Origin of the sequence: Pseudomonas sp. PA-5-4B (genome assembly GCF_021606215.1) — a bacterium.
GTDB classification, from domain to species: domain Bacteria; phylum Pseudomonadota; class Gammaproteobacteria; order Pseudomonadales; family Pseudomonadaceae; genus Aquipseudomonas; species Aquipseudomonas edaphica.
In genome coordinates this window covers 1-57,671 of record NZ_WKDB01000016.1, presented here as the reverse complement: position 1 = coordinate 57,671, position 57,671 = coordinate 1, and the positions used below count along the sequence as shown (strand labels likewise).

At 60.7% G+C, this 57,671-nt stretch carries 48 protein-coding genes (1 of these 48 running past the window's edge); 32 read left to right on the top strand and 16 right to left on the bottom strand.

The window, feature by feature from the left end:
- The 5 genes from GIW28_RS10335 to cobG form a co-directional block, all read right to left on the bottom strand.
- Window positions 1-459, bottom strand: the 5' portion of a protein-coding gene (locus GIW28_RS10335; protein WP_017136753.1) for a hypothetical protein. It extends 318 nt beyond the left edge of the window; the window shows 459 of its 777 coding nt (coding positions 1-459); its start codon is at window positions 457-459; its stop codon lies beyond the left edge, outside the window.
- A 237-nt stretch (window positions 460-696) separates the two neighbouring features.
- Window positions 697-2,334 carry a precorrin-3B C(17)-methyltransferase gene (gene cobJ, locus GIW28_RS10330; protein WP_236458938.1) on the bottom strand — a complete coding sequence of 546 codons (1,638 nt, stop codon included), beginning with the start codon at window positions 2,332-2,334 and terminating at the stop codon, window positions 697-699.
- Entirely contained in the window at window positions 2,334-3,065 is a 732-nt protein-coding gene (locus GIW28_RS10325; protein WP_236446270.1) for a precorrin-2 C(20)-methyltransferase, read from the bottom strand. Before GIW28_RS10325 ends, cobJ begins: the two co-directional genes overlap by 1 nt.
- Complete coding sequence (locus GIW28_RS10320; RefSeq protein WP_017136756.1) at window positions 3,065-3,691, bottom strand: precorrin-8X methylmutase; 627 nt, start codon at window positions 3,689-3,691, stop codon at window positions 3,065-3,067. Before GIW28_RS10320 ends, GIW28_RS10325 begins: the two co-directional genes overlap by 1 nt.
- Complete coding sequence (cobG, locus tag GIW28_RS10315; protein ID WP_236446273.1) at window positions 3,684-5,030, bottom strand: precorrin-3B synthase; 1,347 nt, start codon at window positions 5,028-5,030, stop codon at window positions 3,684-3,686. Before cobG ends, GIW28_RS10320 begins: the two co-directional genes overlap by 8 nt.
- 38 nt (window positions 5,031-5,068) lie before the next feature.
- Here cobG and cbiE point away from each other — a divergent pair, with 38 nt between their 5' ends.
- Both cbiE and GIW28_RS10305 read left to right on the top strand, forming a co-directional pair.
- The gene (cbiE, locus tag GIW28_RS10310; RefSeq protein ID WP_236446275.1) at window positions 5,069-6,274 is read left to right on the top strand and encodes a precorrin-6y C5,15-methyltransferase (decarboxylating) subunit CbiE; all 1,206 of its coding nucleotides are present in this window, start codon (window positions 5,069-5,071) and stop codon (window positions 6,272-6,274) included.
- On the top strand, window positions 6,271-6,990 hold the full coding sequence (locus tag GIW28_RS10305; protein WP_099548129.1) for a cobalt-precorrin-6A reductase: 720 nt from the start codon (window positions 6,271-6,273) through the stop codon (window positions 6,988-6,990). The genes cbiE and GIW28_RS10305 overlap by 4 nt, the downstream gene beginning before the upstream one ends.
- A 30-nt stretch (window positions 6,991-7,020) precedes the next feature.
- Here the strand turns inward: GIW28_RS10305 and GIW28_RS10300 are convergent, their stop codons facing one another.
- Window positions 7,021-7,269, bottom strand: coding sequence for a DUF6124 family protein (locus GIW28_RS10300; RefSeq protein WP_099548128.1), 249 nt, complete (start codon window positions 7,267-7,269; stop codon window positions 7,021-7,023).
- Between the two features lie 666 nt (window positions 7,270-7,935).
- Between GIW28_RS10300 and GIW28_RS10295 the strand changes: the two genes are divergently transcribed.
- The 9 genes from GIW28_RS10295 (at window position 7,936) to GIW28_RS10255 (ending at window position 18,053) form a co-directional block, all read left to right on the top strand.
- A complete protein-coding gene (locus tag GIW28_RS10295; protein ID WP_068931263.1) occupies window positions 7,936-8,331 on the top strand; it encodes a DUF2946 domain-containing protein in 396 nt (131 codons plus the stop codon).
- Between the two features lie 46 nt (window positions 8,332-8,377).
- The gene (locus GIW28_RS10290; protein WP_017136762.1) at window positions 8,378-8,860 is read left to right on the top strand and encodes a copper chaperone PCu(A)C; all 483 of its coding nucleotides are present in this window, start codon (window positions 8,378-8,380) and stop codon (window positions 8,858-8,860) included.
- Window positions 8,861-8,870: 10 nt separating this feature from the next.
- Window positions 8,871-9,281 carry a DUF2946 domain-containing protein gene (locus GIW28_RS10285; protein WP_236446279.1) on the top strand — a complete coding sequence of 137 codons (411 nt, stop codon included), beginning with the start codon at window positions 8,871-8,873 and terminating at the stop codon, window positions 9,279-9,281.
- 93 nt (window positions 9,282-9,374) lie between these two features.
- Complete coding sequence (locus GIW28_RS10280; protein WP_236446282.1) at window positions 9,375-11,435, top strand: TonB-dependent copper receptor; 2,061 nt, start codon at window positions 9,375-9,377, stop codon at window positions 11,433-11,435.
- A gap of 116 nt (window positions 11,436-11,551) precedes the next feature.
- Window positions 11,552-12,934 carry a PepSY-associated TM helix domain-containing protein gene (locus GIW28_RS10275; protein WP_236446284.1) on the top strand — a complete coding sequence of 461 codons (1,383 nt, stop codon included), beginning with the start codon at window positions 11,552-11,554 and terminating at the stop codon, window positions 12,932-12,934.
- Window positions 12,935-13,087: 153 nt separating this feature from the next.
- Window positions 13,088-15,196, top strand: a complete 2,109-nt coding sequence (locus GIW28_RS10270; RefSeq protein WP_236446286.1) for a TonB-dependent receptor — start codon at window positions 13,088-13,090, stop codon at window positions 15,194-15,196.
- A 117-nt stretch (window positions 15,197-15,313) separates the two neighbouring features.
- Window positions 15,314-16,102, top strand: coding sequence for an ABC transporter ATP-binding protein (locus tag GIW28_RS10265; protein ID WP_099548123.1), 789 nt, complete (start codon window positions 15,314-15,316; stop codon window positions 16,100-16,102).
- Window positions 16,099-17,046: an ABC transporter substrate-binding protein gene (locus GIW28_RS10260; protein WP_017136768.1), complete on the top strand. Its 948-nt coding sequence runs from the start codon at window positions 16,099-16,101 to the stop codon at window positions 17,044-17,046. The genes GIW28_RS10265 and GIW28_RS10260 overlap by 4 nt, the downstream gene beginning before the upstream one ends.
- Entirely contained in the window at window positions 17,043-18,053 is a 1,011-nt protein-coding gene (locus tag GIW28_RS10255; RefSeq protein ID WP_170040332.1) for a FecCD family ABC transporter permease, read from the top strand. The genes GIW28_RS10260 and GIW28_RS10255 overlap by 4 nt, the downstream gene beginning before the upstream one ends.
- A 2-nt stretch (window positions 18,054-18,055) precedes the next feature.
- Here the strand turns inward: GIW28_RS10255 and GIW28_RS10250 are convergent, their stop codons facing one another.
- Window positions 18,056-23,947 carry a DUF4329 domain-containing protein gene (locus GIW28_RS10250; RefSeq protein ID WP_236446289.1) on the bottom strand — a complete coding sequence of 1,964 codons (5,892 nt, stop codon included), beginning with the start codon at window positions 23,945-23,947 and terminating at the stop codon, window positions 18,056-18,058.
- Between the two features lie 299 nt (window positions 23,948-24,246).
- Here GIW28_RS10250 and urtA point away from each other — a divergent pair, with 299 nt between their 5' ends.
- The 11 genes from urtA (at window position 24,247) to ureC (ending at window position 34,389) form a co-directional block, all read left to right on the top strand.
- Window positions 24,247-25,512, top strand: a complete 1,266-nt coding sequence (urtA, locus tag GIW28_RS10245) for an urea ABC transporter substrate-binding protein (RefSeq protein ID WP_017136771.1) — start codon at window positions 24,247-24,249, stop codon at window positions 25,510-25,512.
- Between the two features lie 140 nt (window positions 25,513-25,652).
- The gene (gene urtB, locus GIW28_RS10240; protein WP_169986493.1) at window positions 25,653-27,155 is read left to right on the top strand and encodes an urea ABC transporter permease subunit UrtB; all 1,503 of its coding nucleotides are present in this window, start codon (window positions 25,653-25,655) and stop codon (window positions 27,153-27,155) included.
- Window positions 27,155-28,222, top strand: a complete 1,068-nt coding sequence (gene urtC, locus GIW28_RS10235; RefSeq protein WP_017136773.1) for an urea ABC transporter permease subunit UrtC — start codon at window positions 27,155-27,157, stop codon at window positions 28,220-28,222. Before urtB ends, urtC begins: the two co-directional genes overlap by 1 nt.
- On the top strand, window positions 28,219-29,052 hold the full coding sequence (urtD, locus tag GIW28_RS10230) for an urea ABC transporter ATP-binding protein UrtD (protein ID WP_169986495.1): 834 nt from the start codon (window positions 28,219-28,221) through the stop codon (window positions 29,050-29,052). Before urtC ends, urtD begins: the two co-directional genes overlap by 4 nt.
- Before the next feature lie 128 nt (window positions 29,053-29,180).
- The gene (urtE, locus tag GIW28_RS10225; RefSeq protein ID WP_065930636.1) at window positions 29,181-29,879 is read left to right on the top strand and encodes an urea ABC transporter ATP-binding subunit UrtE; all 699 of its coding nucleotides are present in this window, start codon (window positions 29,181-29,183) and stop codon (window positions 29,877-29,879) included.
- A gap of 31 nt (window positions 29,880-29,910) precedes the next feature.
- On the top strand, window positions 29,911-30,750 hold the full coding sequence (locus tag GIW28_RS10220; RefSeq protein ID WP_236446303.1) for an urease accessory protein UreD: 840 nt from the start codon (window positions 29,911-29,913) through the stop codon (window positions 30,748-30,750).
- Between the two features lie 159 nt (window positions 30,751-30,909).
- Window positions 30,910-31,212, top strand: coding sequence for an urease subunit gamma (ureA, locus tag GIW28_RS10215; protein ID WP_017136777.1), 303 nt, complete (start codon window positions 30,910-30,912; stop codon window positions 31,210-31,212).
- Between the two features lie 9 nt (window positions 31,213-31,221).
- On the top strand, window positions 31,222-31,734 hold the full coding sequence (locus GIW28_RS10210; protein ID WP_017136778.1) for a GNAT family N-acetyltransferase: 513 nt from the start codon (window positions 31,222-31,224) through the stop codon (window positions 31,732-31,734).
- A gap of 5 nt (window positions 31,735-31,739) precedes the next feature.
- Window positions 31,740-32,273: a GNAT family N-acetyltransferase gene (locus tag GIW28_RS10205; protein WP_099548118.1), complete on the top strand. Its 534-nt coding sequence runs from the start codon at window positions 31,740-31,742 to the stop codon at window positions 32,271-32,273.
- On the top strand, window positions 32,270-32,575 hold the full coding sequence (locus GIW28_RS10200) for an urease subunit beta (protein ID WP_099548117.1): 306 nt from the start codon (window positions 32,270-32,272) through the stop codon (window positions 32,573-32,575). The genes GIW28_RS10205 and GIW28_RS10200 overlap by 4 nt, the downstream gene beginning before the upstream one ends.
- Before the next feature lie 113 nt (window positions 32,576-32,688).
- Window positions 32,689-34,389 (top strand): urease subunit alpha, encoded by a 1,701-nt coding sequence (gene ureC, locus GIW28_RS10195; RefSeq protein WP_169986499.1) that lies wholly within the window; start codon window positions 32,689-32,691, stop codon window positions 34,387-34,389.
- On the opposite strand, the gene GIW28_RS10190 is transcribed toward ureC, so the two are convergent.
- Together GIW28_RS10190 and GIW28_RS10185 are read right to left on the bottom strand one after the other, a co-directional pair.
- Window positions 34,386-40,400 (bottom strand): NEL-type E3 ubiquitin ligase domain-containing protein, encoded by a 6,015-nt coding sequence (locus GIW28_RS10190; protein ID WP_236446307.1) that lies wholly within the window; start codon window positions 40,398-40,400, stop codon window positions 34,386-34,388. The two genes, ureC and GIW28_RS10190, sit on opposite strands and share 4 nt — an antisense overlap.
- Window positions 40,401-40,503: 103 nt before the next feature.
- Window positions 40,504-41,442, bottom strand: coding sequence for a DnaJ C-terminal domain-containing protein (locus GIW28_RS10185; protein WP_017136782.1), 939 nt, complete (start codon window positions 41,440-41,442; stop codon window positions 40,504-40,506).
- A gap of 238 nt (window positions 41,443-41,680) precedes the next feature.
- Here GIW28_RS10185 and GIW28_RS10180 point away from each other — a divergent pair, with 238 nt between their 5' ends.
- Window positions 41,681-42,955, top strand: coding sequence for an Hsp70 family protein (locus tag GIW28_RS10180; protein ID WP_099548114.1), 1,275 nt, complete (start codon window positions 41,681-41,683; stop codon window positions 42,953-42,955).
- Between the two features lie 123 nt (window positions 42,956-43,078).
- Here GIW28_RS10180 and GIW28_RS10175 read toward each other — a convergent pair whose 3' ends face one another.
- The 3 genes from GIW28_RS10175 to GIW28_RS10165 form a co-directional block, all read right to left on the bottom strand.
- The gene (locus tag GIW28_RS10175; RefSeq protein ID WP_017136784.1) at window positions 43,079-44,092 is read right to left on the bottom strand and encodes an AI-2E family transporter; all 1,014 of its coding nucleotides are present in this window, start codon (window positions 44,090-44,092) and stop codon (window positions 43,079-43,081) included.
- A gap of 191 nt (window positions 44,093-44,283) precedes the next feature.
- A complete protein-coding gene (locus GIW28_RS10170) occupies window positions 44,284-44,586 on the bottom strand; it encodes a PsiF family protein (protein ID WP_017136785.1) in 303 nt (100 codons plus the stop codon).
- 72 nt (window positions 44,587-44,658) lie between these two features.
- Window positions 44,659-45,447 (bottom strand): AraC family transcriptional regulator, encoded by a 789-nt coding sequence (locus tag GIW28_RS10165; RefSeq protein ID WP_017136786.1) that lies wholly within the window; start codon window positions 45,445-45,447, stop codon window positions 44,659-44,661.
- A 98-nt stretch (window positions 45,448-45,545) separates the two neighbouring features.
- Here GIW28_RS10165 and GIW28_RS10160 point away from each other — a divergent pair, with 98 nt between their 5' ends.
- The gene (locus GIW28_RS10160; RefSeq protein WP_138449247.1) at window positions 45,546-46,433 is read left to right on the top strand and encodes a DMT family transporter; all 888 of its coding nucleotides are present in this window, start codon (window positions 45,546-45,548) and stop codon (window positions 46,431-46,433) included.
- A gap of 113 nt (window positions 46,434-46,546) precedes the next feature.
- Here the strand turns inward: GIW28_RS10160 and GIW28_RS10155 are convergent, their stop codons facing one another.
- The gene (locus tag GIW28_RS10155; RefSeq protein WP_170040318.1) at window positions 46,547-47,437 is read right to left on the bottom strand and encodes an esterase/lipase family protein; all 891 of its coding nucleotides are present in this window, start codon (window positions 47,435-47,437) and stop codon (window positions 46,547-46,549) included.
- Between the two features lie 201 nt (window positions 47,438-47,638).
- Between GIW28_RS10155 and GIW28_RS10150 the strand changes: the two genes are divergently transcribed.
- The gene (locus tag GIW28_RS10150; protein WP_017136789.1) at window positions 47,639-48,169 is read left to right on the top strand and encodes a ferritin-like domain-containing protein; all 531 of its coding nucleotides are present in this window, start codon (window positions 47,639-47,641) and stop codon (window positions 48,167-48,169) included.
- Window positions 48,170-48,373: 204 nt separating this feature from the next.
- Here the strand turns inward: GIW28_RS10150 and GIW28_RS10145 are convergent, their stop codons facing one another.
- A complete protein-coding gene (locus GIW28_RS10145; RefSeq protein ID WP_236447306.1) occupies window positions 48,374-50,440 on the bottom strand; it encodes an AsmA family protein in 2,067 nt (688 codons plus the stop codon).
- Between the two features lie 346 nt (window positions 50,441-50,786).
- On the opposite strand from GIW28_RS10145, the gene GIW28_RS10140 reads away from it, so the two are divergent.
- Window positions 50,787-51,197, top strand: coding sequence for a hypothetical protein (locus GIW28_RS10140; RefSeq protein WP_099548110.1), 411 nt, complete (start codon window positions 50,787-50,789; stop codon window positions 51,195-51,197).
- A 164-nt stretch (window positions 51,198-51,361) separates the two neighbouring features.
- Window positions 51,362-51,994 (top strand): TetR family transcriptional regulator, encoded by a 633-nt coding sequence (locus tag GIW28_RS10135; protein WP_017136792.1) that lies wholly within the window; start codon window positions 51,362-51,364, stop codon window positions 51,992-51,994.
- A gap of 6 nt (window positions 51,995-52,000) precedes the next feature.
- On the opposite strand, the gene GIW28_RS10130 is transcribed toward GIW28_RS10135, so the two are convergent.
- A complete protein-coding gene (locus tag GIW28_RS10130) occupies window positions 52,001-52,489 on the bottom strand; it encodes a C40 family peptidase (protein ID WP_017136793.1) in 489 nt (162 codons plus the stop codon).
- Window positions 52,490-52,828: 339 nt separating this feature from the next.
- On the opposite strand from GIW28_RS10130, the gene ureE reads away from it, so the two are divergent.
- The 5 genes from ureE to GIW28_RS10105 all read left to right on the top strand — a co-directional run bounded on the left by ureE (window position 52,829) and on the right by GIW28_RS10105 (window position 56,501).
- Complete coding sequence (gene ureE, locus GIW28_RS10125) at window positions 52,829-53,329, top strand: urease accessory protein UreE (protein ID WP_017136794.1); 501 nt, start codon at window positions 52,829-52,831, stop codon at window positions 53,327-53,329.
- Window positions 53,326-54,000 (top strand): urease accessory protein UreF, encoded by a 675-nt coding sequence (locus GIW28_RS10120; protein ID WP_099548109.1) that lies wholly within the window; start codon window positions 53,326-53,328, stop codon window positions 53,998-54,000. Before ureE ends, GIW28_RS10120 begins: the two co-directional genes overlap by 4 nt.
- A gap of 9 nt (window positions 54,001-54,009) precedes the next feature.
- A complete protein-coding gene (gene ureG / locus GIW28_RS10115) occupies window positions 54,010-54,624 on the top strand; it encodes an urease accessory protein UreG (protein ID WP_017136796.1) in 615 nt (204 codons plus the stop codon).
- Between the two features lie 23 nt (window positions 54,625-54,647).
- A complete protein-coding gene (locus GIW28_RS10110; RefSeq protein WP_017136797.1) occupies window positions 54,648-55,220 on the top strand; it encodes a HupE/UreJ family protein in 573 nt (190 codons plus the stop codon).
- 171 nt (window positions 55,221-55,391) lie between these two features.
- Window positions 55,392-56,501 (top strand): AGE family epimerase/isomerase, encoded by a 1,110-nt coding sequence (locus tag GIW28_RS10105; protein WP_017136798.1) that lies wholly within the window; start codon window positions 55,392-55,394, stop codon window positions 56,499-56,501.
- A gap of 102 nt (window positions 56,502-56,603) precedes the next feature.
- On the opposite strand, the gene GIW28_RS10100 is transcribed toward GIW28_RS10105, so the two are convergent.
- Window positions 56,604-57,509, bottom strand: coding sequence for a cation diffusion facilitator family transporter (locus tag GIW28_RS10100; protein WP_170040310.1), 906 nt, complete (start codon window positions 57,507-57,509; stop codon window positions 56,604-56,606).
- Between the last annotated feature and the right edge of the window lie 162 nt (window positions 57,510-57,671).

The window sequence follows — 57,671 nt, the reverse complement described above, 5'->3', positions numbered from 1 at the left end:
CAGCAGCGCATCCGCCGCCAGTTTCGGCAACGCCGCCAGCAGCGGCCCTGCCAGCGAGGCCGCCGCCAGCGCGGCGATGATATTCAGCGCCGCCACCTGCACCGTCAGCCCTTTGCCGGAGCTTGAGACCCGCTCAAAAGCGCTGCGCACCGGCAACCAGCCCAGGCTGACCATCACCTTGATAAATTCGTCATACCAGGCCTCACTCCCCCGTTGGACCTTCAACACATCACTCACATAACTGCTGGCCAGCAGGTAGCTTTTACGAATGTATTCACGGTTCAGCGCCGACATGCCCTCGATAAACGAAATCACGCCGTTGTTCACGACGGCTGCATTGCTGTCATCTTCCGCGTCCAGGAACACCGAGCGTTTGGCGCCCGGCGCCCCTGGCAGCTTGTAGGCGGCAATCAACTTGCGCCTTTTGGCACTGATGATCCTTTTGTGATGTCGCTCCATTTTCAGTTCTCCACAAGCACCCCACATGGGGCTTGTCTCCACACTAGTCCAGCCGCTGGCGCGCTTTCCAGACCACAAACATCGCTTGGCGCCCCCGTCGAAAAAACGTCAACCAGCAATAACGAGGCATACCGGTAGACCTTCCTTTTTTCATCGGCAAAAAAAGAAAAAGCCCCGAGTAACAACAGGTTTTCACCCAGCGTTACTCGGAGCCTTCTTACCTGCCGCAGGCTGATTTCAGGAAGCGGGTTTCTCGCCGTACCAGCGTGGCGTGTACACCCATTCGCCGCCACCGGCGCGGGGGAATACGCAGGTGGTGGACGAGCCGATCAGCACCATGGTGCGCATATCCACTTGCTCAGGCGTCAACTGCCCCAACGTGGTGACGCGCAAAGTCTGGCCAGGGCGGCCAATGTCGCGACCCAGCACCACCGGTGTTGCGGGCGTGCGGTGCAACGCGACGATTTCCAGGGCGCGCCCCAATTGCCACGGCCGCGAACGCGAGATCGGGTTGTAGAACGCCAGCGCCAGGTCGGCCTGGGATGCAAGGTCCAGGCGTTTTTCGATAATCGACCAGGGCTTGAGGTTGTCCGACAACGACATCACGCAGAAGTCATGCCCCAATGGCGCACCCGCCTGGGCGGCAGTAGCCAGCGAGGCTGAGACGCCCGGCAGAATGTCCAGCTCGACCTGATGCCAGGCCGGGTCACTGGATTCGTGCAACGCCTCAAGCACCGCCGCCGCCATGGCAAATACGCCAGGGTCACCGGACGACACCACCACCACCGAACGGCCTTGAGCGGCCAATTCGAAGGCATGGCGAGCACGCTGCATTTCTTCGCGGTTGTCGGTGCAGTGTTGCACTTGATCGTCGCGGAACGGCCCGGCCATGCGCACATAGGTTTCGTAGCCCAGCACATCGGTGCAACGCGCCAGCTCGGCCTTCACCGCCGGCACCATCAACTCGGCTGCGCCAGGGCCAAGGCCGATCACGGCAAGGCGGCCACGGGCACGGCCGACATGCGACAGGTCCAGCGGTTGCTCTGCCACTGTGATAACGATGTCCGCGCCTTGCGCCAGTTGCGCAAACCGCAACGGCACACCTAACTCCACTGCGGCTTGCTGCAACGAGGCTTCGGCCATCTGCGTATCGCTGGCCAGCAGGCACGCCAGCGATTGCACGGCGATGCCGGCGTCATGCAAAGCCGTTCGCACGCGCTGAGCTAAATCCACACCAGGCTTACAGGTGACACACACCGTCTTCGGATAAATCAGCAACTCATTGGCAGCCGGCGCGCGCTCGGCACTGCCCACGTGAATCGCCAAACGTGCGTGCTGATCCTGCGGCAAATTCGCCTGGTCCAGCCACGGCGCCACACCTTCGATGCGCACGCTTTCACCGCCCAGCAGGTCCGAGACAAACCGTTTGCCCAGCTCCAGGTCCGCCAACGCATAACCCGCTGGCGGGTTGAGCAGGCAAGTGCCAAAACGCAGTTCGCCGCTGGTGGTGATCGCCGCAGCGACGCCGAGTGCCGCGCCAATCTCTCGCGCCATCAGGTTCACACCGCCCAGGCCACCGAGCAACGGCACTACGGCGCTGCCGTCTTCAGCGACGGCGAGCACAGCCGGCTCTTCGCCTTTTTCCAGCAGCAGCGGCGCCAGCGTGCGGATCACAATGCCGGCAGCACACAAAGCAATCAGCGGCGTGCCTTGCTGGTACAGCTGGCGCAGGGTCGTGCCGAATTCACTGTAAGCCTGGTCCGCCCCTTCGACCCGCCCGGCCAAGCCGTGGATCAGCGCGCCAGGGTAAACCTGCGCGATCTTGCGCGCCGTCGCCAGGCTGGCCTGGCCGAGAATGACAATCGCCGGGCGCATCAACCTTGCCACCTTTCACCCGGCACGATGATCAGCGAGAAGTACGGCGAAGACGCCGGGTCGACTTGATCCAGCGGCACTATTTTCTGATTAGCCATGGTCGCACGCTCCACGTAGAGCGCACGCTCGGCCAAGCCGAGTTCTTGCAGCACCTGGCGCACCTTGGGGAAATTACGCCCCAGCTTCATGATCACGGCGGCATCGGCATCCGCCAACCGACGTTTGAGGTCGTCGTGGGGCAGCACGCCGGAGAGCACCGACAAACTCTGATTGCGATACACCAACGGCGCGCCGAGCACCGAAGCGCCACCGAGCATTGAGCAGACGCCGGGGATAACCTCGGCTTCATAGCGCTCGGCCAAACGGTCATGCAGGTACATGTAGGAGCCGTAGAAGAACGGATCGCCTTCGCAGATCACCGCCACATCGCGGCCAGCGTCCAGGTGCGCGGCCACATCGAGGCTGGCGTTATCGTAGAAGTCGCTGATGATCTGCTCGTAAGACATCGGTGCCGGCAGCACTTCGGTGGTCACCGGGTACACCAGCGGCATCAAGGTCTGCTGTGCCACCAAGTGGTCTTCGATAATACCGAAAGCATTGCCTTTCTTGCCCTTGGCCACGAAATACGCCACCACCGGCGACTCGCGCAGCAGGCGCAGCGCCTTGAGGGTGATCAGTTCGGGGTCACCGGGGCCAACGCCCAGGCCAATCAAACGTCCGCGTGCCTGCATTACTCGACCTCCGTGGCCAAGGCGTTGACCGCCGCGGCAGCCATCGCACTGCCGCCCAGGCGGCCTTGCATGATCACAAACGGCACGCCACGGCTGTCGGCCGCCAGCATCGCCTTGGATTCGGCGGCACCAACAAAGCCCACCGGGAAGCCCAGAATCAACGCTGGTTTCGGCGCGCCGGCGTCGAGCATTTCCAGCAGGTAGAACAGCGCCGTCGGCGCGTTGCCGATCACCACCACGCTGCCTTCCAGGTGCGGGCGCCACAGTTCCAGCGCGGCAGCTGAACGGGTGTTGCCCAGCTCCCGCGCCAACTCCGGCACGCTGTCGTCGCGCAAGGTGCAGATCACCTGGTTATTGGCCGGCAGGCGCGCGCGGGTCACGCCTTCGGAGACCATGCGCGCATCACACAAAATCGGCGCGCCAGCGGCCAGCGCATCGCGCCCGGCCTTGCCTGCGCCTTCGGAGAACTGCAGGCCGTCGATGGCGTCGACCATGCCGCAGGCATGAATCACCCGCACCGCGAGTTTTTCCAGGTCGGCAGGGATGCGCTCCAACTTGGCTTCCGCGCGAATAATGGCGAAGGAGTTGCGATAGATCTCCTGACCGTCGCGGATGTAATCAATCATCGGTGTTGCTCCGTGTGCGGCCGCGTAACAGGGCGCCCGCCGCTTCAATGGAAAGAGTGCGTGCGTGCAGCCGGCCGAAACCGGGGTGGGCTGCCTCGCGAAAATAGACGTCGTAGTGGCCGGGGCTTACCGCCAGCAAGGTGACCGGCGCGGTGTGTGCGGCAGCGCAGGAGCGTGGGCAGCCGGACAGGTGCACCTCGGCGCCAGGTTGCAGCGCGGCCAGTTGCAGGGCATCGGCCTTGGTGTCGGCCAGGCCTTTGGCGCAGCCGCTTGAACCGGTGCAGGCGATCATGCGTGCCAGGGGTTGGTCGACTGAGCCAAGGAAGCCCAATTGCTCCAAGCCTTCAGTCACGGCGCCGTGGTTTTTAAGGTTGGGCAGCAGTACGCCCTGCCACGGCGTAAAACGCAACGTGCCGTCGCCGAACTCACTGGCCAACTGTGCGGCGCCTTTGAGCATGCTTGAGTCCAGACGACCCAGCGGCGCAATGGCGGCAACGTAAAACAGATCTTTTTGTCGCTGTGGATAAGTGCCCAAGTGCAACAACCCCCCACTGGGCTGGCGTTTTAACCCATCCACCGACAGTAACGGCAGGTTCAGGCGGGCCAATAAGTTATCCACAGCCAGATGACGCATGCGGGTTTGCGTCGGTGTCGCCAGGTCGAGAAACGCTTCCAGCACGGCCACGACCAAGGCATAGCCTTGCTCGAGCGGCACAGCGCCCAAGGGTGCATTCAGCCCCGGACAACCGGCCAGGCCGAAGGCCAATAGTGTTTCGCCATCGCGCTCGAACGCCGACAGCCACAAGTCATGGTGATGTTCGAGCATCGCCAGGGCTTCACCGCCATCCAACTGCACGGCGAACTTGGCCGACAGCTCATGGAAACGTGGATGGTTTTGTAAGGTGGCAAGGATCTGATCGGCCAGCGGGCGAGTGTCGAACAGCATCTGGGTGTCGATACCTGCGCTGGGGCTGAGCATCAGGTTGCGCACGTCATCGCCAGCGGCGTTGTTCGGGCCAAGGCCTGCGGCCAGCAGCGCGGCGATCAACGCCTCTTGCTCGGCACCGATCCCGCGAATCTGCAAATTGGCGCGGTTGGTCGCCTCAATCACCCCACCCGCATAGGCCTGCGCCGCGTCCGCCACAGCAACTGCCTGGGCGGCAGTGATAGAACCACCGGCCAATTTGATCCGGCATATCCCGCCATCCAGCGCCTGGACGATACGCAGCAACCCCGGACAAGCCGAGGGGCGCATGGTATTCAGAGCAGGCGTTGGGTTCACGGGGCTACCGGTTGACGGGTAAAGGCGCGGTATTATGCCTGCTTTGTCCGGCGGCATGAAAAGCCTGCCCGTCGGATGTCGTTCAAGGAATTCTTATGTCGCCCTGGCTGACGGTTGTAGGCATCGGTGAAGACGGCTTCAAGGGGCTGGGCAGAAACGCCCGGCATGCCCTGTTGCGCGCCACCCGGATTATAGGCGGCCAGCGCCAGTTGGACCTGCTGCCGGTGTGTATTCGTGGCGAGCGCCAGCTATGGCCAAGCCCGTTTTCCCTGGAGCCGGTGCTGGCCAGTCGTGGCGAGCCGGTCTGCGTACTGGCCAGCGGCGACCCGATGTTCTATGGCGTAGGTGCCAGCCTGGCGCGACAGGTGGCCGCTGAGGAATTGCTGATTTTACCGGCGCCGTCCTCCGTGTCGTTGGCCGCGGCGCGTTTGGGCTGGCCGTTGCAGGAGGTGGTGACCTTATCCCTGGTGGCGCGGCCATTGGCGGCGATTAATACGCACCTGGCCACTGGCGTGCGGTTGCTGGTGCTGAGTAATGACGGACGCAGCCCTGCCGCGATTGCAGCGCTGTTAGCCGAGTCCGGTTTCGGGTTCAGCCGGTTGAGCGTGTTTGAACACTTGGGCGGCGTAGATGAACAGCGCATCGACGGGCTGGCTGCTGATTGGCAACACGCTTCGGTTGCGGATCTGAATCTCGTCGCCATCGACTGCCTGGCCGACGCCAACACCCCGCGCCTGTCACGCCTCGCCGGGCTGCCGGATTCGGCCTTCAAACATGACGGCCAACTGACCAAGCGCGATGTACGCGCCATGACCCTCGCCCGCCTCGCGCCAATGCCGGGCGAATTGCTCTGGGACGTGGGCGCGGGCAGCGGCTCCATCGGCATCGAGTGGATGCGTGCGCATCCGAGTTGTCGCGCACTGGCGATTGAAGCCGATACGGGCCGCCAAAGCCTGATCGAACATAACCGCGACGCCCTCGGCGTGCCCGGCCTGCAACTGGTTCGCGGCAAGGCGCCTGAGGCGTTGCTCGGCCTTGAGGCACCGGATGCGATCTTCATCGGCGGCGGCGTCACCCGCGACGGTGTGCTCGACACCTGCTGGCAGCACCTGCGCCCTGGTGGGCGTTTGGTCGCCAATGCGGTGACCCTGCAAAGCGAAATGACCTTGATGGCGTGGCGCGCGCAACATGGCGGCGAGCTGACGCGCATCCATGTGGCCCAGGCCCAGCCGCTGGGTGAGTTCGACACCTGGCGCCAGGCGCTGCCGATCACCTTGCTGGACGTGGTCAAGCCGCTATGAAACGCATCCTGTTGTTGGGCGGCGTCACCGAAGCGCTGGCCATCGCCCGCACGCTGGGGCCGGAGCATATCTATAGCCTGGCTGGGGTTGGGCGCGTGCCCACTGACCTCACCTGCCAAGTGCGCGTCGGCGGCTACGGTGGGCATGCAGGCTTGGCGCAATTTGTGCGCGATGAGCAGATCAGCCTGATCCTCGATGCCACCCACCCGTACGCGGCGCAGATCAGCCAGAACGCTGCCACGGCGGCAAAAATGTGCGGCATTCCCTGCTGGGCGTTGCGGCGCCCGGCGTGGCAGCCGCAGGCGGGTGATGACTGGCGCGAGGTGGGGGATTGGGCTGAGCTGATCGAAGCCTTGAAACCCTTCAAACGTCCGTTGTTCACCTTGGGGCGTGAGCCGTTGCAGCACCTTGACGAAATCCCCGCCGATCAATTCTGGACGCTGCGCGCACTGGATGTATATCCGGGCAATGAGCGCTGTGAAGTCATCGGCGCGCGTGGGCCGTTTCTGATTGAGGACGAGCGCGCGTTGTTTGAACGGCGTGGAATTGATGTGTTGATCAGCAAGAACAGCGGCAGTGCGGCGACCGAGCCGAAGCTGGAAGTGGCACGCGAGCGTGGCGTGCCGGTGTTGGTGTTGAAGCGGCCGGTGTTGGCGCAGGTAGATCGAGAGTTCACCGACGTGGCTGCGGTGCTGCAGGCAACCAGCACTCTCTAAACACCACCACTCCCACACTTGGATGCATTATCAGGCTGCTGCCGTCGACTGCCCTATGCCTTCATGCACGCGTTCAGCCAGCAATTGCGCCAGCTCAATCAACTGCGCAACGCCCAGCAATTCCTCTCGCTTCGGGCCATCCAGGTCAAACGCAAGGTCGCAACTCAGCGCATTAGCCGAGGCGAGTGTTTCGCTGAGGTTGACCAGCAGGTCTTCGGTGCTGATTCCGTCGGCTACGGTGAATAGCCGTACGGGGGGATTTGGGGTGGGTTTGATCATTGTGAATTTCCTTAATCTAAATGGAGCCGCCACTGATCGCCGCGATGCGATAGAGGGTGGCAGCTGTGCGCAGGTTCGCGGACCGGAGATTAAGGAAACCGGCATACCCGAAGGTATCCCGCGCACAGCCACCATAGCGCCGCACAGTAGACGATAAAAAAGCGTCAACTGAAAGGAGGCAATGCTTAATCAATCCGGGCCGCGACGCCCGACCGCTGCGTGTGCAGCGGTGTACGCAGACTAGAGATCTACCTTCCTAGGGACAACCTTAAATCCCTGTCGGACGTTTCCGTAGACGACCACTACATTTAGGTTATGTACAGGCTCAACTAGAAGCGGCCTACATGAGCAGGACATTGCTCGTACAACCAGCAAGCTCAACATCCATAGCCAAACACACACCAAACTGTGGGAGCTGGCTTGCCTGCGATAGTATCGCCTCGGTACTGCAGGAAAACCGAGTTGTCCGCATCGCAGGCAAGCCAGCTCCCACAGGGTTCAGCGTCACGCTGGAGATCGCGACCCGTCGGTAAAATTGGCAATCCGTGGTTCCCGGCTATCATGAAGGCAACCACTGCGACACCAAACCACACCGCCGCTTTTTACTTATGCCCCCCGATCAGGCTAAATACCCACCTGATCGCTTAACCCTACGGATTGTCCGCCATGGCCCGTCAACGCTTTGCAATTGTGTGGATCGCCTGCTTTGCAGTGCTGTTCAACGCCTTTGCCATGCCGCTGGCCAGCGCGATGCAACAGTCGCAAGACCCCGTGCAGCAATTGCTGTGGGGTAGTTTCTGTTCCTCCAATGGCGCCAGCCTCAAGACCATTGCCTTGGGCAAGTTGGACATCCCGACGCCGCCCCAGGAAGATCATTCCGCCATGCAGCATTGCTGGTGTTGCTCGGGCTCACCGCCATTAGTGGCGTTGCCGGGGCATGTGCCGCAGCTGTATGTCACACGTTTTGATGCCGTGCCGGGCCTGTCGCCGCCCGCACTGCAAGCCCCTACCCCGCGCCAGCAATGGCCGAGTCTTAACCCCCGCGCCTCTCCAACGGTCTGATTTCTTCGCAAGTGAACTGCGTTTAGAACCGTTCTGGAGAACTGCCATGCTTAAATCTTCCCTGCTGCTGGCTGCATTGTTGCTGCCGGTGTTCAGTGCTGCCAATGCCGATGACTACAAGGCCGGCAGCCTGCTGGTCAGCGATCCCTGGTCCCAGGAATTGCCGCCGAATGCGCCGACTGTCGCTGCCTATTTTGTGATTCATAACCAGGGCGAAAGCGCTGATCGTTTGCTTAGCGTCGACACGCCTGTGGCGGCCAAAGCCGAGCTGCATGAGCATGTGATGCAGGGCGATTTGATGAAGATGCAAAAGGTGGAAACCGTTGCCGTACCGGCCAAAGGTGATCTGACCTTCGCACCGATGGCCTACCACGTGATGCTGCTGGACCTGAAAGACCGCAGCCAACTGCGCGACGGCCAACACTTCCCACTCACCCTGAACTTCGAAAAAGCCGGCCCGGTGCAGGTTCAGGTCTCGGTACAAAAAGCGCCGCCGATGGCCGGCCACGAGCATATGCACGCCCAATAGGCCAACGTAAATGGGCGCCCCTCGCGCCAGGTTGTCGCCACACCGCCGCAGGCCCATGAGCCTGGCGCGCGGCAGTTGGATCAGCCTGTTCGCCATGTTGATGATTTTTATCGGTCCGCTGATTTCCCAAGCGATGCCGATGGATCATCACGCCGGTATGTCGATGCAAATGTCCATGGACATGCCGTCGACCAGCCATGGCGAGCACACGCCAGCTCCCGGCGAACACCACGCCCTCTGGGCAAAGTGCGGTTATTGCGACCTGCTCTTCAGTTGCCCGGCCCTGCCCGGCAGCGTGTCCCATGTCAGCCTCGGCACCCCGCCACCGGCGAATGCCCTGACGCCCGCCACCCGCCTGGGCCACGCCCGGCAGAGCATCTTCCCTGGCGCCCGCAGCCGCGCCCCACCTATCGCTTCGTAAGCACTTCACAGCATCACTTCACACCGGCCGACTTTAGACAGACAGCCGCAGGCTGCTGGCCGTGTTGTTTACGATTGATTGATGGAATTTGTCATGTCCAGGTTTTCTGCTGACTCCCGATTGGGATGTACCCCCGTTCTCGCCGTTCTGTGTGGCGCGCTGTTGGCACCACACGCGCAGGCTGAAGATCATGAGTTGAGCCCCACGGTGATCACCGCAATCGCCCCCAGCTCACCGCTGACCGTTGTCACCAACCCCAAAGACCCACGCCAACCGGTGCCCGCCAGCGATGGCGGCGACTACCTCAAGACCATCCCCGGCTTCGCGCTGGTGCGCAACGGTGGCACCAATGGCGACCCGGTGCTGCGCGGTATGTTCGGTTCACGCCTGAATATCCTCACCAATGGCGGCATGATGCTCGGCGCCTGCCCAGGGCGGATGGACGCGCCCACCTCGTATATTTCGCCGGAAACCTACGACAAGCTCACCGTGATCAAAGGCCCGCAAACCGTGCTCTGGGGGCCTGGCGCGTCAGCCGGCACCATCCTGTTCGAGCGTGAGCCCGAGCAATTCGGCGAGCTGGGCACACGGGTCAATGCCAGTGTGCTGGCCGGCTCCAACGGGCGCTTCGACAAAGTGGTCGATGCCGCTGCCGGTGGGCCTTTGGGCTATGTGAGGGTGATCGGCAATCAGGCCCACGCCGATGACTACAAGGACGGCAATAACAACACCGTCGCCTCGCGCTACGACAAGTGGAATGGCGACGTGGCCGTCGGTTTCACCCCCGATGCCGACACCCTGCTGGAGCTCACTGCCGGCCGTGGCGATGGCGAAGCGCGCTACGCCGGGCGCGGCATGGATGGCTCGCAGTTTCTGCGCGAAAGCCTGGGGCTGCGGTTTGAAAAGTCCAATATCGGTGAGGTACTGGATAAGGTCGAAGCGCAGGTCTACTACAACTACGCCGACCATGTGATGGACAACTACAGCCTGCGTACGCCGTCGGGCACCGGCATGATGGCCGGGCCGATGGCCTCCAACGTCGATCGCCGCACCCTCGGTGCACGCATCAAGGCGACCTGGCGCTGGGCCGATGTGCAACTGATCAGCGGCCTGGATGCGCAGACAAACGAGCATCGCCAGCGCAGCAGCATGGGCATCGACACCTACAAGGAACTGCCACGGGTCAAGGATGCCAATTTCCACAACTACGGCGTGTTCAGCGAGCTGACCTGGTACGCCGCCGACCGCGATCGGCTGATCACCGGCGCCCGCCTGGACCGCGCCTCGGCCAAGGATTTCCGCCAGACCACCGGTTCGGGAATGATGGCGCGCCCCAACCCGACCGCCGACAACACTCGCGCTGAAACCTTGCCATCGGGCTTTGTGCGTTATGAGCACGACCTGGCTGACACACCCACCACCGTCTACGCAGGGCTCGGCCATTCGGAGCGTTTCCCGGATTACTGGGAGCTGTTTTCGCCCAACACCGGCGCGGTCGGTTCGGTAAATGCCTTCGACGGCGTGAAGCCGGAGAAAACCACCCAACTCGACTTCGGTGCGCAGTACAAAACCGCCGACCTTGAAGCCTGGGCCTCGGGCTATATCGGCCGGGTGCAGGACTTTATCCTGTTCGACTACAAGCCCGGCATGATGGGTACCACGTCCCAGGCCCGCAATGTCGACGCGCGCATCATGGGCGGTGAACTGGGCGCAGCGTACAAACTGACCCAGCACTGGAAAGCCGACGCCAGCCTCGCCTACGCCTGGGGCAAGAACACCAGCGACGGCAAGGCGCTGCCGCAGATGCCACCGCTGGACGCGCGTTTGGGCCTCACCTACAGCCAGGACGACTGGAGCGCCGGCGCCTTGTGGCGTGTGGTCGCGGCGCAAAACCGCATCGACCAGAACAAGGGCAACGTGGTCGGCAAGGACTTCGACAAAAGCAGCGGTTTTGGCGTGTTCTCGCTGAACGCGGCGTACCGCATCAATAAAAACTTCAAGGTCAGCACCGGCGTCGACAACCTGTTCGGCAAAGCCTATGCCGAGCATTTGAACCTGGCCGGTAACGCAGGCTTCGGCTACCCGGCCAACGACCCGCAAGCCATCAAGGAGCCGGGGCGTACGCTCTGGACCAAAGTCGACATGAGCTTCTAAAAGCATCGCGGGCAAGCCCGCTCCCACAGGGAAATGCATTCCAAATGTGGGAGCTGGCTTGCCTGCGATAGCGGCCTGACAGACAAAAAATATCTAAAGCCTTGCGGAGCCTAATGATGACCACCCCAAAAATTTCCTTCTACAACCTGGCCTGGCGCTGGCACTTCTACGCCGGCCTCTTCGTCGCCCCGTTCATGGTGCTGCTGGCCCTCACCGGCATCATCTACCTGTTCAAACCCCAGCTCGACCCGCTGATGTACGGCAACCTGCTCAACGTGCAAAGCGCCGAGCGCGCCCTCAGCGCCGACGAACAACTGCAACGCGCCCAGGCAGCTTTTCCCCAGGGCAAAATCAGCAAATACCTGCCACCCGCCGACGCCACCAGCAGCGCACAATTCGTGATGCACAACGATGACCGCGAAGTGACGGTGTTCGTCGACCCGTATCGCGGCACCGTCCTCGGTGAACAGGATGCCCAATACAACCTGCAAGCCATCGCCCGCGCACTGCATGGCGAGCTGATGATCGGCACCGTCGGCGACCGTTTGGTGGAACTCGCCGCCGGTTGGGGCGTGATGCTGGTGGTATCCGGCGTGTACCTGTGGTGGCCACGCGGCAAGTCTTCGGCGGGCGTGTTGTGGCCTCGCTTGAACAGCCGTGGCCGAGTGTTCTGGCGCGATATGCACGCGGTCGCCGGTTTCTGGGGCGCGACATTTTTGCTGGTGATGCTGCTCAGCGGCATGACCTGGACCGGCTTCTGGGGCAAACAATACGCCGAGCTGTGGAATAAGTTTCCCGCCGCGATGTGGAACAACGTGCCGCAGTCCGACCAGCAAGCGCGCAGCCTCAATACGGCCAGCCAGCAGACTGTGCCGTGGGCAATGGAGAACACGCCAATGCCGATGTCCGGCGACCACGCCGAACATATGAATCACGGCGCCATGCATTCAGGGCCTGCCGCGCCGACTGTACGCCTGCAACAAGTGGTCGACCTGGCCAACGCGCGCAAGGTCGAACCCGGCTACAGCATCACGTTCCCCACCACTGCCGAAGGCGTGTTTACTGTCGCGGTGTTCGCCAACGACCCACGCAATGACGCGACCCTGCATGTGGACCAGTACACCGGCAAAGTGCTGGCCGATGTACGCTGGGAACACTACAACCTCGTCGCACGCGCCACCGAAACCGGCGTGATGCTGCATGAGGGCAAGATGTTCGGGTGGGTCAATCAACTGATCGTGCTGGTGATCTGCTTGATGATTCTGCTCAGTGCGGTGAGTGGCGTGGTGATCTGGTGGAAGCGTCGGCCACAAGGTGGGCTGGGCGTTCCGCCGTTGCGCCATGACCTGCCCAAGTGGAAAACCGCGATGGTGATCATGCTCGCGCTGGCGATTATTTTTCCGCTGGTGGGCGCTTCGTTGATCGTGGTGTGGGCCTTGGATCGCCTGGTGCTGGCGCGCTTTTTCGGCCAACGTGAATCGGCCTCAGGTTCTGCATGAAGCAGGCGAGATGCCCACGGCAGAGGCCTTCTGTAACCTTGCGCGACTTTAGTCGCGCAGCCAATAAGTGTTAACTTATAACACTTTCTGCGTTATCGTTGCTCGCCGCGCCCTGCGGCGAGCACACCCTTTCAAGAAGCGATTGATCGACCGATGAACAAGTACCTTGCGTGCGGCGTATGCCTGCTCGCCCTGCACAACAATGCCCAGGCGCTGACCCTGCCCGCCAGCCCCGTGACCGCGCCCGCCGTGGATGACGAACGTGTCGACCTGAACACACCGACCACTGCCGGTTCGCGCCTGAACCTCACGGCCTTGCAAACGCCAGGCAGCGTTGAGAGCCAGACCGGCGAGAAGATCCGCGAACGCGGCGACGCCAGTGTGCAGGACGCCATCTCCCGCGCCACCGGCATCAGCCGCACCGGCTCGCCGGGCGACGGCGGCACGTCGTTGCAGGCCCGTGGTTTTACCGGGCAGAGTTCGGTACTGCAACTGTATGACGGGCAGCGTATGTTCGACGGCGCAGGCACGTCCACCTTTCCCGTGGACACCTGGTCGGTTGAGCGCGTGGATGTGCTGCGCGGCCCGGCCTCGGTGATGTACGGCCAGGGTGCGACCGGCGCAGTGATCAATACCATTGCGAAAAAGCCGTTCAGCGGCGAGATCGAAAACCACCTGCGCCTGGGCTACGGTTCCGATGACCGCCAGCAGCAAGCCCTGGACAGCGGCGGCTCGCTGACCGACACACTGAGCTACCGCCTGAACGTCAACCGCCTGCGCAGCAACGGCTTTATCGCGCGAGGCGACTCCGCCAGCGATTTCGTCAGCGGCGCGCTGCGCTGGCAGCCGGCCGATAACCTGAGCTTCACCCTGGCCCACGACTACGGCGACCAGAGCCCGCAGAACTACTACGGCACGCCGCTGATCAACGGCCAGTTGCACAAAGGCCTGCGCGACAAAAACTACAACGTCAGCAACGACAAACAGCACTACAACGACCAGTGGACGCGCCTGACCAGCGAGTGGCAGATCAACGATAACGTCACCGCCACCAACGAGCTGTCGTACCTGAAAAACCAGCGCCGCTGGCAGAACGCCGAGAGCTACAATTTTGTGAATGGCGGTTTGGTGCGCCAGGACTACCTGGGCATCAAGCACAACCAGGAACAGGTCGGTGACCGCCAGACGTTCACCTTCAAGCACACACTGTTCGGCCTCGACAGCCAGACGGTGACAGGCGTTGAGTACAATCGTATTCGCTTCCGCCTGGCCAGCAATGCGCCGTTTAACGACGTGCCAGGCGGCGGCCAGCCGGTGGATATTCAGCATCCGGTGCCACAGCCGTTTGTGAGCGACAGCCCGTTTATTGCGCAGTCGGTCAGCACCACCAAACAGCTCGCTGCTTTTGCCGAAAACCGCCTGCAGCTGACCGATAAACTCTCGTTGATCACTGGCGCGCGCCGCGACTACCTGCACATCGATAGCAATGATCTGACGGCTGCGAACACAGATTCCGACAAGACCCTGACCGGTAACAACTGGAAAGCCGGCCTGGTCTACGCGATCACACCGAGCACCTCGATCTACGGCCAGTACGCCACCAGCACCGACGGTGTCGGCAGCCTGATCAGCCTGAGCCCGAGCCAGCAGCAGTTTGGTTTGTCCACCGCCAAACAGGCCGAAATCGGCTTCAAGCAGGCGTTCTGGGACTCACGTGGTGAATGGACCCTGGCGGCCTATCACATCGTCAAAAAGAAACTGCTGGTGAGCATCCCCGGCACCACCCTCAAGGAGCAAGTCGGCCAGCAATCCTCCAACGGCCTGGAAGCCAGCCTGGACCTGCAACTGCCCAACGCCTGGCAGCTGCAAGCCAATGCGGCCATTGTGCGGGCGCAGTACGACGACTTTTCCGAAGTGGTCAACGGCCAGGCTGTTTCCCACGACGGCAACCGCCCGGTGGACGTGCCGAACCGCACCGCCAACCTGTGGTTGAGCAAGGCGGTGACCGATGACATTCGCGCCGGTGCCGGTGTGCGTTACGTCAGCGCCCGTTATGCCGACACCGCCAACCGCAGCGAAGTGCCGAGCTACACCGTGGCCGACGCCAGCGTATCGTGGAAGGCCATGCGCAATACCACCCTGGGCCTTGAGCTGAACAACCTGTTCAACCGCACCTACGCCGTCAGCCAGTACAACAACGGCCAACAGTGGATACTCGGGGAGCCGCGCTCGTTCTTCGTCACGGCGGACTACACCTTCTAACTGAAACACATGGACTAGTGTGGGAGCTGGCTTGCCTGCGATAGCGGTCTGCCTGATACACCGCTATCGCAGGCAAGCCAGCTCCCACAATTTACTGTGTTGAACTTGAGAATATTGATGGCCTCACTCACCCTCACCGACCTTGGTTGGACCCCACCCGGCCACGACCACTGCAATCATCGCTTCCAGCTGCGAGATGCCAGCCTGCAGGTCGGCGCGGGCGAGTTTGTCGGGCTGATCGGCCCTAACGGCAGCGGCAAGACCAGCCTGTTGCGCTGCGCTTATCGCTTCAGCAAACCCGAACGCGGTGACGTGCTGCTCGAACACCAGAATGTGTGGAAACAAAGCGCAAAATGGTGCGCACAACGCATCGCGGTGGTGCTGCAGGAGTTCCCGGACACCTTCGGCTTGCGCGTCGACGAAGTGGTCGGCATGGGCCGCACGCCCCACAAGGGGTTGTTCGATGGCGACACACTGCACGACCAGCATCTCATCCGGCAGGCACTGGAATCGGTCGGTATGCACGGCTTTGAAGACCACGCGTTCGCCACGCTCTCGGGCGGTGAAAAGCAGCGCGTGATCCTCGCCCGCGCCTTGGCGCAGCAGCCGCAATTGTTGATCCTCGACGAGCCGACCAACCACCTCGACCCACGCTACCAGTTGGAGCTGCTGCGGCTGGTCAAGCGCTTGAACATCGGCACCCTGGCCAGCATTCATGACCTGAACCTGGCCGCGGCTTTCTGTGACCGTTTATACGTGATCAACCATGGGCGCATTGTCGCCAGCGGCACGCCTCACCAAGTGCTGACCGCCGAGTTGCTGCGTGATGTCTTCGGCGTCGAAGCCTTGATCGACGCTCACCCTTTGGCCGGCTACCCCCGAATCACCTGGATAACCCAACCATGATCCTGCGCTCCCTGTTGTCTCTCGCGTTGTTGTTCGGCACTGCCCAAGCGTTTGCCGAAGCCACCCATTACCCGGTGACCGTCAAAAGCTGCAACCGCGACGTGACCTTTCAGGAAGCGCCGAAATACGCGGTCAGCCACGACATCAACATGACCCAAATGATGCTCGCCCTGGGGCTCAAGGATCACATGGCCGGCTACAGTGGCGTCACCGGCTGGAAGTCGGTGACGCCGCAAATGGCCGACACTCTCGTCGGCCTGCCGGAGCTGGCGAGCAAGTACCCGTCGGTGGAAACCCTGCTCAACGCCAACGTGGATTTCTTCTTCGCCGGCTGGGATTACGGCATGCGCGTGGGCGGCGATCTCACGCCGCAAACTTTGCAGCCACTGGGCATCAACGTCTACGAGCTGACCGAGTCCTGCGCCTTCGTAATGAAGCGCCCGGCCGCGACCCTGGACGACACCTATAACGACCTGCGCAACCTGGGCAAGATCTTCAACGTGCAGGACCGCGCCACGGCCTTGATCGCGCAGATGCAGGCGCAAGTGGCCGAGGTGCAACAGCACCTGCCCGCCGACAAGCCTCGGGTGTTCCTCTATGACAGCGGCGAAGACCGCGCCATGACCTCCGGCCGCCTCGGCATGCCGCAAGCGCTGATCACCGCCGCAGGCGGGCGCAATATCCTCGATGACATCGACGCCAGCTGGACCCGCGTCAATTGGGAGACAGTCGTGGAGCGCAACCCGCAGGTGATCGTGATTGTCGACTACAGCGAAATCACCGCCGCGCAAAAAGAACAATTCCTGTTGGATAACCCGGCGTTGCAGTCGGTGGACGCCATCAAGAATCAGCGCTTTATCGTGATCCCGTATGTGCAGGCAACGCCAGGCATCGACAACGTGCTGGCGGTGGAAACCCTGGCCAAAGGGTTCCACGGCGAATGATCAGCCGCCGCTATGCTCTGCTGCTGAGTGCGCTTGGCGCGTTGTTGCTGGTCTCTTGCGTGATCTCGCTGGGGTTTGGCTCGGCGCGGGTGCCAGCGGACGTGGTGTGGCGGATTCTGCTCAACAAGGCCTTCGGCCTCGGTGACGTCAACTGGAGCACCGGCCAGGAACATATCGTCTGGTTGATCCGCGTGCCGCGCATGTTGCTTGGCGCACTGGTCGGCGCCGGGCTGGCGTTGATCGGCGCCGTGTTGCAGGCGGTGACGCGCAACCCGCTGGCCGACCCGCACCTGCTCGGCGTGACCTCCGGCGCCACTCTCGGCGCGGTGGTCGTGGTGTTGCACGTAGGGGAAGTCGTCGGCTTGCTGACCTTACCTATCGCCGCCTTCATCGGTGCGCTGCTGAGCATGCTGGTGGTGCTGGCCGTGGCCAGTCGTAACGGCCGCCTGGAGAGTGATCGCCTGCTGTTGTGCGGCGTAGCCGTGTCATTCGTGATGATGGCGGTGGCCAACCTGCTGCTGTTCATGGGCGACCATCGCGCCGCCTCGGCGGTGATGTTCTGGATGCTCGGCGGCCTGGGCCTGGCGCGCTGGGAACTGTTGGCGATCCCCACTGCGACTGTGCTGCTGGGGCTGTTGATACTGGTGGGCATGGCGCGGCCACTGAACGCATTGATGGCCGGCGAACAGACCGCCGTGACCCTGGGCATGAACGCACGTTCTGTGCGTTTGAAGGTGTTCCTGGTGGCGTCGTTGATGACCGGTGTGCTGGTGTCCATCAGCGGCTCCATAGGCTTTGTCGGGCTGATGGTGCCGCATATTGCGCGGCGTCTTGTGGGCGCTGAGCACCGGCGCTTATTGCCGGTGTGCGCGTTGCTGGGCAGCCTGTTCCTGGTGTGGGTTGATGTCGCCGCCCGCACCCTGATCGCCCCCGAAGACTTGCCCATTGGCGTGGCGACGGCGGCGATTGGCGGGCTGTTTTTTATCGGGTTGATGCGTAAGCGCTGAACTCAGAGTTCGTCCCGATTCCGTTCATACCAGAACTCTTCGGGTTCCGGCTCTGCCTCGCTCCACTCCTCACCCAATGGCCCAGCAACTCTCCAGAAGGCATCGGTGACCAGCACTGACAATTTGCCCAAGGTTCGCAATCGCGCAACGAACACACGGGGCACTGGTGCCATACCCGGGGCAAGCAATCGGTCTTCAGATGCCGTAAACGCCGGTACGTACTTGAGCAGCGCACCATTGCGGCAGGACAGATAACAACTCTCGGCGTCAGGGGCATTCGCCCTGGCTACCGACACGTAGTCGTGAAGATCGTCCTTGGCAACGAAGTTACCCAAGAGTTCTTTATCTATCGCTTCAAAGCTGGACGTCGACGCAATGGCTTTATAGAACGCCTGCACAGCGGCGATTTTGTAGGTACTCAGTGTATTTTCAGGCGGTACATCAAACCCGGCATGATCAGCCCAGAACAACAATTCCAGGGTACTGGTACTTCCCGTACCCTGATCTTCCACCGGGTCCAGCGCGACGTACCCCGGCGTTTGCCCCGGCACCAGCACAGCGCCCAGGTACTGCTTGCCCTTGAACGGTGCAACCAAGCCTTGTGCATAGCGGGCCGCATCATCGGTGTAAGTAAACAGCGGGCCGCAGAACGAATGAAAATGCGGATCGTCGCCGAAAGCATGAGGCGCTTTATTCGGCTCCCAATGCTCAGTGACCCTCTCTTTCTTACCCCAGACCTCACTGGTCACCCGAATGTACAACTTCCCCGCGCCCGCAAGGCGGCGCACATAATCACGTACCGTAAGGGAGCCATCGAGCAATTGTGTGCGTTCGATATGTGCCTTGCTCGTCCATGGGTACAACGGCGCCGTTTTGGGAAACTCATACGTGAGCAGCGCACCGTCGCTGCACAACAGATACAGCGTCGGAGCACTGCCGTTACGTGCATAGGTGACAACGTTGAGTGCCTTGGCGATGTACTGGGGCGGGAAAAAACTGCGCGCCATTTCATCATTGCTACCGGCGATGGCCACGGTCGAAGCACAGAGATACAAACCATCAAACACATAGCCCTGTGGCAATTGGCCGTCGATAAAGACCTGTTTAAAATCAGCAAAGTCGTCTCTGACAAGCGCCAGGGTTGCCTTATAGAACGGTTTGTTAGCCGACTTGAGTACGTAACCGAAGGCCACTTCGGTTTGAGGCTTCCATAGGCGTTGAGCGTAACGAACGGCATCGACCGCCCGGGTGAAAATCGGGCTGCAGGGCGCGTCCATGAACACAGCGCGAATATCCCCAGGATGGGTTGGCGGTATATTCGCCACAAAATCCCCCGCCAACTTTCTGGGCGGACCCCATACCCCATCGCCTTCTATCACGCTCAGATTGCCGGCTTTCACCACCTCGGTGATGAAGTCCTGCGGCGAGAGCGTGCCACTGCGAAGTTGCTGCTCAATACTGTTGTCACCGTAATCACCCTTGACCTTGTTAAGTGGCGCGAGACGATCCTTGAGTCGCTCCTCCTCGGCAGAGCCCGACAGGTGGTAACTGAGGATCGAGCCACTGGGGCCAAACACATATTCACGGTTAAGGTGGGCCTCACGACGCAACAGGTTTGACAATACCGCAGTCGGTATCATGGTTTTATAGATGGCTTTTTGGGCGACGGATAACAACAACGGCCCCTCTTGATCTATCAAAGAACGATAGCGCGCAACAATCGTACTGTTCTGAGGGTAAAGCGCTAAATCAGCAGCCCGATCCGGGTATATCCAGTGTAATGCCAACCCTTGAGGTGGAAGCGCCAGTGGTTCAGTCGAGACAAACAGACCATTTCCCAGCCTGAGTATCACCCCGGCAAAACGCCGATAGTATCCGTTGTTCACCCTGGCAGCTGCATAGCGGGCTGCATCGTCGGCACTCGCGAAGCAGGGGCTTAAACGCCGCGGTGTCAGGGTTGCGTAACTGCTCCAGCTAGGGGCGACCTGACCTTTTTTATCCCAGAACTGGCTGGTACGTACCACATGCAGCATTCCCTTCAGCGCCCACTCACTGAGGAAGCTCTGGGGTGTCTTCTCGCCGGAGTCCAATGCTTGCTGCGCCTGCGTCAGCAATGTATCTGCCGGGCCGCCACTTTTGACGTCAAGCCGCGGGGGCTCATACCGCAACAGCGCGCCATCAAGGGTGGAAAAGTACACCGACAGGTTGCTCGGGCCACTCCGAATAGCGGCAAAAAGAGCAGAGAACAATACTGTTGGCGTGACAAAAAACAGCGTCAACCAGGCGTTCGACGTATTTTGCCCGGCACGTGACCATTGCTGCGAGCGAAACAGCCCGTGCAATATAAAACCATCGGGTAGCTGGTAACCCCCCTCGGGCTTAAGTTCAAACAGGCTGTTGAGATTGAACAGTTCGCTCTCACTGACAACGCCCACTACCTCGCTGGCGATGTACTGCTCCTTGTCCCTATGCTTGAGGATGAAAGCAAAACAGGCCGCCTGCGCGAAGTTGCGCGCATGCACGCGTCCGTGCAGGTTACGGGCCGCCTCATCGGCACTGGCAAATACGGCACCGTAGGTGGTGTAGTCAGGTGGGCCCGATCTTGGTGCGTAGGAATAGTTAGGCGTCCAGTCGTTGTAGACCACCGAACGCTGGCCCCATAACGGGTTGCCCAGGATGATCTTGAAGTCCCCCGCCTCGGCCAGCCGCCGGACCCAATCGGCCGGCCGGATCTGCCCGCTGTCGAGGCGCTTGCCGAGGCTGTTGTCGCCAGCCTGCGGGCCGATATTGGCCAGCAGCAACTGTTCCTGCGCCGAATGATTTGGGGTGTACTCCAACAAGCAATCACTGGCCCCCGACAGGTACGCCACGCGACCGGCCGGAATGATCGAGTACATTTCATCATCGGAGAACACTTGCAGGTTGATCTGCGCCTCCTCATGCGTCCAGCCGCGCCGCGCAACCCAGGCCGGGCTCACCATCGACAGAGCGATATGGGAACCGTAGCGAGCATGCAACACATAAGGCTCCGGCGGGATCAACGGCCCGTTACCGTCGCGTGGAAAAAACAGAGTGAAGGCAAATGGGTTGGCCGCACTGGACACTGGCTCAGTGATAACAAAACGGCCGTCTTCGCCCTTGAGTATATAACCGCCGTAGTAGCCGCCACGCCAGTTGTTGATTTGCTCATGGGCATACACCGCGGCATCGCGCGCCGAGAGAAACGAACGGCTAAGGGTTGCCTTGTAAAACGACTCTATCAGGTTCGAGCGGTTATCTACCCTCCCGACCTTGCGCCACAATCCTCCGGCCTGCACCACCGAAAGGTCCGTCGCCGCAATAACCCTGCGCACGTAAGCCCGAGGGCTCAACGTACCGGTGAGCATGGCCGCCTGAGCACCGTTATCGTTTAGCTCGCCCGTGTCGGTTTCCCGCACCAGATCGGTGGTGTTCGTGGCTGCGGGCACCCTGAAGCTCAACAGCGATGAATCCGAGGCCAGCATGTACAGCGACAACCCACGGGCCGGGCTCTGGCTGTCCTGGCTTGCGCGCGCTTGACGGGTGGCGGCCACCACCTGCGCCGGGGTGAAAAACGCACTGGCCAGCCAGGTTTCCCGGGCGGCAATTTCGCCGGTCTCGTACCAACTGCTGAAGTAAATGGCTTCCAGCCGAAATTGCGAAGGCAAGCGCAGCTTGCCGTCTGGGCGTTTTGGAAACACCAGGTTTGGCGAAAACAGTGGATCACCCTTGGGCAGTGCCAACGTCGCAACATACGCGTCATCACGGGAGTGCTTGAGTACAAAGCCACACCGGCCGCCCTCGCTCCCCGCCAGCGAAAGTGCACGCAACACCGCAAGCTCAGGCCGTGAAAACACCTGAGTAAAAAACGGTTGTTGCGGTGCAAGGGTCGCCGGCGTTCTGATCCGCCATGTGTTGCTTATACGCCCGCGAACGCCTCCCCATACCGGGTTGGCAATCACTGTCCACAACTCACCCGCCGCAGCCAGCAACCGGATGGGATGCTCGAAATCACTGCTGGTTTCACCCGGCCCGCCGCGCAGTTGCAGGTCCAGCGTTTTTTCAGCGATCGAGCCACTGCTGACATACTTGAGCAGCACATCATCTGGCCCGGACAAATAGTGGACTTTGGCGAACATTCTTTTTTCAAAGCTGAAGAGTTGATCGGCACCGGAATAGAAGTTGTTGAACACCTGCACCTGGTCCGCCGTGAAGTGTGGAAGTGCGCGCTTGATGCCCTCAGCATCGGCGGGATGAGAGTGGTAAAAGGCCTCGGCCTGGTAATCATCAGGGGCGATGAACTTGCCCTCACTGTCACGGGCCAACATGCGCCCGTGATCAAATTGAACGCGCTCTCCTGCGATGGGATCTGTGGCGTAGAAGCGATTGCCGCGCTTGAAGATCACACCACCATACTCAATGTCACGACGCTGGCCGATCACCGCATGCGCCCAACGCGCCGCATCATCGGCGGTGATAAAGGCCGGACTGAACACCGGTAAGGGAATGCCAGAAAAGGGTCGCCAATTCGCCTCGACCGTGCCGGTTTTGTCCCAGAGTTGGCTGCCCTTGCCGGGAGCGCTGGCCTTGAGCACCGTCAATTGTCCCGCCGCCGCCAGGCGCTGCACGAACTCACTCGGTTTGAGGCTGCCGGCGATCAAGGTCGAATCGATTTGGTTATCCACAATCGCGCCGTCAGGCTCAACACGATAAAGCTGCGCTTCGATAGCCGAGAATGAACAGGTGTAGCGCAACACCGCGCCATCTTCGGTGTTAAGAAATATCGACAGCCCGGACTGCTTGAGCAGTTCAGGCACCAATCGCCCCTGGTAAAGGTGCCGGACCAGTTCCGGGGGTGAAAAGAAATTGCGGTACAGCCATGGTTGCCGGGTCTGGGCCAATGCCGCATAGCCCGTCTTGCCCAGGCAAATACCGATCAAGTGAAAATGCGCAGGCAGGCGATGTTTGCCGTCCATGTCCTTGGGAAAAACCTCTTGCACCGAGGGCTGGCGGTCGACCGTGCCAGAAGGCTCGGTCACCCCATACAAGTCCTGGGTATCATGCTTGAGCAGGAACACATACTGGGCCGCCCCTGGCATAGCGGCCAAACGCGCCCGAGCGTGGCTGAGCGCATCGGTGAGGCTCGCCTGCACGGGGCCACAGGGCGGCAGCTCCTGGGTTTTGGTTTTGAAGACCCGGTAGGGCGTCCATGTGTGGGGCACCTCTCCCGTAGAGCCGCCCCACACGGCGTTGGACACGACAATCGACAGCTGGCTGACGCTGGCGACTTTCTTGAATAGATTCTCCACCACACCGTCATAGCCTTCGGGCCTGCCGAACGGTTCCTTGTCCCGCAGCCACACGGCAAAACGCCGCTCGGCCTCCGAACGGGTGGGGACGTGCTTGAACAACGAACCATCAGGGCCGGACACATAGAAGGCGCTGAAAAATACCGGATCCAGAATATTGCCGATCAAGTCAGGCTCGGAATAAAAGCTGTTCAGCGCCTTGATCTGACGAGCTGAAAGCTCAGGGTTGTTGCTTTTGTACTGGGTGAAAAAGTCCGGGTGCGAGTGATAATCCGCCACGCACCGATAGCCCTCGGGATGCAGGAGCCGCTTATTACTGTCCTCGTTGAGAACCGTGCCCACATCAAAAAAATTCTCGCCGCCCTCAATGGGGTCGGTCGCGTAAAACAGATCGTCGGCCAGGCTTTGCATAATGACCCCGCCATACTCCTTGTCCTGCGCGCCACCCATCTGGTGATGGGCATACCGGGCCGCATCATCCATGCTGACAAACCCCGGCCCAACCGGGGGCAACTCCACCTCTGGCTTGGGGTCTGCCCCAAACCAGCCACGTTTGACTCGTGCCATCGCATCACCTTCCTATGACAGGCTTCATGGCGCCAGGATTGGCGGCCATAAAGCCCATCTTCGGCAATGGCAGGCGACCTGGGGTGCCAAATAGGCACCCCAACAAGTCCGCCCTCACGCGATGCCCCGTTTTGAGGCTTGCCCTGCACGGGGCCGCTTTAGCGGCGCCACACTGGTGCGCCATGCGACAGCGACGGGCGCCATAGCGCCCTGAAACCGGTACTGCACGGCGCAGGCACAGCCTTTGCAAAGCCCTGTGTATCTGCCCCACAACACTATCGGTTTACGGAGATCGCACCATGAAGCGTCGTAGCTTGATCAAGGCTTTCACTTTGTCGGCATCCATTGCCGCCATGGGTTTGACCTGGACCGTCCAGGCCGCAGAGACCATCAAGGTCGGCATCCTGCACTCGCTGTCCGGCACCATGGCAATCTCCGAAACTTCGCTTAAAGACATGGCCTTGATGACCATCGACGAGATCAACGCCAAGGGCGGTGTGAACGGCAAGATGCTGGAACCGGTGGTGGTGGACCCGGCGTCGAACTGGCCGCTGTTTGCCGAAAAAGGCCGGCAGTTGCTGACCCAGGACAAGGTTGCCGTGGTGTTTGGCTGCTGGACCTCGGTGTCACGTAAATCGGTATTGCCGGTGTTCGAAGAACTCAACGGCCTGCTGTTCTACCCGGTGCAATACGAAGGTGAAGAGATGTCGCCGAACGTGTTCTATACCGGTGCAGCGCCTAACCAGCAGGCGATCCCGGCCGTGGAATACCTGATGAGCGAAGAAGGTGGCGGCGCCAAGCGCTTCTTCCTGCTCGGTACCGATTATGTGTACCCACGCACCACCAACAAGATCCTGCGTTCGTTCCTGCATTCCAAAGGCGTAGCGGATAAAGATATTGAAGAGGTCTACACCCCGTTCGGCCATAGCGATTACCAGACCATCGTCGCCAACATCAAGAAGTTCTCGGCCGGCGGCAAGACCGCAGTGATCTCCACCGTGAATGGCGACTCCAACGTGCCGTTCTACAAGGAGCTGGCCAACCAGGGTTTGAAAGCTACCGATGTACCGGTGGTGGCGTTCTCGGTGGGTGAAGAAGAGCTGCGCGGCATCGACACCAAGCCACTGGTGGGCAACCTCGCGGCCTGGAACTACTTCCAGTCGGTGGAGAACCCGGTGAACAAGAAATTCGTTGCGGACTGGAAGGCCTACGCCAAAGCCCACAACCTGCCAGGCGCGGACAAAGCCGTGACCAACGACCCGATGGAAGCCACCTACGTAGGCATCCATATGTGGGCACAGGCGGTTGAGAAAGCCAAATCCACCGATGTCGACAAAGTCCGTGAAGCCATGGCCGGCCAGACCTTCGCCGCGCCGTCGGGCTTCACCCTGACCATGGACAAGACCAACCACCACCTGCACAAGCCGGTGATGATCGGTGAAATCCAGGCCGACGGGCAGTTCTCGGTGGTATGGCAGACCGAGAAGCCGATCCGCGCCCAACCGTGGAGCCCGTACATTCCGGGTAATGACAAAAAGCCGGACTATGCCGTGAAGAGCAACTGATCCGAGGGGTGTCGGCCCTTAAGGCTGACACACACCCTGTGGGAGCTGGCTTGCCTGCGATGCAGACAACTGGGTGTATCTGATACACCGCCATCGCAGGCAAGCCAGCTCCCACATTTGTTCGAGCAAGGCCCAAGACTATGCCCACTGCCCTTTACCGCCTCATCCTCGCCGCCCTGCTGTTGCTGCCCTTTGCCGCACACGCCAGCGACGCCGAAGACTTCATCAACGCCAACCCGATGCAACAAGCCAAGCTGCTCCAGGACTGGGCCGCCCAGCCCGACCCGGCGCGCATCGAGCTGGTGGACGCGCTGCAACAAGGCCAACTTAACGTCAACGGCGAAACCAAAACCGTGCGCCTGAACAACCGCCTGCGCGGCTTGATCGACAACGTGCAAGCCAGCCAGCAACTGCTCGCCGCCGACCCGAAGGTGCGCCTCGCTGCTGCGCAAACCCTGCAAAAAAGCGCACAACCTGCGCAGCTCAAATTCCTCGACCAGCAAGTCGCCGCCGAGACCAACGAGGCCGTGCACACCGCGTTGAGCCTGGCCCTGGCCAACCTGCAACTGGTCGACCCCGACCCGGTCATTCGCCTCGCCGCCGTGCGCCTGCTAGGCAGTACCGGTGACCCGCTGGCGCGCACACGCCTTGAGGCGCTGCTGGCGCCCGGTGTCGAAACCGATGCCGCCGTGCACACCGCCGCCGAGACCAGCCTGGCTCAGGTCAAACGCAAATTGATGTTCGGCGAGATCCTCGGCCAGGCTTTCAGTGGCATGTCTTTGGGTTCGATCCTGCTGCTCGCGGCCCTGGGCCTGGCGATCACCTTCGGCCTGCTTGGCGTGATCAACATGGCCCACGGCGAGATGCTGATGCTCGGCGCTTACTCCACGTATGTGGTGCAGTTGATGATGCAGCGCTACGTACCGTCGGCCATCGAGTTCTACCCGCTGATTGCGCTGCCGGTGGCTTTCTTTGTGACTGCCGCGATTGGCATGGCGCTGGAGCGCACGGTGATTCGCCACCTCTACGGGCGGCCGCTGGAAACCCTGCTGGCCACCTGGGGCATCAGCCTGATGCTGATCCAGCTGGTGCGCCTGGTGTTCGGTGCGCAGAACGTCGAAGTCGCCAACCCCGAATGGCTGTCCGGCGGCATTCAAGTGCTGCCCAACCTGGTGCTGCCGTACAACCGCATCGTGATCATCGCCTTTGCCCTGTGCGTGGTAGTGCTGACCTGGCTGCTGCTGAACAAGACGCGCCTGGGCCTCAACGTGCGCGCCGTCACCCAGAACCGCAACATGGCCGCCTGCTGCGGCGTGCCCACCGGGCGTGTGGACATGCTCGCCTTTGGCCTTGGCTCCGGTATCGCGGGCCTGGGTGGTGTGGCGCTGAGCCAGATCGGCAACGTCGGCCCGGAACTGGGCCAGAGCTACATCATCGACTCGTTCCTGGTGGTGGTGCTCGGCGGCGTCGGCCAGTTGGCCGGTAGCGTGATGGCCGCCTTCGGGCTGGGCATCGCCAACAAGATTCTTGAACCGCAGATCGGCGCCGTGCTCGGCAAGATCCTGATCCTCGCGCTGATCATTCTGTTTATCCAGAAACGCCCGCAAGGACTCTTTGCACTAAAAGGACGGGTGATCGACTGATGAACCAGCCATTGATGCTTACCGCCGCGCAAAAGGCCGGCCCCAAGATCACGATAGCGGTGGGTACGGTGATTTTGATCCTGCTGCTGGCGCTGCCTTTGTGCTCGCTGCTGTCGCCGGCAAATCCGTTTTACGTCTCGGCCTACACCCTGACGCTGGTGGGCAAGATCCTCTGCTACGCCATCGTCGCCCTCGCGCTGGATCTGGTGTGGGGCTATGCGGGGATGTTGTCCCTCGGCCACGGTTTGTTCTTTGCCCTCGGCGGTTATGCGATGGGCATGTACCTGATGCGCCAGGCGTCCGGCGATGAGTTGCCGGCGTTCATGACCTTTTTGTCGTGGACCGAATTGCCGTGGTATTGGGTCGGCACCGAGCACTTCCTCTGGGCCATGTGCCTGGTGGTATTGGCACCCGGTTTATTGGCGTTGGTGTTCGGGTTCTTCGCCTTTCGTTCGCGGATCAAGGGCGTGTATTTCTCGATCATGACCCAGGCGTTGACCTTTGCCGGGATGCTGCTGTTTTTCCGCAACGAAACCGGGTTTGGCGGCAATAACGGCTTCACTAACTTTCGCAGCATTCTGGGCTTTGGCATCACCGAGCCGGGCACGCGGGCGGTGCTGTTTGTGGCCACCGTACTGTTGCTGGTCGCCAGCTTGTACACCGGCTGGCGCCTGGCGCAGAGCAAGTTCGGCCGCGTGCTGACGGCATTGCGTGACGCCGAGAACCGCCTGATGTTCTGCGGCTACGACCCACGTGGCTTCAAGCTGTTTGTGTGGGTGTTGAGTGCGGTGCTGTGTGGTTTGGCAGGCGCGTTGTATGTACCGCAAGTGGGCATTATCAACCCCAGCGAAATGTCGCCGACCAACTCTATCGAAGCCGCCGTATGGGTAGCCCTGGGCGGGCGCGGCACCTTGATCGGGCCGTTGCTGGGCGCCGGTGTGGTCAATGGCATGAAGAGCTGGTTCACCGTGGCCTTCCCGGAATACTGGCTGTTCTTCCTTGGGGCGCTGTTCATCATCGTCACCCTGTACCTGCCCAAGGGCATCATCGGCCTGCTGAAGAAATGAGGAACGTCATGCTTGAACCTATTTTCGATGCAGGCAGCGGCCGCGATGCCATCGGTATCGGCCAGGCTGCCGGCAAGGGCCTGAACACCCGCCACGGCACCATCCTGACCCTGGAAGACATCAGCGTCAGCTTCGATGGCTTCAAGGCGCTCAATGACTTGAACCTGTATATCGGCGTCGGCGAGTTGCGCTGCATCATCGGCCCCAACGGCGCGGGCAAGACCACACTGATGGACGTGATCACCGGCAAGACCCGCCCCAGCCACGGCAAGGCCTGGTTTGGCGAAACTCTCGACTTGACCAGCATGAGCGAAGTGCAGATCGCCCAGGCCGGCATTGGCCGCAAGTTCCAGAAGCCTACGGTGTTCGAAGCCCTGAGCGTGTTCGAAAACCTGGAGCTGGCGCAAAAGACTGACAAGTCGGTATGGGCCAGCCTGCGCGCACGCCTGAGCGGCGAACAGAAAGACCGCATCGAGGAAGTGCTCGATACCATCCGCCTGACCGCCTCGGCACTGCGCCCGGCGGGGTTGCTGTCCCACGGGCAGAAGCAGTTCCTGGAAATCGGCATGCTGCTGATGCAAGACCCGCAACTGTTGCTGCTGGATGAACCGGTGGCGGGCATGACCGACGCCGAAACCGAGTTCACCGCCGAGCTGTTCAAGCGCCTGGCGGGCAAGCATTCGCTGATGGTGGTGGAACACGACATGGGGTTTGTCGGTTCGATTGCCGACCACGTGACCGTGTTGCACCAGGGCAGCGTGCTGGCCGAAGGGTCGCTTGCACAGGTGCAGGAAAACGAGCGCGTTATCGAGGTTTACCTCGGTCGCTGACGCGCACCGCTTTATGTGGGAGCTGGCTTGCCTGCGATAGCGGTGAGCCTGATACACCGCCATCGCAGGCAAGCCAGCTCCCACATTTGATCCAGTTCCCTCAGTGGGGAATTGAGGAGGTTTTGAACATGCTGCAAGTCGACAAGCTGCATCAGTATTACGGCGGTAGCCACATCCTGCGCGGGCTCTCATTTGACGTGAAGATTGGCGAAGTCACCTGCCTGCTCGGCCGTAACGGCGTGGGCAAGACCACCTTGCTCAAATGCCTGATGGGTTTGCTGCCGGCCAAAGACGGCGCGGTGAATTGGGAAGGCAAGGCCATCACCGGGTTCAAACCGCACCAGCGCGTACACGCGGGCATCGCCTACGTGCCCCAGGGCCGGGAGATTTTCGGACGGCTGACGGTGGAAGAAAACCTGTTGATGGGGCTCTCGCGCTTCCCAGGCTCCGAAGCCAAGGAAGTCCCGGCGTTTATCTATGAACTGTTCCCCGTATTGCTGCAGATGAAACATCGGCGCGGTGGCGACCTGTCCGGCGGTCAACAGCAGCAGTTAGCAATTGGCCGCGCATTGGCCAGCCGCCCGCGCCTGTTGATTCTCGACGAGCCTACCGAGGGCATCCAGCCGTCAGTCATCAAGGAGATCGGTGCAGTGATCAAAAAGCTCGCGGCACGCGGTGATATGGCGATCCTTTTGGTGGAGCAGTTCTACGACTTTGCCGCCGAACTGGCCGACCAGTACCTGGTGATGTCTCGTGGTGAAATCGTGCAGCAGGGCCGAGGTGAAAATATGGAAAGCGAGGGTGTGCGCGGGCTGGTTACGATTTAATCTGTTGTGTCCTGACGATAAGTAAAAAAACATGAACCTGCCCGTTACCCCTGCCCTGTTCACCCCCAGCTGGCATGCCGAGCTGGAACTCGGCTACGCGCGCTTCGGCGACACCACGCGCCCGGTAATGCGCCGCCACCTCGGCCCGCTGCGGGTGCAAAAGCACTTGTACGCCGAAGGCCCCGAGGTGTGCCAGCACATCATCGTCCACCCGCCCGGCGGGATAGCCGGCGGGGACCGCCTGGACATCAGTGCACACGTGGGTGCAGGCTCATGGGCGCAACTGACCAGCCCCGGTGCGGCCAAGTGGTATCGCGCCAGCGGCCCGGCCTATCAAACACTCGACCTCACCGTGGAAGCTGGTGCGACCCTGGAATGGCTGCCCCAGGAAACCATCGTGTTCAGCGCTGCCCAGGCCGAACTCAGCACGCGCATCGACCTGCAAGGCGATGCCCGGCTGTTCTACTGGGACGTGATCGCCCTTGGCCGCCCGGCCAGTGGTGAACGTTTTGACCTAGGCCACTTTCAATCGCAGCTGGATATTCGCCGCGACGGCCAGTTGCTCTGGCATGAGCGCCAGCGCATTGTAGGCGCCGACGGTTTGCTCGACTCGCCCATCGGGCTGGACGGGCAACCGGTGTTTGCCACGCTGTTGCTGACCGGCGATATAGACCCTCAATTATTGGAAACCTGCCGCGCCCTGCCCCATGCGATTCGCGGCGACCTGACCCAACTGCCCGGCTTGCTGGTCGCCCGCTGCCTGGCCAGTGAGGCGCTGCTGGCGCGGGGTTGGCTGATTGATTTATGGAAATTGTTACGTCCGAGTGTGCTTGGGCGAGAAGCGGTTCCACCCAGAATCTGGAGCACATGAAGATCAACCTGTGGAACTGAGTTTATGTGGGAGCTGGCTTGCCTGCGATGGCGGTGTGCCTGATACACCGCTATCGCAGGCAAGCCAGCTCCCACACAAGCCTGTTTCCACAGGGGATCTGCGGTGTTTTTATGAATGCTGTTTGAAGGACCTTGAACCATGGATTTGACCCCACGGGAAAAAGACAAACTGCTGATCTTCACTGCTGGCCTGGTGGCCGAGCGCCGCTTGGCGCGGGGTGTGAAGCTCAACTACCCGGAAACCATCGCCTATATCTCGGCCGCGCTGATGGAAGGTGCCCGCGATGGCCGCACCGTGGCCGAGTTGATGCACTACGGCACCACCCTGCTCAGCCGCGAGCAAGTGATGGAAGGCATCCCGGAAATGATCCCGGATATCCAGGTGGAAGCCACCTTCCCCGATGGCACCAAGCTGGTGACCGTCCACCAGCCAATCGCGTGAGGCCCAGCCATGATTCGTGATGCTACCGAGCAAGACCTGCCGGCGATCCGCGACATCTACAACGATGCGGTGCTCAACACCACGGCCATCTGGAACGAGCAACCGGTGGACCTGGCCAACCGTCAGGCCTGGTTCGCTGCGCGTCAAACCCAGGGCTATCCGATTCTGGTGGCGGTGGAAAACGATGAAGTCACCGGCTACGCCTCATTCGGCGATTGGCGCCCGTTCGAAGGTTTTCGCTACAGCGTTGAGCACTCGGTGTACGTGCGCAATGACCAACGCGGCAAAGGCCTCGGCCCGCGACTGATGCAAGCGCTGATCGAGCGCGCCGCAACCTGCGGCAAGCACGTGATGGTCGCGGCTATCGAAAGCGGCAACCAGGCGTCTATTCGCCTGCATGAGCGCCTGGGTTTCATCACCACCGGGCAAATGCCGCAAGTGGGCATCAAGTTCGGCCGCTGGCTGGACCTGACCTTTATGCAACTGACGTTGAATCCGGGCGCCGAACCGCCCAAGGAGTGAGATCGATGAGCGCTACGCAACTGCGTCGAGTCAATGCTGAAAGTTTTGCCCACTACCGCCTGGGTTTGATTGAGCTGTTGCTGGACGCGGTAAAGCACGGCGCTTCAATCGGCTTTATGGCTGACTTCGATGACGCCCAGGCCCGCACCTATTTGAGCGGCGTGCAGGCAAGTATCGAAGAGGGCAGCCTGCTGCTGTGGGTGGTGGTACGCGATGAGCAAGTGATCGCCAGCGTGCAACTGGCGCTGTGCCTGAAAGCCAACGGCCTGAACCGCGCCGAAGTGCAAAAGTTGCTGGTACACAGCAGCGCCCGCCGCCATGGCCTGGGCCAACAGCTGATGAACAGCCTGGAACTCGCCGCGCGCCAGCACAAGCGCGGCCTGCTGTACCTGGACACCGAGGCCGGCTCCGGCGCCGAAGCCTTTTACCAGTCGCTGCGCTACACCAAGATAGGTGAGTTGCCCGACTACTGCCAAAGCCCGGACGGGCGCTACACCCCGACCGCCATCTATTTCAAGACCCTGGGGCAACCTGCATGATTCCTGGTGAATATCAGATCCAGCCTGGTGACATCGAACTCAACGTCGGCCGGCGCACCCTCACCCTCAGCGTGGCCAACAGCGGCGACCGGCCGATTCAGGTGGGCTCGCACTACCATTTTTTCGAGACCAACGATGCGCTGACCTTTGATCGCGCCGCCAGCCGTGGCATGCGTTTGAATATTCCGGCGGGCACGGCAGTGCGGTTTGAGCCAGGGCAAAGTCGCGAGATCGAGTTGGTGGATTTGAGCGGGGGGCGGCGGGTGTTCGGGTTTGCCGGACGGATCATGGGCGACCTTTAGGGCCTCATCGCAGGCAAGCCAGCTCCCACAGTTGGAATGCGTTCCCCTGTGGGAGCTGGCTTGCCTGCGATAGCGATATCACATTCAACACCTATTTTTCAGGGCATACACACATGAAGATCAGCCGCCAAGCCTACGCCGACATGTACGGCCCCACCGTCGGTGACAAGGTCCGCCTGGCCGACACCGACCTGTTCGTCGAAGTCGAACAGGACTTCACCGTCTACGGTGAAGAAGTCAAATTCGGCGGCGGCAAAGTTATCCGCGACGGCCAGGGCCAGAGCCAACTGCTCGCCCATGAAGTGGTCGACACCTTGATCACCAATGCGCTGATCATCGACCACTGGGGCATCGTCAAGGCCGACGTCGGCCTGAAAAACGGCCGCATTCATGCGATCGGCAAGGCCGGCAACCCGGATATCCAGCCCGGCGTGACCATGGCCATCGGCGCCAGCACCGAGGTGATTGCCGGTGAAGGCATGATCCTCACCGCCGGCGGCATCGACAGCCACGTGCACTTCATTTGCCCGCAGCAGATCGAAGAAGCGCTGACCAGCGGCGTCACCACCATGATCGGCGGCGGCACCGGCCCTGCGACCGGCACCAACGCCACCACCTGCACCTCCGGCCCGTGGCACCTGGCGCGCATGCTGCAAGCCAGCGATTCGTTCCCGATGAACATCGGTTTTACCGGCAAAGGCAATGCCAGCTTGCCGGAACCCTTGATCGAGCAGGTCAAGGCCGGGGCCATCGGTTTGAAGCTGCACGAAGACTGGGGCACCACACCCGCCAGCATCGACAACTGCCTGAGCGTTGCGGACGAGTACGACGTGCAGGTCGCGATTCACAGCGACACCCTTAACGAATCCGGCTTCGTCGAAACCACCCTGGCCGCGCTCAAGGGTCGCACCATCCACACCTACCACACTGAAGGTGCCGGTGGCGGCCACGCGCCGGACATCATCAAGGCCTGCGGCTTCGCCAACGTGCTGCCCAGTTCCACCAACCCGACGCGGCCGTTCACGCGCAACACCATCGATGAGCACCTGGACATGTTGATGGTCTGCCATCACCTGGACCCGAGCATCGCCGAAGATGTGGCCTTCGCCGAAAGCCGCATCCGCCGCGAGACCATTGCCGCCGAAGACATCCTGCACGACCTCGGCGCGTTTTCGATGATCAGCTCCGACAGCCAGGCCATGGGCCGTGTCGGCGAAGTGATCACGCGCACCTGGCAGACCGCTGACAAAATGAAAAAGCAGCGCGGCCCTTTGCCCGGCGACGGCCCGGGCAATGACAACTTCCGCGCCAAGCGCTATATCGCCAAGTACACCATCAACCCGGCGATCACCCACGGCGTCAGCCATATCGTCGGCTCGATCGAAGTGGGCAAGTGGGCCGACCTGGTGCTGTGGCGCCCGGCGTTTTTCGGCATCAAGCCGACCTTGATCCTCAAGGGCGGCGCGATTGCCTCAAGCCTGATGGGTGACGCCAACGCCTCGATCCCCACGCCGCAGCCGGTGCACTATCGCCCGATGTTTGCCAGCTTCGGCAGCTCGTTGCACGCCACCAGCCTGACCTTCATCAGCCAGGCCGCCCAGGACGCCGGGTTGCCCGAGGCCCTGGGGTTAAAAAAGCAGATTGCCGTGGTAAAGGGCTGCCGCGATGTGCAGAAAACCGACCTGATCCACAACGATTACCTGCCGGATATCGAGGTTGACCCGCAGACTTATCAGGTCAAGGCCGACGGCCAGTTGTTGTGGTGCGAACCGGCTGATGTATTGCCCATGGCCCAGCGCTACTTTTTGTTTTAGGTCGCACGGGGGCCGACACCCTCAGCCACGTCCAGCGGATGATCGAGCAACTCCTGACGGGTCAGCGTCTCGATCAGCGCGGCGTCTTTAATCTGCAATTGCAACTGCAGTTCGCCGGACCGATGCTTATAAAGTGCCTCGGTGATCGCGTTGGATTCAAACCTGCTCCGCAAGTCCGCCAGCTGATCGTGCAAGGGATGGCGCAGAGCGTCAAATTGCACGGCGTATTTACCGGTCAGGTAATCCTGCCAAAAGCCCCTGGACAGCAGCGCCTGAAGCTCTTGCGCGGAGTTATCCAGGGCTTTGATCGTATCAAAGGCAGTATCAAGCATCGATGCGGTCACGCCGCCCAAGTTGATATACCTGACCTGCTGCGGCTGCCCCGGTAGCTGGAGCCGATCCTTGAGGCCGTAACGATACGCCAGTCGGATCTCAACCTCTTCGGCCAGGCGCTGGGTATGGGGCACCTTATTGGCTACCGACACGCGGGGGTCATTGACGATGGCTTCGCTGCGCTGGATATCCGCCGACGCGATCTTGTCCACTTCGTGCAGGCGGAACAAACCTCTGGATAACCTTGCCAGTTGCACGCCCTGGGTCTGATCCGTGGCCTGCAAACGAGCCTTGTAGGCCATTGTGCGCACTTCCAGGTTGCTGAAGGAGAAAGCCGCAAGGTCGCAACATCCTGGCTCACCGGCCAGGTCGAGGAGTTCCTTGCGCAGGGTTTCCGATTCGGCGGTGTCCTGGGTGATACTTTCGATCACTTCCCAGACGCGGCGCTGCAAGTCGGCGTGGCCGGCACCCGCCGGTTCCAGACGCTCAAGGATGTCGAAAAACGGGGCAGCCCTCGGAGCGCGCTCCAACGCCACCCATAGGGGCCGTTTGCTACTCGCCTCTTGCGTGGACATGCCTTGGGCCCAACGCAGAAATGGATCCTGCGCGCCAGCTGTGGGGGCCACACGGTTAGGGGCAATATCAGCCGTCAACCGGAGCATGTTCGGAAGAACCTCAGACATCAGCCCAGCCTCCTCAAGGCGCCGGCTGTGTTCGCGGACTTGTTGCCGGGTTTGCTCGGTCAAAGGGTTCTCGCCGATATCCGTCACACGAGTCACGCGTTCCGTCTGCGCCAACTGCTCATCCGACGGTGCAATGACTGAGTCCGGGATAGTGGTAATACTGTTTTGGCTCAGATCTACCCATAGCAGGTTCGTTCGTTCAACCAACCCCGCAGGCCAGGTATCAATCCCTGTATTTTTCATCTGCAAGGTACGCAAATCCGTCATTTGGCTGAAATCCGGCGTCAGGCCGAGGGGGTTATCATTGAGCATCAAGTCACTGAGTGTCGCTCGCGAGGACAGTAAGGCAGCCGACTCGGCAGTCAATCGGATTCGGTTGTTTTGCAGCGACAAACGGGCCAACTCGTTCATATTCCCCACGGCTGGCGGCAACTCGAACAAATGGTTATCCGACATGTCCAGCCAGCGCACACCTTGGCAGTGCGCCAGGAAACCTTCTGGTGACGTACGCAGGTTCAGGCGGTTCAGTTTCAGTGACGTCGGGCGAATGAAATTCGCGCCAAGGTCGGGCAGGCTCGACAGGCGCAACCCACTGAGGTCCAGTTCGACGTCGATGAGTGTGGCGTCGTTGGTCAAAACGAGGGGATTACCCGCCCTCCAGCAGCTCATGATGCGTTGCCTGGCGCGATCACGATCGTTGAACTCCAGCAGGCGCTCATTTCGCCCGACGCGCTCGTTACTCTGACGCTCGTTGGAGAGGTTCCAGGCTTTTAACTGACGCTTGAACGCTTTGAATTCCTGCTCACGCTGGGCCAACTCTGCATCGGCGCGCTCGCCCAGCGCCCAAATCATCTTCCGAGAAGTTTGCACGCTGTTGTCGGGATAGAGTTCCTGCATGACCCTGAGCCTGGGATTACCACTGTCAAAGGCGCCATCAAGGGCGCCTTGCAAAAGTTCGGGCCGCGTGCGCGTCAAGGTCTCCCAGTAGCGATCGAACTGCTGCCAATAGTCGGCAGGAAACTTATTGTGCTCAAGCATGACGACGTTGTTTGTCCGAACGATCGCTTCAAGCTGCTCAGGCGGTGGTGTCAAATGCTGTGGTGGAACCTCCTGCAGGCGGTTTTCGGACAAATCGACACGTCTCAATCCAGTCAGTGCGGTTAATCCCGAGGGCCACTGCTCAATCTGCGTGTTACTGAGGTTCAACTCCACCAGATTTGGCATACCGCTGACATCGGGGGCAGCACCCAGCGGGTTGCTGCGCAGATCAAGCGTGACAAGGGCGCTGAGGTTGCTCAGCATACGGCTGGTTGGTGGAGTCAACTCAAGATTATTACCGGTCAGGTTCAACGAAGTCAGGTAGCGCATTTCACCGATAGCACTGGGTAACTCGGTAAGCCGGCAACCGATCAGGGCCAAATGCTTGACGTGGGTGAACGATGTAAGGAAAGCATCAGTCTTGCCGGTCCAGCCGCTACCGTAGATCTCAAGCCCCTCAACATGGCTGAAGTCGACGCTTAGCAGTGGTAGTTCCAGATCGCCCCTCATCATCAGCTTCAGGGGGCCTTCACTCATAAGCCGCCAGTGACTCTTGATCTCGCGCGCGATATCGGACGCACCGGGAAAATCGGCATCCCAACCATCAGCACGCGGCGGCCCACTGGCGTAAACCCAGGCATCCAACTCCCTCGTAAACGTTTTGAACTCAGCCTTCCAGTGTTTCAACCCACCCTCGACGTCGTCGCCCAAAGTGCGGACAAACGCATTGACTGCCTCCTCGTCCATCAAAGGGAACAGATCGGTGACCTTCTCGTGTATTAAATCGACATCGCTATCGACATCACTGGCCGCCTGTCGGCTGGACCCGCCGCCACCACCGAGTAATCTCAGCGTCGAATCAATCGTCGGTTTGCGCACCGGATGCTCCAGCAACACCGTGCGCAGCGGCTCACGAGGCAAAGGCGACTGCTGGATCGCTGTCTTCAACTGCTGTGCATCGGTGAACCCGAGGCTCTGGCGTTCGGCGGTGGACAACAGGTCCCAGGTTGCCCCAAAGAAGTCCCTGGGCATGGGCGCCTCGAATAAACCATTGTCCTTGAGCACCAGGGCCTTGGTGGTGGTTGAATCCGGGGAACCGATAGCATCCAGCAACGTGCCTTGGGCCGAGTAGTGACGCAACTCCACCCGCGTTCCACGCTGCCATCCAGGCAAGGTTTCCAAAGTGCGCAAGGCGAGGCGCTGGCTGTCGATGCTTGCCAGAGTGTCCAGGTGCAGGCCTTCATAGGCACGCGATACCCGGGTTTCCTGCTCAAGCCACCTCGCCTGCTCAATACGTTCCTGGGGCAGAAACCCGGTATCTCGAAAGGTGTGCAACTGTTCAACGCTCAGCCTTCTGAGCAACTCAGTAGCCATCGACGCTGGCAGCCTGGGGTAAGTCGCCATGAGCAGGCGCACATCAGGATCGTTCGTGGCATTCAAGGCTTGATAGCGCTCTTCGACCAGCGAGCCCTTAAAGGTATCGACGACATTGGCGATGTGTTCACGCAGCTTGCCGGCCCGCACCGCCAGCGACTCTTCGGCACTGCCAGGGATGTCCCGGAGCGTGGGGTCCACGCCTTGCAAGCTGAACAGCACCTCATTGAGCCACTCACCGCTCGCCAACTGGTTGTCACGAACCACCACTACGCGTTTGGGGGCAGCTGCGAAGGTCTCCTCCCACAAAATCCTGTTGTGGCTGTCCATGACCCGCAGCGGCGCATCAGGCAACATCCCTCGTCGACGCATGATTTGCAGCAGCAGCGTGAGGTCCGCCTGGGCATAGACGGCCGAGTCGCTGCTTCTCAATTGCTCGACAAACGTCGTCAGTGCCTGATGAGCCTTGAAGTGCTGGATCGTGTCATCCAATAACAAAGGCACCGGGTCATGCTCAACAAAGGTCTGGCGCAAGACGTCTTCCTCGACACCGCTGGCCATACGGGCTTGTTCCAGCGTCGCGGAGTCAAGCCCACGCTGTTCCAGCCCCAGGCGCCTCATCAGGGTCGGTTTGTCCCAGGTCAGCGGTTGCTCGATTTCATGGCTCCAGGCGCCAGCATGGTTATGCTCCAACTGCGGCTCATACGCACCAGGGCGGCTGGGGTGCTGGATGCGATACTGCCCAGTGACGGGGTCCTGCCCAACTCGATAGTGGTCACCCTCATGGTGCAAAATCAACTGGCCGTCGTGCGAGTAAAGGCCCAAAGCGTCTGGCTTGGCGCCTGTGTCCAGCTCGACAGGCGCCTTATAGGGCGCAAGATCAGGCTTCCACAGGCGGATCTTGCCGCCGGGCAACGTGACGGCTTTGAGCCGTTCAATGAAGGGGGACACTGTGAAGCGCAACGCCACCGCCTGCGCCGCCAGCGTCGCCAGGTTTTCCACCACGTCGGTAACATGCGCCCAACCTGCCTCGCGGTCGCCTTCACTGAGTTCGACCGCACCCTCAAAGACCTCGTAAAGCAGCTGACCGGCCATCACCCCGGCCATCACCAGGCCCAAGGGTGGCACGGCCATCCCCACCAGGTTCAGGCCGAACATGCCGATACTCAGGTAATGGGCTGCACGCCTTGAACTCGATGCCTTGTCAGCAGCCTCAGTGCTCACGGCCTGGTGTTGGGCATCGTTAAACAGTCGCGTGCGCAGACTGGCATGGCGATACACCCACAAGTCCGCAGCCCGCCAGAGGCCAGCGATTTCGATGGCCTGAATATTGAATTCGGGGGCTTTTATCGGAACGCGTACGGTCGGTTGCGGCTCCCCCAGCGACGAGCCGGAGGAAAAGAATGGGGCCGTCAGTAAACGCCCCCATTCCGAACGCAGCGCCTGTGAACCGAACGGTTGCGGTGGCGCATCCACCACGAGTTCGGTCAGCCTGCGGTAGTAGTAAGCGCGATCCTTATAGGCTACAAACTGGGCAAAAAGCTGCTGGTATTGCGTGGTTTGTACCCCCTTGGAGCGGTCGGCACCCTGGCTGAAGCTCGCGGTCAGGTGATCAGTCAATTCGTTGCGAAACTCATTAAACGTTTCATAACGCTTGATGGGGTGCTCGAGGTGGTCAGGAATATAGACGATAACCCAGCTCGAATAACGCTGCTTGGCGCATGGGGCGATGATCAGGCAGTCATGCAGGTGCAGGTTCATCAGGCTCAAGCAGCAGTAACCGACCGGCTGGTTGCCGATCACGATGTGCTTTTCGCCAGCCGTCACACGCATCAGCAACGTGTAATCGGTGGCACCGATATCACCCTTGAGCAAGGCCAGATACGCCGCCGCCTTGAAGGCATCTTTCTGATGGCGGATGAAGCGATCCCGAAACTCGGCACGGGACCGTACATCATCAGGTATCAACTGCGCCCTGAGGTGAGCCTGGTATTGACTCCCCAAATCGAGATCACGGCATAACTGGGCGAACTCATGAATTTTCAGGGTCGTGGTGTGGCGTTCAAAGTGCTCGCGAGTATCCGGCTCGGTGATAAATCCCGAAACGCTATCGTAAAAACCGTCCTCGGCCTCCCGCGCCTCAAAGTTGCCCAGGGCAGCCTTGAGCAAGGAGAACGTCTTGACCCTGGAACCGCCGGTTTTTTTGCCAAAGGCGTCTTCAACCGGAACATACAGGCGCAACCAGGTTTGATTGACGTCCAGCGCATAACCGGCAGCCTTTAATGCCGCTTCCAATAACGGCTGGGCGAATGCTTCCAGCGCCTGGACTTTGCTTAGGGATTTCTCCAGCTCATTCAGGGAGTGGCAACGGCTCTCCAACAGCGTCTTGAGCTGATCCTTCTGCGATTGAGACGTGGCGTCGTACCAAGAGGGGATATTCGCGGGGGTCTGTTTGAGGGCCTGGCGCCGCTCAGGTGAACTGCTGACCAGGCAGGACGGGATCGCCTGTTTGATTAATTCGTAGTGTTGTCCCTGTTCACCGGGCGGGAGCGTGGAGGAGGCAATAACCTGAAGTTCGAGCATGGGATGACAACCTTGTGGTGAGAAAGATTGTCATCCTATGCAGTGCGTTTTTTTGCTGGAGCTAACTATTTAGCAAGCTCGAAAACTCATCGGGTCAGCTCGTTCAGAAGTGCTCACGGGGGTCGAAAGCGGCCTTTTCAGCCAGCGCCTGCCACAATGCCTTGACCTCATCGTCTCCAGCCTTAGGCATCACAGCCTTGAGCTGGATAAACAGATAACCGCGTTGCCCGGCCTTGTTCAACAAGCCATGGCCCTTTGCGCGCATGCGTTGGCCGTTCTGGCTGCCGGCCGGCACCTTGAGGTTAATCTTGCCGGTAAGGGTCGGCACTGCGACTTCCGCGCCCAACGCCAGCTCCCACGGGGCCAGCGGCAGGTTGATGATCAGGTTTTCGCCATCCACCTCGAACTTGGCGTGCGGCGCAAACTTGATGATCAGGTACAGGTCGCCATTGGCACCACCGCCCACACCCGGTGCGCCCTGGCCCTTGAGGCGGATGCGCTCGCCATCGGCCACACCGGCCGGAATCTTCACATTCAGGCTCTTGACGGTATTGCTGACATGCCGGCCAGACGCATCGTATTGCGGCACCTGGAAGCTGATCTGCTTGGACTCGGTGGACAGCGTTTCCTCAAGGGAAACGCTCAGTTGCATCTCCACATCCTGGCCCTTGCGCCCGGTAGGACGGCGCTGGCCGCCGCCAAAGGCGTCGCCGCGCGCGCCGAAGATCGAGCTGAAGAAGTCCGAGAAGTCGCCCGTGTCCTGGCCACCGCCATAACCACCACGGCTCTGCCAGCCCGGTGGCCCCTGGAACGGCTGGCCATGCTGGCCGTATTTACGCAGCTCATCGTACTCGGCGCGTTTGTCGGCGCTTTTGAGCGCCTCATAGGCTTCGGACGCGTCTTTGAATTTCTCTTCGGCGTCCTTTTCCTTGCTCACGTCCGGGTGATACTTGCGTGCGAGCTTGCGATAGGCGGCCTTGATTTCCTTGTCATCGGCGCTCGGCTCGACACCCAGAATCTTGTAATAGTCTTTGAAATCCATCGGCGGTTCACCATCCTTAATCGAGATCGCACAGCCCGGGGCACAACGTGCGCTGCTTTGCACCTGTTGAGTGGTGTGGCCTGGGGGTGCGTCAAAGTGTTATCGGCGCTAGCCGTATGCAACAGATGTGGGGGCAAATACCCAGCTTTCAAGCACGATTTAGCGGATAGTCGGCCTACGCATCTGCGCGCGAGTGACATACACTGCGCGGCCGTTTTTTAACCGGAACCTGGAAGACATGAACAACACATCCCCAGCCCGTGCCTGCGGCATCGACTTCGGCACGTCCAACTCCACCGTCGGCTGGATCCGCCCCGGCGAGGAGACGCTTATCGCGCTGGAGGACGACAAGATCACCCTGCCGTCGGTGGTGTTCTTCAACTTCGAGGAGCGCCGCCCGGTGTACGGTCGCCTGGCGCTGCACGAATACCTGGAAAACTACGAAGGCCGGCTGATGCGCTCGCTCAAGAGCCTGCTGGGTTCCAAGCTGATCAAGCACGACACCAGCGTGCTCGGCACGGCCATGCCGTTCACCGACCTGCTGGCGCTGTTTATCGGCCAGCTCAAGAGCCGCGCCGAAGCCAACGCCGGTCGCGAGTTCGAAGAAGTGGTGCTGGGCCGCCCGGTGTTCTTCGTCGATGACGACCCGATGGCCGACCAGGAAGCTGAAAACACGCTGGTGGATGTGGCGCGCAAGATCGGCTTCAAGGACATCTCGTTCCAGTACGAGCCGATTGCGGCGGCGTTTGACTATGAGTCCACCATCGAGAAAGAAGAGCTGGTGCTGATCGTCGACATCGGCGGTGGTACGTCTGACTTCTCGCTGGTGCGCCTGTCGCCGGACCGTCGTCACAACGACAACCGCCAAAGCGACATCCTCGCCACCGGCGGCGTGCACATCGGCGGTACCGACTTCGACAAACAGCTGAGCCTGCAAGGCATGATGCCGCTGTTCGGCTATGGCAGCCGCATGAAAAGCGGCGCCTACATGCCCACCAGCCACCACATGAACCTGGCCACCTGGCACACCATCAACTCGGTGTACTCGCAAAAATCCCAGCTGGCCTTGGGCAGCATGCGCTACGACATCGAAGACACCGGCGGCATCGACCGCTTGTTCAAGCTGATCGAACAGCGTGCCGGGCACTGGCTGGCCATGGAAGTGGAAGAAACCAAGATCCAGCTGACCCACGAAGACAGCCGCCACGTGGCCCTGGACCGCATCGAAAAAGGCCTGAGCGTCGACCTGAGCCGGGCATTGTTCGAGTCGTCCATCGACGCGTTGCTGGAGCGTGTGCGCAACAGCGTCACGCAACTGCTTAACGATGCCTCGGTGAGCGTGGCCCAGGTGGACACGGTGTTCTTCACCGGCGGCTCCAGCGGCATTCCGGCGCTGCGCCACAGCATCTCGGCGATGCTGCCGAATGCACAGCATGTGGAAGGCAATATCTTCGGCAGTATCGGCAGCGGTCTGGCGATTGAGGCGAGCAAGCGTTACGGCGCAATGGAGTAGATCGTTCCCACGCTCCGCGTGGGAATGCATCCTGTGACGCTCCGCGTCACGACTTCAACAGCGGACGCAGAGCGTCCAGGGCAGCATTCCCACGCAGAGCGTGGGAACGAGCTAACGGGCCAGTTAAACCATCCCCGCCAGCTTCAACTCACTCTTCAAATACGCATAATAAATCGGCCCCGCCACCACACCCGGCAGGCCGAATGCGGCTTCAAACACCAACATCGCCAGGAGCAATTCCCAGGATTTGGCACTGATCTGCCCGCCGACGATGCGCGCGTTGAGGAAGTACTCGACCTTGTGGATCACGATCAGATACCCCAACGCCGCCACCGCCACCCAGATCGACAGCGACAGCGCGACGATGGTGATCAGGGTGTTGGAGATCAGGTTGCCGATCACCGGCAGCAGGCCGACCAGGAAGGTCAGCACGATCAGGGTTTTGGTCAAAGGCAGGTGAATGCCGCAGAGCGGCAACACAACCGCGAGAAAAATCGCAGTGAAGGCCGTATTGAGCGCGGCAATCTTGATCTGGGCGAAGACGATATTGCGAAACGCCTGGACCAACAGGTGCAGGCGGTCGAACAGCGCGGCCGCCAGGGGTTTGCGCTTGGTCAGGTCGGGCACTCGCTGCAGGGCGATAATGGCGCCGAGCACCATGCCGATCAGCAGGGTGACGAACATGTGGGCGGCGTCTTTGCCGACCAGTTGCAGCTCGCTCAGGTGTTTGCTCAGCCAATCGCCGATGGCCACGCGGAATTCGGCGGCACTGGCGGGCAGGTAGGCGTCGACGAACGGCGGCAGTTGCCCGCGCGCGCGGTCGACCACGCCCATGAATTTGTCCAGGGAAGCCCCGGGGTTTTCCGCTTCGTGGAGCAGAAAGCTGATGGCGCCGGCAAAGATCAGGGTCAACACGCTGACGATCAAGGTGCCCAGCAACGCTACTGCCAGCCAACGCGCACGCCGGCCTTCGATCAGCCGCTGCAACTGCGGGGTAAGCATGTTGACCAGTTCATAAACCAGCAGGCCGGCCAGCAAGCTCGGCAACAGCTTGAGCGGCAGGACCAGCAATAGCCCGCCGAAAATGATGACGCAACTGACCAGCAACAACACGTGACGCTGAGAAAACGTTGGCATACAGCCTCAAAACGAACGGCGTTAAAGGATGGGCAGTCTGCCAGCCTTGAGGGAATCAAGCGAGAGGTCTGAATTGCGAACACCGTCAGTGTGGGAGCTGGCTTGCCTGCGATGGCATCACCTCAGTCTGGCTGATGCACCGCGGCGTCTGCATCGCGGGCAAGCCCGACTCCCACATGGGATCTATGTTGTTAGCTGCCTTTGAGGCAGGTGCTCATAAAGGTTTTACGCGCATCGCCAGCCAACGCCTTGGTTTTCGCCGAGGCATTGCAGTCTTTCATTTTCTGCTGCTGTGGGGTCAGGGTCTTGGCATCGTTGGCAGCTGGCGCCGACAGGCAGGTCTTCATAAAGGCCTTGCGGTCATCACCTTTGAGCGTCTTGGTGGTCGCTTGTGCATTGCAGGTGGTCATTTTATTTTGCTGGGCTGTGGCAGCGAAGCCTTGGGAACACAGCAGCAGGCCCATCATCAACAACGGAATACGCAGCATCTTCATGGAGTTTTCTCCCTGTTACCGCACCAAAGGGGCACGGCCTACGCAGCAGTGTAGTCAAAACCTGTTACATCTTCAGCGTCCGCGAATATTCGACCGTCGGTACTGCTCCGGGGTGCAGCCGGCGTGACGCTGGAACATGGCGATAAACGCCGAGGCCGTGCTGTAACCCAAGTCAAAGGCTACATGTTGCACGCTGCGGTCGCTGTCCAGGGCTTCGATGGCGGCAAGATAGCGCAGGCGCTGGCGCCATTCGCCGAAGCTGATGCCCAGCTCGCGCACAAATTGGCGTGCCAAGGTGCGCTCACTCACATGCACCTGCTCCGCCCACTGCGCCAGCGGGCGATTGTCGCCAGGGTCGGCCTGCATGCCTTCGAGCACGCCGAGCAGCCCGGGGTGGCGCGCGTAAGGCAGGAAGCAATCATGCATCGGTGCCTGTTTGAGCTGGTCCACCAGCACCTGGGCCAGGCGTATATCGGCCTCACTTTGAGGAACATTGACGTCACGCTGGGCAAAATCGCTGAGGATCGCCTTGAGAATGTCACTGATCGCCAAGGTGCACGGCGCCTGCGGGAGTTGCGCGCACAATGCCGGGGCCAGGCCCACGGAGCGATACACAATCGCCTGGGCGTTGTAGGAGCTGTGCTCGGTATTGGGTGGGATCCACACCGCGTACTGCGGAGGCGACATAAAGCGGCTGCCGGCCACCTCCATGCGCATCACGCCATTGGCCGAATAGTCCAGCGAGCCCCAGCCATGCCGGTGCGGCGTACACTCGGTGTCGGGCGCAAATTCGGAGTAGCGGAAGTAGACCGGACTCGGCAGGCTGCGAAAATCCGCGAGGCGTACGGTGTGTCTGGCCATATTGTCTGGATACAAAGGTCGGTTGTCTGGATCGCAGTATAGGCTTCTATCCAGACAGGGGGATAATCGCGGCTCATCAACACACCTGGTTTCTTTCGATGCAATACGCGTACCCCCTGCTGGCCATCTTTATCTGGGCCGGCAACACCGTGGTCAACAAACTGGCCGTGGGCTCGATCTTCCCCGCAGAAATCGGCTTTTACCGCTGGTTGCTGGCGGCATTGCTGTTTACCCCATTCATGCTCAAGCCGGTGCTGGCCAACTGGGCGCTGATCCGCCCGAACCTGGGCAAGATCTTCATCCTCGGCGTGCTGGGCATGGCGGTGTATCAAAGCCTGGCCTATTACGCCGCGACGCTGACCAGTGCCACCAACATGGGCATCATCCTGTCGCTGATGCCGTTGATGTCGCTGACCGCTGCCATCATCAGCCTCGGCCAACGCCTCACCTTCGGCGCGCTGACCGGCGCAGTGCTGTCGTTCGCAGGCGTTGTCGTAGTGGTATCAGCCGGCAGCCTCGGCGCGTTACTGCAACACGGGCTCAACCTGGGTGACGCCATGATGCTGTTCGCCACCCTGGCCTACGCGGTCTACAGCACCCTGCTGAAAAAATGGCATTTGCGCCTGCCGCCGCTGGTGTTGCTGTATTTGCAGATACTGGTGGCGGTGGTGGTGCTGTTTCCGCTGTTCCTGTTCTCGGCCAAGGCCGGCTTGGGCTGGGCGAATATCCCACTGGTGCTGTACGCGTGCCTGCTGGCGTCGATGCTGGCGCCACTGGCGTGGATGCACTCGGTGAAACACCTGGGGCCAAGCCGCACCACACTGTTTTTCAACTTGCTGCCGTTGATTACCGCATTGATTGCGGCGGTGGTGCTGAAGGAAAAACTGGCGATGTATCACTTGGTCGGCGGCTTGCTCACCTTGGGTGGGGTGATTTTGTCGGAGCGTTGGATTACGCCGGTACGCCGTGAGGTTGGCGTCGCCTGACAGATCGCTATCGCAGGCAAGCCAGCTCCCACATTCGACCGGGTTCCAACTTTGGAATGGGGCCAACTGTGGGAGCTGGCTTGCCTGCGACGAACGATAACCCGGTCTCCCGGTTAAACCCCAGCCGCCTTCAGCCGCCGCGCATGCTCGACAAACAACCGGATCGGCTCGGCGCCCTTGCCCACCAACCCCAAGGATTGGTTGACGATATCGAAGTGATCCAGGGCGTAGTCATCGCCGATGACCGTGCCCAGGTGCGAGCTGTAGCGCCCGACCATGCCGTCACACTGGCCCTTCTCGCGCACAAAGCTGCGGGCGAACAACCGGCAACTGCGATTCGTGCCGTCCAGCAGGTTGCGCCCACGATCGGTCTTGCCCGGCTGCAAGGTGCCGGACCACGAGTAATAACGCACGCCATTGACCACCTCGGCGCCCTGCCCGCCCCAGGTTTCGGGCAGCCCTTGGGGATACTGGCGGTTAAACAAGGCCACACCGTCACGGGTCAGGGATTGGTGCGAGGCCTGCAAATCGGCCTTGAAGCGCGGGCCGCGATAGCCGGTTTCCAGCAGGCCCATCACCCAGGCAACCAGGTGAAACACCGCGCTCATGAGCCTGCCTTTCACGCTGTCAGCCGGGTAATGGGCGTGGATATGGTCCGCCAGCTCCGAGCCATGGTTGGGGCCAGCCACCGACGTCACTGACGCCACCCACTCCGGGCGCCTGGCGGCGGCATAACGCGCGGTGAGCGCGCCCTGGCTATGGCCGATCAGGTTGACCTTGTCGGCGCCGGTCTCGCGACGAATCTGCGCAATGTGTACCAGCAACTGCTCGCCACGCACCTCGCTGGAATCCAGCGGCGCCACCTGAACGGCAAATACCTGCGCCCCACCCGCCCGCAGCGCCGGGACAATCCCGTACCAGTAAGGGAAAAAGCCTACGCGCACAAAGCCCAGCATGCCGGGTACCAGCACCAGGGGGTAACGCGTGGCGAGGGAATCGGGCATAGGGCGGACATCCTGGTAGGGGAAGCGATAACGCCATCCTAGACCACCCGACATGACTGCCCCATGACTGTGCCGTTTAGAAGTGTCCGGTCAGGCGGTGTGAAATCCGATAAAACTTTTTGCGCTGCCCGGGACTCACAACTTGGAGTGATCACGCCGACAGAGCGTGGCGCAAAACCGGATTAGCACCAGGAGATTGAGATGACCCAAGCAAACTTGACCGACGTTGCAACCCTGCGCAGCCGCGCCCGCCAGCACGTCGAGAACGGTGCCGTGACCGAAGGCTACGACGCCGACCGTGAGGAAATTATTCGCCTGCTCAATGAGTCGCTGGCCACTGAACTGGTCTGCGTGTTGCGCTACAAGCGTCACTACTTCATGGCCAGCGGCCTGAAAGCCAGTGTCGCGGCCGATGAGTTCCTGGAGCACGCCACCCAGGAAGCCGAACACGCCGACAAACTGGCCGAACGCATCGTGCAGTTGGGCGGTGAGCCGGAGTTCAACCCCGACCTGCTGTCGAAGAACTCCCACGCCCAATACGTGGCCGGCAATACCCTGAAGGAAATGGTCTACGAAGACCTGGTGGCCGAACGGATCGCGGTGGACAGCTATCGCGAAATCATCCAGTACATCGGTGATAAAGACCCGACTACACGTCGAATCTTCGAAGATATCCTGGCCCAGGAAGAAGAACACGCCGATGACATGGCGGATATTCTGCAGGACCTGTAACGCGCTTCACCGCTGAACCCCATGTGGGAGCGGGCTTGCCCGCGATAGCAATCTAACAGTCAGTGCCTGTATCGACTGTTACACCGCTATCGCAGGCAAGCCAGCTCCCACATTTTTTTGCGCCGGGTCCTGATCGTTCCCACGCTCCGCGTGGGAATGCATCCAGTGACGCTCTGCGTCACATCCCCTATAGGAGCGGACGCCTTACTTAACGGTTTTCGGCGCCTTGCCTTCCTTCATCTGTTGCAGCAACGGTGCGCACTGGTTGGGCTCGTCACCGCTCGGAGCGACCAACGCCAGCAACCCGGCAGCCGGGCCGGCGATTACGCCCAGCGCGACCATGCCGGCACCCCGCAACATCAGCGGCACGGCCTTTACACCCGCATTAGGCTTGATAAACGGGCCATTGACGTACAACGGTGAACGCAGGGAGAACAAGCGAAAGCCCTTGGACTCTGGCGTGATGGTCAAGTCCAACTGCTCGGTCGCCATGTTCGCCGTGCCATCGATATAGATAATCGCGTTCTCGGTATCGAACACAAACAGCCGCGTCGTCGCCAAACCCGTCTTGATGCCAAAGTCTGCCGCCGCGCAGTTGATCTTCACTTCCTTGTCGCCAAACAAGCGGCCCACCACGTAGTTGCCCACGTTGAGCCCGGCAATTTCCATCAGGCCGCGGCTGATGGCGCCGTCATTGATCAGCATTTTCAGGTCACCGTTGGAGGTGCCCAACAAGGCCGCCACGGAGTTGCCGCGCCCGGAAATATCAGCGTCGCCGTTGAGCTCACCAAAGCTGGTCTTCATCGGTTCGAACGTCGGGAACAACTGTTTGAGCTTGAAGTTGCGTGCAGTCAACCTGGCACGGCCTTCCATTGGCGTGATGCGCCCGTTCAAGCGAATCTGCGCATCCAGCTTGCCACCCGCCACGCCAAAGCGCAGGGGTTGCAGGCTCAGCTCGCCATCGTTGAGAACCAAGTGGGTGTAGAGGTCTGTGAACGGCAAGTCGGCGCTGTGCACGATACGTTTGCCGGTGAATTCCACATCGGCGTCCATGTCGCGCCAGCGCTCGGTGCGGAACTCTTCCACCGGCAGCACTTTGGTCGCCGGTTGCTTGCTCTCGCCACCACGGGCCTTCTGTTTGGCGTTGGAGTCGGCACCGATCAACGGTGCAAGGTCGGTCATCAGCAGTTGGTTGGACACCAGCGTACCGCTGAGCTTGGGGCGTGGCTGGCTGGCGACGTAGTTGAGGTTGCCGTGGATATCACTGTTGCCGATCTTGCCGTTGAAGTTTTCATAGGTGAATGACGCGCCGCTGGCCTCATGCAGCTTGGCGATCAGATGGCCGTCGGTGGAATAGGCCGGAGAATCGGGCAGCGTCACGCCGGTCAGCGGGTAAAGGTTGCCCAGGCTACTACCGGACAGTTTCAACCGCAGGTCCAGGGCGCCAAGGTTCAGCGGATCGGTCAGGGTGCCGGCCAGTGCGATGCTGGTGTCGGCGATTTTCACTTGCGCTTGCAGCGGGAACGGCTTGGCCGCGTCCTGCAAGGCCAACAGCCCGCCTATCTTGCCGGTGCCATCGAGTTTCTGGCCGTGGTACTGGCCTTTGACCTTGAGGCCGAATGCGTAGTCCTGCGGCGCCGAGCCTTTTTCCAGGGCCTTCTTGGCATCCGCGTCGCCGACGATTTCACCGAAGGGAATCGGCTTGCCAAGCAGGTCGATGATCACATCCAACTGGGTCTTGAGGGTTTGGTCGTCGAGGGTCACGTGGCCCTTGTCGAAACCGATGGAGCCGATGTCCACCACCCAGCTGGAAGGCTCGGCGTTGGGGTCTTTGGGGTCGAACTTGAAGGTCCAGTTGGCGCGACCGTCGGCAAGGCGCTGCAAGTCGGCGCTTGGCTCGGTGAGGTCGATACGCGGGATCACCACGCGCTGAGCCAACAGCGCCAGGGGCGAGATGCGCAGCTCAACGCGTTTGAGCGTGACCATCTGCGGTTTTTTTGACCAGTCCGGGTTGCCCAGGGTCAGGTCTTCGGCAATCACATGCGGCCACGGCACCCAGGCACGCCAACCGCCTTCATCGGCCTCGCGCGCCCACACCACGGCGAGGTTGCCATTAATGGCAAACGGGCGATGCAATTCTTCGGAGACCTTGGCATTGAGCGGCGGCTTGATGCGGTTCCAATCAAAGAACACCAGCACCAAGACCACGATAGCGATTAACACAGCGAAGCTGGCGCAGCTCCAAAACACGATTTTACGAGTGCGCGTCATTGCACAGGACTCCTCAACACAGATAGCAAAACTAAAGCTTATAAGGCTACGACTGGCAAACCGCCGGGGGGTTTAACCCGATCAGCGATTTAGTCGCAAAAAGCCACATTCCTGATCGACAAGACAGTTTTCATCATCGACAGCGCACCATTGTTACCCAGGTTCGTGTCGAAAATACCCACCACGGTGCAAAAGCGCGGGCTTGAGAGGCGCGTTCTAGAGCCTCTGCGGGGAACAATCAATTCTGTTGATTATTACCATTGTGTTTATGAACTTTTATATCGACTTCTCGAGAGTAACATTAGCCCTGTACCCACTTTATCGCCCTCCCAAGGAGCAACCCATCATGAAACGCCAAATACTCGCTACTGTTCTGCTGTCGGTCCTGGCTTCCAGCGCATTTGCCCTGCCAGCCGCTGAACAAGCTACCCCACAGAACAAAGCTCAAGCCGTTCAGTCGAGCCAGACCCTGGCCCGCAGCGGTTCGCAAGAAGACGAAAACCGTGACTACGCCAAAGGCGCCGTTGCTGAAAACGGTCGCAACCGCCTGGAAGAGAAAGGCCTGGTAGAAGGTGGCGCTGAACAAGCCAACAAACGTGCTTACACCGAAGGCGTTGCTGAAGGTGGCCGTGATCGCCTGGAACAAAAAGGCCTGGTAGAAGGCGGTGCTGAGCAAGCCCACAAACGCGCTTACACCGAAGGCGTTGTTGAAGGCGGTGCTGACCGTCTGCAAGAACTGCATCAAGCACAGAGCTAACCCCGTGGTGGCCGAGAAAAAAGCCCGATCTGAAGATCGGGCTTTTGCTTTTATCTGACGCTTATCTGAACTGCATCACACCCCAACACCCCGCCAAGTTCGACGTAGCTGAAGCTGTTTTGCTAGAGTGCGTCGCTGTACTTGCCGACAAAGCCCGCCCGCCAATGCTGCCCCGCGCCGAACAGAAGCAACAGACCCGCCTCGCCTTGATGGACGCAGCCCGCCATCTGATGGAGTGTGGCCGTGGGTTCGGCAGCCTGAGCCTGCGCGAAGTGGCCAAGACCGCCGGGATTGTACCGACCGGGTTCTATCGTCACTTTGAGGATATGGACCAGCTGGGGCTCGTGCTGGTCAGTGAAGTCGGCCAGACCTTCCGCGCCACCATTCGCCTGGTCCGTCACAACGAGTTCGTGATGGGCGGCATCATTGATGCCTCCGTGCGGATCTTTCTGGACGTGGTTTCAGCCAACCGTTCGCAATTCCTGTTCCTGGCCCGCGAGCAATACGGTGGCTGCCTGGCCGTGCGCCAAGCCATCGGGGCGCTGCGTGAAGACATCACCAGCGACTTGGCTGCCGACCTTACGTTGATGCCCAAGCTCCAGCACCTGGATGCCGACGGCTTACATGTGATGGCCGACCTGATCGTCAAGAGTGTGTTCGCCACCCTGCCCGACATCATCGACCCACCGGCCCAGGCCCTGCCTGCCCACCTTACGCCCCAGGCGAAAATCACCCAGCAACTGCGCTTTATCTTTATCGGCCTCAAGCATTGGCAAGGGCTGGGCAGCACCGAATAAGCCCGGTCAGCCCGCCGTGTGGAAGCGCTTGGCGGTGGTGTAGTGCTTTTTCCAGTAGCTGTTGCTCAATGAATCGATACGCACGCGTTTGCCGGTGCTGGGCGAGTGGATGAATTTGCCCTTGCCGATATAAAGGCCGACATGGCTGACCTGTCCGCGCCCATTGCCTTTGAAAAATACCGCGTCGCCGGGCTTGAGCGCCTCGCGCTGAACAGTCGCGGCGCTTGATCGATGCATTTCTGTGGTGGTGCGCGGCAGGCGGATATTGGCTTCGGTCTTGAACAGGTAGACCAGGAAGCTGCTGCAATCAAACCCCTGGTTAACCTTGGTACCGCCGCTTTTATACGGCGTGCCGAGCAACTCATGGGCACGATCGATCACGTTGTCGATGGTGGCGGAGGGTTCGAAGGCCACAGGCGCTTTTAAATTGGCAGAGGCCGGTATGACGGCGCAGGACAAGCTGAGAATAAGTGAAACCAAAAATACTTTGAACATGATCGGCGTCGCAGAGGATTAAACACGGCGCACATCGTAATGAAACAGCGCGTAACTTTTTGAACGGCAAATCCTTCAATCACGTAGGACAAATCCGAGAAAAATCCAGTGCGAAACAGGTGAAGGAAATTTCATCCTTCACGCAACGGTTCTCAACGAAAAGCGCCCCCATCCAGTGCTATAAATCCAATAGCGCACCAATTTGAAGCGCTACCGCCATTGGCTGACGCCCTATTCGGTGGCATGTCCGTGCTTGCCTACAGGGATTTCCCGCCCATACACACGGTTGGCAAGCCCCTTGCTCTAGCTCATTTATCGCTCATAGCTGGAAGCCTCCTGATGCTGGTGATCCACCGCCGAATCGCCCCCCAAGCCCTCTGGGCCGCCGAACTGCTGCTGAACTTCGAAGCCCGCAGCAAAAGCCGCCTGCGCTGTTTCAGTGCCGACGGCGAAGACGTCGGCCTGTTTCTGGAGCGTGGCCAGCCGCCGCTGCACGATGGCGAATGCCTGCAAGCGGAAGACGGGCGCGTGGTACGCGTGGTCGCCCGCCCTGAACAGCTGCTGCACGTGACCTGCAGCAACGCCTTTGAACTGACCCGCGCGGCGTATCACCTCGGCAACCGCCATGTGGCCTTGCAAGTCGGCGACGGCTGGCTGCGCCTGCTCGATGACTACGTACTCAAAGCCATGCTCGAACAGCTCGGCGCCACCACGCAAACCCTCGAGGCTCCGTTCCAGCCGGAACACGGTGCCTATGGCGGTGGCCATCATCATTCGCGTCATGGCGATGAAGACTTCAATTACCCGCCCAAACTGCACCAGTTCGGCGTGCGTCTATGAACCCAGCCTGGGCGCTGTTGCGTCTGGCCAGTCCGCAATTGCCGATTGGTGGCTACAGCTATTCCCAAGGCCTGGAGATGGCGGTGGATAACGGCCGCGTCAATGATGCAGCCAGCGCCCGGCGCTGGATCAGCGACCAGTTGCTGCTCAACCTCGCCCGTTTTGAAGCGCCGCTGTTGCTCGCCCATTGCCGCGCCGCCGCCGAACAGGATTGGCCGCATTTGGCGCAGCTGTGCGAAGAGCACCGCGCCAGCCGCGAGACCCGCGAGCTGTATCAGGAAAGTCGCCAAATGGGCTATTCCCTGCAACAGCTGCTCAACGGTTTACCGGAGCTGGACGACGCCGCGCGCCACTTTCTGGCCCAACGTGATGAACCCCACCTGGCCCTGGGCTGGGCTTTGGCCGCCCGCGCTTGGCATATCAACCCCGATGACGCCCTGGCCGCGTGGCTGTGGAGCTGGCTGGAAAACCAATTGGCGGTGCTGATGAAAACCCTGCCGCTGGGCCAGCAAGCCGCCCAACGCCTGACCAGCCAATTGCTGCCCCTGTTGCAACAAGCCCAGCAGGACGCGGCACGCATCGACCCTCCCCATTTCGGCAGCGCCGCGTTCGGCCTGTCCCTGGCGTGTATGGCCCATGAGCGCCAATACAGCCGCCTGTTCCGTTCCTAGGAGACCTACATGAACACACAACCTTTGCGTGTCGGCATCGGCGGCCCAGTGGGCTCCGGCAAGACCGCCCTGACCCTGGCGCTGTGCCTGGCGCTGCGCGACCGCTACAACCTAGCGGTGGTCACCAACGATATCTACACCCGCGAAGACGCGGATTTTCTGGTGCGCAACCAGGCACTGGCGCCCGAGCGCATCATCGGCGTGGAAACCGGCGGCTGCCCGCACACGGCGATTCGTGAAGATGCCTCGATCAACCTCGAAGCGGTGGACCAACTCAACCGCCGCTTCCCCGGCCTGGACCTGATCCTGGTGGAGTCCGGCGGCGACAACTTGTCGGCCACGTTCAGCCCGGAACTGTCAGACCTGACCATCTACGTGATCGATGTGTCTGCCGGTGACAAGCTGCCGCGCAAGGGCGGGCCCGGTATTTGCAAATCCGACTTGCTGGTCATCAACAAGATCGACCTGGCGCCCCTGGTCGGCGCCTCGCTGGAACTGATGAACAGCGACACCACACGCATGCGCAACGGTAAGCCCTTTGTGTTCAGCAACCAGAAAACCGGCATCGGCCTGGATGAAATCGTCGCCTTTATCGAACGTCAGGGTTTGCTGACTGCAGCCTGATCACACCCCCAAAAGGAGCCTGTATGGGACTCAACAAAATTCTTGCAACCGCCGCCCTGCTGCTGGCACCGGCCCTTGCCTTCGCTCACCCCGGGCATGGCGATAATGGTCTGGTGGCCGGTATCAGCCACCCATTGGGCGGTATTGATCATTTACTGGCCATGGTCGCAGTCGGGTTGTGGGCCGCGCAGCAACAAGGCAAAGCGCGCTGGGCACTGCCTTGCGCGTTTGTCGGCACCATGCTGGTGGGCGGCCTGCTCGGCTTTGAAGGCCTGGAACTGCCGGCGCTGGAAAGCGGGATTGCTGCCTCGGTACTGGCGCTGGGCTTGGCGGTAGCGCTGGCAGTGCGGCCGCCGTTGTTTGTGGCGGTGGCGGCGACGGCGTTGTTTGCGCTGTTCCACGGCGTGGCGCACGGCCTGGAGCTGCCGGACATGTCCAGCCCGTGGGCGTATGCGGCCGGCTTTGTGGCCGCGACGGCGGCGCTGCATGCTGCCGGGTATGCGGTGGTGCGTTTCCTGCCGGCTGCTGCGGCGCCGCTGGTACGGGTTGCCGGGGCAGCTTCGGCGGCAACCGGGGTTTGGTTGCTGGCGGGCTGATTTGCGTCGCTGCTGAGGCACCCATCGCAGGCAAGCCAGCTCCCACCTTTGACTGTGTTCACAGATCCAAAGGTGGGAGCTGGCTTGCCTGCGATGGCGGTGGCACAAACACCACAGAACTCAAGCCTGCTACCATGCGCGCCTACACCTCTGCCGTGACGACGCCAGCCGATGCCCATCGCTTCCCAACCTTCCTTGAATGCCGTGCTCACGCACTTCCACACCCTGATCGTGCCGCTGTGGCAAGGCCCGGGCTGGAACGCCGACTTGGCGTTGCCCTACGAGGCCGTGGACGCCAATCACCAGCCATTGCCCCCGCAACGCTACCGCGCCATGGCCTGCGCCCGGCAGTTGTACCTGTTCGCCAGCCTGATCGGCGAGCCGGGTGCAGCGTTTGCCGAAGAGCGTGCAGCGGCGCTGTTTCGTTCGCTGCAACGGCATTTTCATGATGCCGAACACGGCGGTTGGTTTTACAGCATCGACGCCCACGGCAAACCGCTGGACAAGCGCAAGGACCTCTACACCCACGCTTTCATCATCTTCGCCTGCGCCCACTATTGGGCCAAAGTACGCGAGCCGTTGGTGGAGTCGGTACTCGATGCGGCCCTGGCCGTGGTCGCCGAACGTTTCGCCACCGGCGACGGCCTGTACGAAGCCGTATTGGAGCGCAACTGGTCATCGCTCAAGTCCGGCCCACTGCAAAACCCACTGATGCACCTGGCCGAAGGTTTCCTCGCCACCCTGGCCGTGCGTGAAGACGCGATCACCCAGGATGCGTTGCTGGACCTCGCCACCGCCCTGCAGAAGCGCTTCATCGACCGCCAGCACGGCGTGATGATGGAAAAACCGCTGGGCGCTGTGGATAACTGGTTTGAGCCAGGACACCAGTTCGAGTGGTTCTTTTTGCTCGACTCTTCAGAGGTACTGCGCGGCACACCCTTGCATGCCTCGCTGACGCGGGCATTTGCCTATGCAGAGCTTAAGGGTGTGGATAAGTTAAGTGGCGCGGTCAGCGGCATGCTCGCGCTGGATGGCAGCGTGCGCGACGGCACGCAACGGATCTGGGCACAGGCTGAATACCTGCGGGCGCTGACCTTGCGGCCGGGCAGTGAAGCGGTGTTGCAACGCCAATTGCTGGCGCTGCAACAGAACTTTTTGCATGAGAAAGGCTGGCATGAGTGCCTGGATGCCAAGGGCGCAGTGAGCCGGCGGGATATGCCGTCGACTACACCGTATCACTTGGCGACTTGCTATCAGGGGCTGATCCAGCATCTGGGTTGACCTTTAGTGCCTCATCGCAGGCAAGCCAGCTCCCACATTTTGATGTGTGAACACAGTCAAATGTGGGAGCTGGCTTGCCTGCGATAGCGGTCTACCTGACTGTCATGCAATCCACTTGCGATCCCCAGTAAAACTGATCGTCAGCCAGCGCGCCGCATCCGGCGTACCCAACCCTGTGGATATCTCCTCGCGCAGCCCATCAAGCGTCGCCACGTTATCTACCGGGTAATTGGCCGGCAACACCACATGAATCTCGATAAACCGCGCCCGCCCGTGCTTTTGCACGTAAGACACGTAGTCATCAAAACCGTGCTTGGCCTGGGCGGCATCCATCACTTCGCGCACTTTGTCATCCAAGTGGTCCGGGGCAATGCCCAGCACCTCACGCAACGCCGGGCGCAGGATCTTGAACGCCGGCGCCAGCATGCTCAGGGCCAGCAGAATCAGGATCAATGGGTCGACATACACCGCCCACTCGCCATAGCCCTGGGACTTGAGCAACAGCGCAGCGAGGAAGCTGATCAGCAAGCCCACCGACAGCATCGCGTCCACCAGCCAACTGATGTTGTCGAACTGGATCAGTGAAGATTTGAGCTTGCGATTGCGATAGCGCACGTAGAAGAAGTAGGCAAACTCAACCACGGTAAACACTGCCGCGTAGACGATCACCAGTCCCAACTCAATCTCACGCCCGCCATTGATGATGCCGAACACACCGTTGAGAAACGCGTAGATCGCGATCAACAACAGGAAGCTGCCTTCGATCAGCAGCACCATCGGCTCCAGGTGCCAGTAGCCGAACTGGAAGCGCTCGTTGCTTTTCTTGGCGATCAGCTTGGCCGTGATCAGCATCAACACCTTGATGGCGGTGGCGATCAGCGAGAAAAAGCCGTCGAACAGAATGGACTGGGCGCCAGATATCACACCCGTGACAATCCCGGCGATCGCGACCGCGAACATCAGAATCGTCGATTGTTTGAGCAGTGCCTGCTCACCTCGGTTACTCACATTTCCTCCCGTCAAAACCTTTAAACCGCACAGTGCGGAGGGGTTTTCAGGAGTGGAGTGTACCTTATGTCCTGTTTTGGCCGATTTGACGCCTTCTGAGACACTGGAAAACCTTGTGGCGAGGGAGCTTGCTCCCGTTGGGGCGCGAAGCGGCCCTAAGAT

What these genes read in the sequence shown, in the direction of transcription:
- GIW28_RS10155 (WP_170040318.1), bottom strand. Translation starts at nt 47,437, where the DNA reads ATGCCCGATTCCCTCGCCACGCGTTACCCCCTGGTGCTGGTACCCGGC.
- GIW28_RS10145 (WP_236447306.1), bottom strand. Translation starts at nt 50,440, where the DNA reads ATGACGCGCACTCGTAAAATCGTGTTTTGGAGCTGCGCCAGCTTCGCT.
- cobJ (WP_236458938.1), bottom strand. Translation starts at nt 2,334, where the DNA reads ATGCGCCCGGCGATTGTCATTCTCGGCCAGGCCAGCCTGGCGACGGCG.
- urtC (WP_017136773.1), top strand. Translation starts at nt 27,155, where the DNA reads ATGAACCAGCCATTGATGCTTACCGCCGCGCAAAAGGCCGGCCCCAAG.
- GIW28_RS10185 (WP_017136782.1), bottom strand. Translation starts at nt 41,442, where the DNA reads ATGGATTTCAAAGACTATTACAAGATTCTGGGTGTCGAGCCGAGCGCC.
- cobG (WP_236446273.1), bottom strand. Translation starts at nt 5,030, where the DNA reads ATGCCGCCGGACAAAGCAGGCATAATACCGCGCCTTTACCCGTCAACC.
- GIW28_RS10110 (WP_017136797.1), top strand. Translation starts at nt 54,648, where the DNA reads ATGGGACTCAACAAAATTCTTGCAACCGCCGCCCTGCTGCTGGCACCG.
- GIW28_RS10200 (WP_099548117.1), top strand. Translation starts at nt 32,270, where the DNA reads ATGATTCCTGGTGAATATCAGATCCAGCCTGGTGACATCGAACTCAAC.
- GIW28_RS10205 (WP_099548118.1), top strand. Translation starts at nt 31,740, where the DNA reads ATGAGCGCTACGCAACTGCGTCGAGTCAATGCTGAAAGTTTTGCCCAC.
- GIW28_RS10270 (WP_236446286.1), top strand. Translation starts at nt 13,088, where the DNA reads ATGAACAAGTACCTTGCGTGCGGCGTATGCCTGCTCGCCCTGCACAAC.
- GIW28_RS10260 (WP_017136768.1), top strand. Translation starts at nt 16,099, where the DNA reads ATGATCCTGCGCTCCCTGTTGTCTCTCGCGTTGTTGTTCGGCACTGCC.
- GIW28_RS10280 (WP_236446282.1), top strand. Translation starts at nt 9,375, where the DNA reads ATGTCCAGGTTTTCTGCTGACTCCCGATTGGGATGTACCCCCGTTCTC.
- GIW28_RS10295 (WP_068931263.1), top strand. Translation starts at nt 7,936, where the DNA reads ATGGCCCGTCAACGCTTTGCAATTGTGTGGATCGCCTGCTTTGCAGTG.
- ureE (WP_017136794.1), top strand. Translation starts at nt 52,829, where the DNA reads ATGCTGGTGATCCACCGCCGAATCGCCCCCCAAGCCCTCTGGGCCGCC.
- GIW28_RS10265 (WP_099548123.1), top strand. Translation starts at nt 15,314, where the DNA reads ATGGCCTCACTCACCCTCACCGACCTTGGTTGGACCCCACCCGGCCAC.
- GIW28_RS10250 (WP_236446289.1), bottom strand. Translation starts at nt 23,947, where the DNA reads ATGGCACGAGTCAAACGTGGCTGGTTTGGGGCAGACCCCAAGCCAGAG.
- GIW28_RS10165 (WP_017136786.1), bottom strand. Translation starts at nt 45,447, where the DNA reads ATGGCCAGACACACCGTACGCCTCGCGGATTTTCGCAGCCTGCCGAGT.
- GIW28_RS10130 (WP_017136793.1), bottom strand. Translation starts at nt 52,489, where the DNA reads ATGTTCAAAGTATTTTTGGTTTCACTTATTCTCAGCTTGTCCTGCGCC.
- GIW28_RS10135 (WP_017136792.1), top strand. Translation starts at nt 51,362, where the DNA reads ATGCTGCCCCGCGCCGAACAGAAGCAACAGACCCGCCTCGCCTTGATG.
- GIW28_RS10175 (WP_017136784.1), bottom strand. Translation starts at nt 44,092, where the DNA reads ATGCCAACGTTTTCTCAGCGTCACGTGTTGTTGCTGGTCAGTTGCGTC.
- GIW28_RS10290 (WP_017136762.1), top strand. Translation starts at nt 8,378, where the DNA reads ATGCTTAAATCTTCCCTGCTGCTGGCTGCATTGTTGCTGCCGGTGTTC.
- GIW28_RS10320 (WP_017136756.1), bottom strand. Translation starts at nt 3,691, where the DNA reads ATGATTGATTACATCCGCGACGGTCAGGAGATCTATCGCAACTCCTTC.
- urtB (WP_169986493.1), top strand. Translation starts at nt 25,653, where the DNA reads ATGCCCACTGCCCTTTACCGCCTCATCCTCGCCGCCCTGCTGTTGCTG.
- GIW28_RS10120 (WP_099548109.1), top strand. Translation starts at nt 53,326, where the DNA reads ATGAACCCAGCCTGGGCGCTGTTGCGTCTGGCCAGTCCGCAATTGCCG.
- GIW28_RS10140 (WP_099548110.1), top strand. Translation starts at nt 50,787, where the DNA reads ATGAAACGCCAAATACTCGCTACTGTTCTGCTGTCGGTCCTGGCTTCC.
- GIW28_RS10300 (WP_099548128.1), bottom strand. Translation starts at nt 7,269, where the DNA reads ATGATCAAACCCACCCCAAATCCCCCCGTACGGCTATTCACCGTAGCC.
- GIW28_RS10285 (WP_236446279.1), top strand. Translation starts at nt 8,871, where the DNA reads ATGGGCGCCCCTCGCGCCAGGTTGTCGCCACACCGCCGCAGGCCCATG.
- urtA (WP_017136771.1), top strand. Translation starts at nt 24,247, where the DNA reads ATGAAGCGTCGTAGCTTGATCAAGGCTTTCACTTTGTCGGCATCCATT.
- GIW28_RS10275 (WP_236446284.1), top strand. Translation starts at nt 11,552, where the DNA reads ATGACCACCCCAAAAATTTCCTTCTACAACCTGGCCTGGCGCTGGCAC.
- GIW28_RS10105 (WP_017136798.1), top strand. Translation starts at nt 55,392, where the DNA reads ATGCCCATCGCTTCCCAACCTTCCTTGAATGCCGTGCTCACGCACTTC.
- GIW28_RS10255 (WP_170040332.1), top strand. Translation starts at nt 17,043, where the DNA reads ATGATCAGCCGCCGCTATGCTCTGCTGCTGAGTGCGCTTGGCGCGTTG.
- GIW28_RS10220 (WP_236446303.1), top strand. Translation starts at nt 29,911, where the DNA reads ATGAACCTGCCCGTTACCCCTGCCCTGTTCACCCCCAGCTGGCATGCC.
- GIW28_RS10305 (WP_099548129.1), top strand. Translation starts at nt 6,271, where the DNA reads ATGAAACGCATCCTGTTGTTGGGCGGCGTCACCGAAGCGCTGGCCATC.
- GIW28_RS10180 (WP_099548114.1), top strand. Translation starts at nt 41,681, where the DNA reads ATGAACAACACATCCCCAGCCCGTGCCTGCGGCATCGACTTCGGCACG.
- ureC (WP_169986499.1), top strand. Translation starts at nt 32,689, where the DNA reads ATGAAGATCAGCCGCCAAGCCTACGCCGACATGTACGGCCCCACCGTC.
- GIW28_RS10150 (WP_017136789.1), top strand. Translation starts at nt 47,639, where the DNA reads ATGACCCAAGCAAACTTGACCGACGTTGCAACCCTGCGCAGCCGCGCC.
- GIW28_RS10160 (WP_138449247.1), top strand. Translation starts at nt 45,546, where the DNA reads ATGCAATACGCGTACCCCCTGCTGGCCATCTTTATCTGGGCCGGCAAC.
- ureA (WP_017136777.1), top strand. Translation starts at nt 30,910, where the DNA reads ATGGATTTGACCCCACGGGAAAAAGACAAACTGCTGATCTTCACTGCT.
- GIW28_RS10210 (WP_017136778.1), top strand. Translation starts at nt 31,222, where the DNA reads ATGATTCGTGATGCTACCGAGCAAGACCTGCCGGCGATCCGCGACATC.
- GIW28_RS10170 (WP_017136785.1), bottom strand. Translation starts at nt 44,586, where the DNA reads ATGAAGATGCTGCGTATTCCGTTGTTGATGATGGGCCTGCTGCTGTGT.
- urtD (WP_169986495.1), top strand. Translation starts at nt 28,219, where the DNA reads ATGAGGAACGTCATGCTTGAACCTATTTTCGATGCAGGCAGCGGCCGC.
- GIW28_RS10190 (WP_236446307.1), bottom strand. Translation starts at nt 40,400, where the DNA reads ATGCTCGAACTTCAGGTTATTGCCTCCTCCACGCTCCCGCCCGGTGAA.
- urtE (WP_065930636.1), top strand. Translation starts at nt 29,181, where the DNA reads ATGCTGCAAGTCGACAAGCTGCATCAGTATTACGGCGGTAGCCACATC.
- ureG (WP_017136796.1), top strand. Translation starts at nt 54,010, where the DNA reads ATGAACACACAACCTTTGCGTGTCGGCATCGGCGGCCCAGTGGGCTCC.
- cbiE (WP_236446275.1), top strand. Translation starts at nt 5,069, where the DNA reads ATGTCGCCCTGGCTGACGGTTGTAGGCATCGGTGAAGACGGCTTCAAG.
- GIW28_RS10325 (WP_236446270.1), bottom strand. Translation starts at nt 3,065, where the DNA reads ATGCAGGCACGCGGACGTTTGATTGGCCTGGGCGTTGGCCCCGGTGAC.